Source organism: Mesorhizobium sp. M0833 (genome assembly GCF_040319905.1).
GTDB lineage: Bacteria > Pseudomonadota > Alphaproteobacteria > Rhizobiales > Rhizobiaceae > Mesorhizobium.
Genome location: NZ_JAMYOQ010000037.1, coordinates 1 through 55,751 on the forward strand (window position 1 = coordinate 1; position 55,751 = coordinate 55,751).

51 protein-coding genes and 2 pseudogenes are annotated in these 55,751 nt (G+C 60.6%); 23 read left to right on the top strand and 30 right to left on the bottom strand.

The genetic code is table 11. From position 1 onward, the window contains the following. Positions 1-58: 58 nt before the first annotated feature. Positions 59-319 (bottom strand): hypothetical protein, encoded by a 261-nt coding sequence (locus NKH98_RS28170; protein ID WP_352478416.1) that lies wholly within the window; start codon positions 317-319, stop codon positions 59-61. 201 nt (positions 320-520) lie between these two features. Here NKH98_RS28170 and NKH98_RS28175 point away from each other — a divergent pair, with 201 nt between their 5' ends. Further along, entirely contained in the window at positions 521-754 is a 234-nt protein-coding gene (locus NKH98_RS28175; RefSeq protein ID WP_352692048.1) for a DUF6894 family protein, read from the top strand. A 438-nt stretch (positions 755-1,192) separates the two neighbouring features. On the opposite strand, the gene NKH98_RS28180 is transcribed toward NKH98_RS28175, so the two are convergent. The 6 genes from NKH98_RS28180 to NKH98_RS28205 all read right to left on the bottom strand — a co-directional run bounded on the left by NKH98_RS28180 (position 1,193) and on the right by NKH98_RS28205 (position 6,727). Beyond that, positions 1,193-1,387 carry a hypothetical protein gene (locus NKH98_RS28180; RefSeq protein ID WP_352903429.1) on the bottom strand — a complete coding sequence of 65 codons (195 nt, stop codon included), beginning with the start codon at positions 1,385-1,387 and terminating at the stop codon, positions 1,193-1,195. A 462-nt stretch (positions 1,388-1,849) separates the two neighbouring features. After that, entirely contained in the window at positions 1,850-2,431 is a 582-nt protein-coding gene (locus NKH98_RS28185; RefSeq protein WP_352903431.1) for a hypothetical protein, read from the bottom strand. 237 nt (positions 2,432-2,668) lie between these two features. Beyond that, complete coding sequence (groL, locus tag NKH98_RS28190; protein WP_352903433.1) at positions 2,669-4,312, bottom strand: chaperonin GroEL; 1,644 nt, start codon at positions 4,310-4,312, stop codon at positions 2,669-2,671. 56 nt (positions 4,313-4,368) lie between these two features. Further along, positions 4,369-5,625, bottom strand: coding sequence for a 5-aminolevulinate synthase (gene hemA, locus NKH98_RS28195; RefSeq protein WP_352903495.1), 1,257 nt, complete (start codon positions 5,623-5,625; stop codon positions 4,369-4,371). A gap of 173 nt (positions 5,626-5,798) precedes the next feature. Beyond that, positions 5,799-6,041 (bottom strand): hypothetical protein, encoded by a 243-nt coding sequence (locus tag NKH98_RS28200; RefSeq protein ID WP_023718664.1) that lies wholly within the window; start codon positions 6,039-6,041, stop codon positions 5,799-5,801. Between the two features lie 80 nt (positions 6,042-6,121). Further along, on the bottom strand, positions 6,122-6,727 hold the full coding sequence (locus NKH98_RS28205) for an SCO family protein (RefSeq protein WP_352903435.1): 606 nt from the start codon (positions 6,725-6,727) through the stop codon (positions 6,122-6,124). Between the two features lie 212 nt (positions 6,728-6,939). On the opposite strand from NKH98_RS28205, the gene NKH98_RS28210 reads away from it, so the two are divergent. The 9 genes from NKH98_RS28210 (at position 6,940) to NKH98_RS28250 (ending at position 16,193) form a co-directional block, all read left to right on the top strand. Next, positions 6,940-7,638 carry a carboxypeptidase regulatory-like domain-containing protein gene (locus NKH98_RS28210; protein ID WP_502894340.1) on the top strand — a complete coding sequence of 233 codons (699 nt, stop codon included), beginning with the start codon at positions 6,940-6,942 and terminating at the stop codon, positions 7,636-7,638. A gap of 90 nt (positions 7,639-7,728) precedes the next feature. Further along, positions 7,729-8,874, top strand: coding sequence for a metallophosphoesterase family protein (locus tag NKH98_RS28215; RefSeq protein WP_352903438.1), 1,146 nt, complete (start codon positions 7,729-7,731; stop codon positions 8,872-8,874). An 11-nt stretch (positions 8,875-8,885) separates the two neighbouring features. Next, positions 8,886-9,347: a c-type cytochrome gene (locus NKH98_RS28220; protein WP_352903440.1), complete on the top strand. Its 462-nt coding sequence runs from the start codon at positions 8,886-8,888 to the stop codon at positions 9,345-9,347. A 147-nt stretch (positions 9,348-9,494) separates the two neighbouring features. After that, complete coding sequence (locus tag NKH98_RS28225; RefSeq protein ID WP_352903497.1) at positions 9,495-10,937, top strand: cbb3-type cytochrome c oxidase subunit I; 1,443 nt, start codon at positions 9,495-9,497, stop codon at positions 10,935-10,937. Next, entirely contained in the window at positions 10,934-12,598 is a 1,665-nt protein-coding gene (locus NKH98_RS28230) for a cbb3-type cytochrome c oxidase subunit II (RefSeq protein WP_352903442.1), read from the top strand. The genes NKH98_RS28225 and NKH98_RS28230 overlap by 4 nt, the downstream gene beginning before the upstream one ends. A gap of 152 nt (positions 12,599-12,750) precedes the next feature. Beyond that, positions 12,751-12,975: a hypothetical protein gene (locus NKH98_RS28235; RefSeq protein ID WP_352903444.1), complete on the top strand. Its 225-nt coding sequence runs from the start codon at positions 12,751-12,753 to the stop codon at positions 12,973-12,975. A 153-nt stretch (positions 12,976-13,128) separates the two neighbouring features. Further along, positions 13,129-13,251, top strand: a complete 123-nt coding sequence (locus NKH98_RS28240; protein WP_352450399.1) for a hypothetical protein — start codon at positions 13,129-13,131, stop codon at positions 13,249-13,251. 30 nt (positions 13,252-13,281) lie between these two features. After that, positions 13,282-14,010 carry a sulfite exporter TauE/SafE family protein gene (locus NKH98_RS28245; protein WP_352903446.1) on the top strand — a complete coding sequence of 243 codons (729 nt, stop codon included), beginning with the start codon at positions 13,282-13,284 and terminating at the stop codon, positions 14,008-14,010. A gap of 56 nt (positions 14,011-14,066) precedes the next feature. After that, positions 14,067-16,193 (top strand): heavy metal translocating P-type ATPase, encoded by a 2,127-nt coding sequence (locus NKH98_RS28250; RefSeq protein ID WP_352903447.1) that lies wholly within the window; start codon positions 14,067-14,069, stop codon positions 16,191-16,193. A gap of 8 nt (positions 16,194-16,201) precedes the next feature. Here NKH98_RS28250 and NKH98_RS28255 read toward each other — a convergent pair whose 3' ends face one another. The 4 genes from NKH98_RS28255 to NKH98_RS28270 all read right to left on the bottom strand — a co-directional run bounded on the left by NKH98_RS28255 (position 16,202) and on the right by NKH98_RS28270 (position 18,669). Continuing rightward, positions 16,202-17,470 (bottom strand): NAD(P)/FAD-dependent oxidoreductase, encoded by a 1,269-nt coding sequence (locus NKH98_RS28255; protein ID WP_352903449.1) that lies wholly within the window; start codon positions 17,468-17,470, stop codon positions 16,202-16,204. A 6-nt stretch (positions 17,471-17,476) separates the two neighbouring features. Next, the gene (locus NKH98_RS28260) at positions 17,477-17,782 is read right to left on the bottom strand and encodes a c-type cytochrome (RefSeq protein WP_352903450.1); all 306 of its coding nucleotides are present in this window, start codon (positions 17,780-17,782) and stop codon (positions 17,477-17,479) included. 89 nt (positions 17,783-17,871) lie between these two features. Next, complete coding sequence (gene soxZ / locus NKH98_RS28265) at positions 17,872-18,198, bottom strand: thiosulfate oxidation carrier complex protein SoxZ (RefSeq protein ID WP_352903451.1); 327 nt, start codon at positions 18,196-18,198, stop codon at positions 17,872-17,874. Positions 18,199-18,219: 21 nt separating this feature from the next. Then, on the bottom strand, positions 18,220-18,669 hold the full coding sequence (locus NKH98_RS28270) for a thiosulfate oxidation carrier protein SoxY (RefSeq protein ID WP_352903453.1): 450 nt from the start codon (positions 18,667-18,669) through the stop codon (positions 18,220-18,222). Positions 18,670-19,243: 574 nt separating this feature from the next. On the opposite strand from NKH98_RS28270, the gene NKH98_RS28275 reads away from it, so the two are divergent. From NKH98_RS28275 to NKH98_RS28290, 4 genes are all read left to right on the top strand, one after another. After that, positions 19,244-19,993, top strand: a complete 750-nt coding sequence (locus tag NKH98_RS28275) for a transposase DNA-binding-containing protein (protein WP_352903455.1) — start codon at positions 19,244-19,246, stop codon at positions 19,991-19,993. A 465-nt stretch (positions 19,994-20,458) separates the two neighbouring features. Continuing rightward, a complete protein-coding gene (locus NKH98_RS28280) occupies positions 20,459-21,232 on the top strand; it encodes a sulfite exporter TauE/SafE family protein (protein WP_352903457.1) in 774 nt (257 codons plus the stop codon). Between the two features lie 29 nt (positions 21,233-21,261). Continuing rightward, positions 21,262-21,387 carry a hypothetical protein gene (locus NKH98_RS28285; RefSeq protein ID WP_352903504.1) on the top strand — a complete coding sequence of 42 codons (126 nt, stop codon included), beginning with the start codon at positions 21,262-21,264 and terminating at the stop codon, positions 21,385-21,387. A 180-nt stretch (positions 21,388-21,567) separates the two neighbouring features. Further along, the gene (locus NKH98_RS28290) at positions 21,568-22,536 is read left to right on the top strand and encodes an oxygenase MpaB family protein (RefSeq protein ID WP_352903459.1); all 969 of its coding nucleotides are present in this window, start codon (positions 21,568-21,570) and stop codon (positions 22,534-22,536) included. A 609-nt stretch (positions 22,537-23,145) separates the two neighbouring features. On the opposite strand, the gene NKH98_RS28300 is transcribed toward NKH98_RS28290, so the two are convergent. Further along, positions 23,146-23,271 (bottom strand): SDR family oxidoreductase, encoded by a 126-nt coding sequence (locus NKH98_RS28300; RefSeq protein ID WP_352903500.1) that lies wholly within the window; start codon positions 23,269-23,271, stop codon positions 23,146-23,148. A 687-nt stretch (positions 23,272-23,958) separates the two neighbouring features. Next, a complete protein-coding gene (locus NKH98_RS28305; protein WP_352903462.1) occupies positions 23,959-24,459 on the bottom strand; it encodes a hypothetical protein in 501 nt (166 codons plus the stop codon). A gap of 1,062 nt (positions 24,460-25,521) precedes the next feature. Here NKH98_RS28305 and NKH98_RS28310 point away from each other — a divergent pair. Beyond that, on the top strand, positions 25,522-26,439 hold the full coding sequence (locus tag NKH98_RS28310) for a UbiA prenyltransferase family protein (RefSeq protein WP_352903464.1): 918 nt from the start codon (positions 25,522-25,524) through the stop codon (positions 26,437-26,439). Positions 26,440-27,422: 983 nt separating this feature from the next. Here NKH98_RS28310 and NKH98_RS28315 read toward each other — a convergent pair. Both NKH98_RS28315 and NKH98_RS28320 read right to left on the bottom strand, forming a co-directional pair. Beyond that, positions 27,423-28,115: pseudogene (locus tag NKH98_RS28315) on the bottom strand (ArnT family glycosyltransferase); the annotation flags it as partial. Positions 28,116-28,117: 2 nt separating this feature from the next. Continuing rightward, positions 28,118-29,137 carry a hypothetical protein gene (locus NKH98_RS28320; protein WP_352903466.1) on the bottom strand — a complete coding sequence of 340 codons (1,020 nt, stop codon included), beginning with the start codon at positions 29,135-29,137 and terminating at the stop codon, positions 28,118-28,120. 168 nt (positions 29,138-29,305) lie between these two features. On the opposite strand from NKH98_RS28320, the gene NKH98_RS28325 reads away from it, so the two are divergent. After that, positions 29,306-29,821 carry a hypothetical protein gene (locus NKH98_RS28325; RefSeq protein ID WP_352903467.1) on the top strand — a complete coding sequence of 172 codons (516 nt, stop codon included), beginning with the start codon at positions 29,306-29,308 and terminating at the stop codon, positions 29,819-29,821. A gap of 79 nt (positions 29,822-29,900) precedes the next feature. On the opposite strand, the gene NKH98_RS28330 is transcribed toward NKH98_RS28325, so the two are convergent. Together NKH98_RS28330 and NKH98_RS28335 are read right to left on the bottom strand one after the other, a co-directional pair. Further along, entirely contained in the window at positions 29,901-30,875 is a 975-nt protein-coding gene (locus NKH98_RS28330; RefSeq protein ID WP_352903469.1) for a lysylphosphatidylglycerol synthase transmembrane domain-containing protein, read from the bottom strand. Between the two features lie 2 nt (positions 30,876-30,877). After that, a complete protein-coding gene (locus NKH98_RS28335) occupies positions 30,878-31,621 on the bottom strand; it encodes an autotransporter domain-containing protein (RefSeq protein WP_352903502.1) in 744 nt (247 codons plus the stop codon). Here NKH98_RS28335 and NKH98_RS28340 point away from each other — a divergent pair. Then, a complete protein-coding gene (locus NKH98_RS28340) occupies positions 31,544-31,720 on the top strand; it encodes a hypothetical protein (protein ID WP_352903506.1) in 177 nt (58 codons plus the stop codon). The genes NKH98_RS28335 and NKH98_RS28340 overlap by 78 nt on opposite strands. A 274-nt stretch (positions 31,721-31,994) precedes the next feature. On the opposite strand, the gene NKH98_RS28345 is transcribed toward NKH98_RS28340, so the two are convergent. After that, positions 31,995-34,040 (bottom strand): DUF2298 domain-containing protein, encoded by a 2,046-nt coding sequence (locus tag NKH98_RS28345; protein WP_352903470.1) that lies wholly within the window; start codon positions 34,038-34,040, stop codon positions 31,995-31,997. After that, positions 34,037-34,756 (bottom strand): glycosyltransferase family 2 protein, encoded by a 720-nt coding sequence (locus NKH98_RS28350; protein ID WP_352903471.1) that lies wholly within the window; start codon positions 34,754-34,756, stop codon positions 34,037-34,039. Before NKH98_RS28350 ends, NKH98_RS28345 begins: the two co-directional genes overlap by 4 nt. Before the next feature lie 177 nt (positions 34,757-34,933). Here NKH98_RS28350 and NKH98_RS28355 point away from each other — a divergent pair, with 177 nt between their 5' ends. Continuing rightward, positions 34,934-36,091, top strand: coding sequence for a UDP-galactopyranose/dTDP-fucopyranose mutase family protein (locus NKH98_RS28355; RefSeq protein WP_352903472.1), 1,158 nt, complete (start codon positions 34,934-34,936; stop codon positions 36,089-36,091). Here NKH98_RS28355 and NKH98_RS28360 read toward each other — a convergent pair. Beyond that, positions 36,067-37,827, bottom strand: coding sequence for a glycosyltransferase family protein (locus NKH98_RS28360; protein WP_352903473.1), 1,761 nt, complete (start codon positions 37,825-37,827; stop codon positions 36,067-36,069). The genes NKH98_RS28355 and NKH98_RS28360 overlap by 25 nt on opposite strands. A gap of 188 nt (positions 37,828-38,015) precedes the next feature. Here NKH98_RS28360 and NKH98_RS28365 point away from each other — a divergent pair, with 188 nt between their 5' ends. Genes NKH98_RS28365 through NKH98_RS28375 form a run of 3 tightly spaced genes read left to right on the top strand, consistent with a single transcriptional unit; the run spans position 38,016 to position 41,048 of the window. Then, positions 38,016-38,783 (top strand): FkbM family methyltransferase, encoded by a 768-nt coding sequence (locus NKH98_RS28365; protein WP_352903474.1) that lies wholly within the window; start codon positions 38,016-38,018, stop codon positions 38,781-38,783. Positions 38,784-38,841: 58 nt separating this feature from the next. Then, positions 38,842-39,867 carry an SDR family NAD(P)-dependent oxidoreductase gene (locus NKH98_RS28370; protein ID WP_352903476.1) on the top strand — a complete coding sequence of 342 codons (1,026 nt, stop codon included), beginning with the start codon at positions 38,842-38,844 and terminating at the stop codon, positions 39,865-39,867. Continuing rightward, complete coding sequence (locus tag NKH98_RS28375; RefSeq protein ID WP_352903477.1) at positions 39,864-41,048, top strand: glycosyltransferase family 4 protein; 1,185 nt, start codon at positions 39,864-39,866, stop codon at positions 41,046-41,048. The genes NKH98_RS28370 and NKH98_RS28375 overlap by 4 nt, the downstream gene beginning before the upstream one ends. Before the next feature lie 73 nt (positions 41,049-41,121). Here NKH98_RS28375 and NKH98_RS28380 read toward each other — a convergent pair whose 3' ends face one another. The 6 genes and pseudogenes from NKH98_RS28380 to NKH98_RS28405 all read right to left on the bottom strand — a co-directional run. Continuing rightward, positions 41,122-42,939, bottom strand: coding sequence for a phospholipid carrier-dependent glycosyltransferase (locus NKH98_RS28380; RefSeq protein WP_352903478.1), 1,818 nt, complete (start codon positions 42,937-42,939; stop codon positions 41,122-41,124). 175 nt (positions 42,940-43,114) lie between these two features. Next, a complete protein-coding gene (locus NKH98_RS28385; RefSeq protein ID WP_352903480.1) occupies positions 43,115-44,035 on the bottom strand; it encodes an endonuclease/exonuclease/phosphatase family protein in 921 nt (306 codons plus the stop codon). A 253-nt stretch (positions 44,036-44,288) separates the two neighbouring features. Next, a complete protein-coding gene (locus NKH98_RS28390) occupies positions 44,289-45,209 on the bottom strand; it encodes an NAD-dependent epimerase/dehydratase family protein (protein ID WP_352903481.1) in 921 nt (306 codons plus the stop codon). A gap of 51 nt (positions 45,210-45,260) precedes the next feature. After that, a complete protein-coding gene (locus tag NKH98_RS28395) occupies positions 45,261-45,542 on the bottom strand; it encodes a hypothetical protein (RefSeq protein ID WP_352903483.1) in 282 nt (93 codons plus the stop codon). A 35-nt stretch (positions 45,543-45,577) separates the two neighbouring features. Further along, positions 45,578-45,829 carry a hypothetical protein gene (locus tag NKH98_RS28400; protein ID WP_352903485.1) on the bottom strand — a complete coding sequence of 84 codons (252 nt, stop codon included), beginning with the start codon at positions 45,827-45,829 and terminating at the stop codon, positions 45,578-45,580. Positions 45,830-45,896: 67 nt separating this feature from the next. Next, positions 45,897-46,025, bottom strand: a pseudogene (locus NKH98_RS28405) (transposase domain-containing protein); the annotation flags it as partial. A gap of 625 nt (positions 46,026-46,650) precedes the next feature. Here NKH98_RS28405 and NKH98_RS28410 point away from each other — a divergent pair. After that, complete coding sequence (locus NKH98_RS28410; RefSeq protein ID WP_352903487.1) at positions 46,651-47,445, top strand: inositol monophosphatase family protein; 795 nt, start codon at positions 46,651-46,653, stop codon at positions 47,443-47,445. Here the strand turns inward: NKH98_RS28410 and NKH98_RS28415 are convergent. The 4 genes from NKH98_RS28415 to NKH98_RS28430 all read right to left on the bottom strand — a co-directional run bounded on the left by NKH98_RS28415 (position 47,435) and on the right by NKH98_RS28430 (position 54,867). Then, complete coding sequence (locus tag NKH98_RS28415; RefSeq protein WP_352804642.1) at positions 47,435-48,511, bottom strand: ABC transporter ATP-binding protein; 1,077 nt, start codon at positions 48,509-48,511, stop codon at positions 47,435-47,437. The genes NKH98_RS28410 and NKH98_RS28415 overlap by 11 nt on opposite strands. A gap of 23 nt (positions 48,512-48,534) precedes the next feature. After that, positions 48,535-50,733 (bottom strand): ABC transporter permease, encoded by a 2,199-nt coding sequence (locus tag NKH98_RS28420; RefSeq protein ID WP_352903489.1) that lies wholly within the window; start codon positions 50,731-50,733, stop codon positions 48,535-48,537. A 69-nt stretch (positions 50,734-50,802) separates the two neighbouring features. After that, on the bottom strand, positions 50,803-51,831 hold the full coding sequence (locus tag NKH98_RS28425) for an ABC transporter substrate-binding protein (RefSeq protein WP_352903491.1): 1,029 nt from the start codon (positions 51,829-51,831) through the stop codon (positions 50,803-50,805). A gap of 474 nt (positions 51,832-52,305) precedes the next feature. After that, entirely contained in the window at positions 52,306-54,867 is a 2,562-nt protein-coding gene (locus tag NKH98_RS28430) for an AMP-binding protein (protein ID WP_352903493.1), read from the bottom strand. Between the two features lie 710 nt (positions 54,868-55,577). On the opposite strand from NKH98_RS28430, the gene NKH98_RS28440 reads away from it, so the two are divergent. Then, positions 55,578-55,703 (top strand): hypothetical protein, encoded by a 126-nt coding sequence (locus tag NKH98_RS28440; RefSeq protein WP_352903507.1) that lies wholly within the window; start codon positions 55,578-55,580, stop codon positions 55,701-55,703. The last annotated feature ends 48 nt before the right edge of the window (positions 55,704-55,751 follow it).

Genomic DNA, 55,751 nt, shown 5'->3' on the forward strand with positions numbered 1-55,751 from the left:
TACCGCTTCGCGAGCCAGAGGTCCGCTTTCGTTGCCAGACGGGCAGAGCGCCTAAACTTCAAATCGCACGGCCCAGAGCAGATGAAACTACAGCCGCATGTGTTGCCGGCAGTTCGAACAGCATGGGCAGGTGGCGACACTCGGCTTCGTCCACGATCAGCGCCTCAATAGTCGCGATGGAAAGATGGCTTCTGAGGCGCAGCCGGACAACCGCGGCGAGCTTGTGAACGGGCACCGGTACCGCCCCGGCGTACTGGTCTAGAAGATTGTTGATCTCGGCAACTACTTTTGGATCGACGGCGTGGGGCAATGGCAGCATGAGAGCGCTTCCTTTCGGAAGTAACTCTAAGCCGATCGGGGCGATGAGTCTTGGCGGGTACGTTTTTAACCAAATGTCGCGGACATCATTGGACGTCAGGTCACGCTCGTTAACGTTGCGCACATTAGAGCGGCCAGCGCCCGCTGCACAGCCAATCGCAACGCAAGCGTGAACCATTCTCGCGTTACTGTGTTTGTAGGGATGCCGCGCTATTTCTTCGACTTCACCGACACTGGCAAAGTCTTCCTTGACGTTGTGGGTACCGATCTCCCGGACCTCGAAGCTGCAAAGCAAGAGGCGGTGAAAGCCTTGGTCGAGATTACCAAGGATAAGCTGCCGGATGGTCCCTATAGAGAATTTGTGATGACCGTTCGCGACGAGTCCAACGAGACGTTCTTAGAGGCTATGATCAAGTTTGAGATGCGGGCGCGCTAGCTCTGCAAAGATGGTTTCCGATTGGTATCAGTTAATAGACAGCTCTCGCTTACAAATAGCGAGTTCTCGGTTGAATGAGCGTCGCGCGCGCGCAGACATCGATGACCTTCGGCTCTCCCTTGATGAAACCCGCCGCGTAATTGCGGCATCCCGTAAGCTGCTGGACCGGATGGCGAACCGGTTCGATGAACACGAGTGGAAGGGGAACTTAGAGCGGAACGAGCCTGCCGACCAACCCAGGTCGTAGGGAACAACGCAGCCCCTCCCGGGTTTAGAACTCGCAGCGGCGTGTGTTCTCCGTGGATGTGCAGCCGCTGTAGGCGGTCCGTCGCCGTTCTCACGGGCGGCGGGCCACCTGTTTATGCCTTGGGGGAGTAACGTCCCTCCCCTTTTGCAGCAGCCAGGAATGCTTTCCTCGGTTTGACGCTCAGCCAGCCGCTAGGCACCTTCTTCGGTCTTCCCCTGTTTGGCCAGATCAATGGCCGCAAGTAATGACGCTAAGGTCGGCGGCAGTTCTGGTTCGACTGCTAGCCTTAACAGCTTGTGCATGTGACGACGATTGTCTTCGGAGTGGATCAGTTTCCGAAATGCTTTGGAGACAGACGGATGGCCTGCTTTGTTCTTCTTGGTCATGTGTGTAGGGCGTCCCTTCCCCGTCAGCCGCAACTCGCCCGAACGGAAATGGTTCCAACCACGAAGGCGGGAATGTTTGGTAGAAATTTCTGCCCCCCCGTGCCCTCTCGGTCCTATAAGGGGTAGAACCAATGGTTTCCATGCGGACTATTCGTGGAGGTCGAAAGCGACTGCCATTCCAAAGGCCGGGGCCGCACTGACTATAAGGTAGACCAGCTCATCGTCAGTAACCAGCAGATACGGAGAGTCTCGGCGTATCTCTGCGATGGTCTCCTTTACGGATAAGATTTCACCGCGAGAGGCTTGCAGGATCACTTTCTGAACAAGGTCCTTCGTGGCAGCTGCGGCGGGTGGAGAGTTCGGTGACGGTCGTTCCTTCTAAAAACGCGGCTGCATTTCAGCGGGCCAAGCGAAATAAGGAAATACGTCGAACTGCTCCGGGTGCGGCAGTCATCAACCTCTTCAGTCCCGCCCGAAACGTTTGAGTATTGGACGGTCTCCCGCTACCATCGCTCGCCCCCGAACGGAGAGGCGTTGATTTAGGCCCTGGTCGACCAGGTTGGACAGACAGCCGTCTAGGGCGATCGAGGGCGGTTCGCCGGCTTTCGGCGGACAGACCGTGACCGTCGACACGATGGCCCGCAGGTGCTTCTTGGCTTCCTCCGACACATAGCCGTTCTCGGCGATTGAGGCGGCTAGCGCTTCCATATCCCTGATGTAGCGGGCGACCAGCGCCGGCTTCAGCGTGACGACTTTCGGCGGCTGCGGTGTCACCGCGAGCTCGCCCTCGAGGCGCTGACGCTCGGTGCGCAGCTCGGGCAGGCGCTGCTCGGCCTCGGCTTCGGAGATCATGCCTTTGACGTAGGCGTTCAGCACCCGGTCATATTCGCGCTTGGCGGCGTCCAGCCGTTGCGCTGCCTTTTCGCGCGAGGCGCCCTGACCGGAATAGAGCTTTTGAGGCTCGTCATTGTAGGCGGCGACATAGTGGGCGATCAGCGCCTTGTCGTTCAGCCTGGCGCGCAAACCGTCCAGCACCGTCGCCAACGCGCGATGCAGCCCGGTCCTCTTTGGACGATAGGTACCCCAAAAATTGAACCATCCCGCCTGTCACCGTCACGTCGGAATCGCCGACCGATGGTCATGGCTCAGCCCGGAGTGCCTCCAGAAGTTGATCCCGAATACTGCTGTGTTGGCCGTGGTTCGGACGAATGTGCTTTCTAGCAGTCGCCAGCGGCGATCCAGTCCGGACACACTTCGGTGCTTCCGCCACCCGCAATGCGCTCAGAAATCCATATCCATGTCGTGATGATGATGCTCGTGACCGGGAAGCTCCGGCGGCGGCGGGCCAGGCACTTCGGCCACCATGACTTCCGTTGTCAGGAGAAGACCCGCAACCGAGGCCGCGCCCTGGAGCGCCGTTCGCACCACCTTGGCCGGGTCGATGATGCCCTTTGAGACCAGATCCCCGTACACGCCCGATTGGGCATCGTAGCCATAGGCGTTGTCGTGGTTTTCGAGAATCCCGGCGATGACGACCGAGCCTTCCAGGCCGGCATTGATCGCGATCTGCCGAGCCGGCCAGGTGATCGCCTTCCTGACGATCGCGATTCCGACCTGCTGGTCCTCGTTGCCGCCCTTGAGCTTCTTGAGCGCCCTGCCGGCGCGTAGCAAGGCGACCCCGCCGCCCGGGAGAATGCCCTCTGCGACCGCGGCTCTTGTCGCGTTCATCGCGTCATCGATGCGATCCTTCTTCTCCCTGACTTCGACTTCGGTGGCACCGCCGACCCGGATCACGGCGACGCCACCGGCGAGCCTGGCCAGCCGCTCCTGTAGCTCCTCGCGGTCGTGATCGGAGGTGGTTTCCGCAAGCTCGAGCTTGATCTCAGCGATGCGGGCCTCGATGCTTGCCCGCTTGCCGGCGCCGCCGACGATCGTGGTCTTTGCTTTGTCGATCATCACCTTCTTGGTGCGCCCGAGCATATCGAGGGAAGCATGCTCGAGCTTGATGCCCAAATCCTCCGAGATCACCGTTCCGCGGGTCATCAGCGCGAGATCCTGCAGCATCACCTTGCGGCGGTTTCCGTAGGCCGGCGCCTTGACTGCTGCAACGTTGAGAGCGCCACGCAACTTGTTGACCACCAGCGCCGCAATCACCTCACGCTCGACATCCTCGGCGATGATGAGCAGCGGCTTGCCGACCTGCACCACCTTCTCCAGCAGCGGCAGTATTTCGTTCAGGCTGGATAGTTTCTTCTCACTGATGAGGACATAGGCATCCTGCATCTCGACCCGCATCTTTGCGCGATTGGTGATGAAATGGGGCGAGATATAGCCGCGGTCGAACTGCATGCCCTCGACGAATTCGAGTTCGGTTTTGAGCGACATCCCGTCCTCGACGGTGATCAGGCCGTCATTGCCGACCCTCTTCATGGCGTCGGCTAGGCAGCGACCAATCTCCTCATCGCCGTTGGCCGAGATGGTGCCGACTTGCGCAATTTCGGCGTTCGAGGTGACCTTCGTGGCGTTGTTCTTGAGTTCCGCGACGACGGCTTCGACCGCGAGATCGATGCCGCGCTTCAGGTCCATGGGATTCATGCCGGCGGCCACGGCCTTGGCGCCCTCCCGGACGATCGCATGCGCGATCACGACGGCGGTGGTCGTGCCGTCGCCGGCCTGATAGGAGGTTCTTGTTGCGATCTCGCGCACCATCTGGGCGCCCATGTTCTCGAACTTGTTGTCGAGTTCGATTTCCCTGGCGACGGTCACGCCGTCCTTCGTGACCCGCGGCGCGCCGTGCTCCCTACCGATCGCGACGTTGCGCCCTAGTGGGCCAAGCGTGACGCTCACCGCATTCGCCAGGGTGTCAATGCCGCGCAGCATTCTGTCGCGAGCCTCGAACGAGAACATGATTTCCTTGGCAGCCATTTCCTTGAACCTTAAGACCCGGAACGTCCGGGCAACGGCGAAGCTTCATTCGCCGCTCAGGTGAGATTGTCGCGTGGCAGCCCGAGCCGATTCCAGACATCGAACAGAGCCGCCGCGAGCCGATCAATCATGATGTCCTCATGACAGGGTGTCGGCGTGATGCGCAGCCGCTCAGTTCCCTTCGCCACGGTCGGATAATTGATCGGCTGGATATAGATGCCGTGCTCGTTCAGCAGCAGGTCGCTCGCCGCTTTGCAATTCGCCGGATCGCCGACAGCCACCGGAACGATATGGGTATCGCCCAGGATGACCGGCAGCGCAGCGGCCCCCAGCGCCGCCTTGACCCGCCGGACGCGGTCCTGCTGGCGCTTGCGCTCCCACTGCGAGGTTTTCAGATGCCTGATCGCCGCTGTGGCCGCGGCGCAGATCGCCGGCGGCAACGCGGTGGTGAAGATGAAACCCGGAGCATAGGAACGAACCGCATCGATCAGCACAGCACTTCCCGTGATATAGCCGCCGAGGCAGCCGAAGGCCTTGGCGAGCGTGCCTTCGATCACATCGATCCGGTTCATGGCGCCGTCGCGCGCAGCGATGCCGGCGCCGCGAGGGCCGTAAATGCCCACAGCATGGACCTCGTCGAGATAGGTCATTGCGCCGTAACGATCGGCGATATCGCAAATGCGATTGATTGGCGCGACGTCGCCGCCCATCGAATAGAGACTTTCGAAGACGATGAGTTTTGGCCGATCCGGACCCGCCGCCTTCAACAATTCCTCGAGATGATCGACGTCGTTGTGGCGGAAGATCCTCTTCTCCTTACCGGACTGGCGGATGCCCTCGATCATCGAATTGTGGTTGAGCGCATCCGACAGGATCAGACAACCGGGGATCAGCTTGGCGATGGTCGAGATGCCAGTCTGGTTCGAAACATAACCGGACGTGAAGACCAGTGCCGCCTCCTTGCCGTGGAGATCGGCAAGCTCGCCCTCGAGCTCTACGAGCGGATGGCTGGTGCCGGAGATATTGCGCGTCCCGCCGGCCCCCGTTCCCAGGCGGGCAGCAGTATCCACCATGGCGGCGACCACCTTTGGGTGTTGCCCCATCCCGAGATAGTCGTTGGAGCACCAGATCACGACGTCCTTCGGTCCGCGCGGGGAATGCCACACGGCATTGGGAAAGCCTCCGGCGATGCGCTCAAGGTCCGCGAACACACGGCAGCGCCGTTCCCCCTGCAGACGCTCGATCGCATCCGCAAAGAAACCGTCATAACTCGTAATGCCTGGCTCCAAGATACTGTCTTGCCCACCGGCCATATCGCCCGCATCTCCGGTCATCGGAGATCCAAATCGCCGCGGCGCAATGACGTTCTTTACGCCGCCAGGTTTGCCGGTGTGCAACGCTGTGGGTTCCGCCATCGCCCGATTCCCCTGCTTGCATACGAATTATGTCGAGGCGCGATCCACGCCGATCCCGCTCGCATCGTTCCTCACGATCCGCGTTCAGGAAGGTCGAAGTTGAGCTGCAACATTCGCGCTATGTTTATCAGAATCGTCTCGCAGACCTTATCTTGATTAGGATCCAGATATTTGACAGTCCAGTTTGCCCCGTTCTCCTTGGTTTCGAGCCGCTGAATCACAAAATCGGTGACGTCCCCGCATCCCGGCTCCTTATGAAGATCCGCGAGGATCAATGCCTTAAGCTCCGAAGCTTCCTTTGTATGTCTTTGCATGGCCGCTCTCCTTCCGAAAGACAACTTTCTATGGATGGATCAACTGCATAATCGTGATCTCCGTCATCCCCGGGATCGTGTCATCGCACCAGTTCACCCAACCTAGCGGCAATGCCGCTGCTTGGTGTGTCAGCGTCTAGCCCCTCCACGAATTGCCCCTGCGGGTTCATGATGTAGATGTAGGTGCCGTGATCCATTAGGTGGTCGTCACCGCCCGCTTCGCCCTGGCGCGCCACGCCGTAGGCGCCATATGCCTCCGAAACCGCAGCGATTTGTTGTGGGCTGCCGGTCAGCCCCACGATGCGCGGATCGAACGCCGCGGTAAAGCTTCCCATCACCTCAGGCGTGTCGCGTTCGGGATCGACGGTGATGAAGAGCGGTTGCAGTTTTGCGGCGTCGGGGCCGAGTTCCTCAATCGCCGCGGCGATTTCGGACAGAGTCGTCGGACAGATGTCGGGACAAGACGTATAGCCGAAGAAAACCAGCAGCCATTTGCCGCGATAAGTCTCATCGGTGACCGCCGTTCCGTCCGGCGCCGTGAGCGTGAATGGGCCACCGACCGTCACAGGCGCCGTGTCAGCTCGCACGAGCGGTTGGCAGATCGACAGGGCCGCTGCGAATATGATGCAGAAGAGGGTATGCGGACCGTACGCCCAGGGGCGGAGGAGTCCATGCCGTCGCTCCATCAAGTACCTCCGGCACTTCGAGAATGACGCGCCAAACCCCCGCGTGTGCTTGTAACCCCCGCGTGTGTTTGTGATTAACAAACTCGCCTAACGGCCCTACTTTATCATATTTTGTTGCTGGATGGCTAGACATGGCACTGGTTTGGCTCTATTTTTAAAAGTTGCCCCTCATCTCTCTTGAAGGAGGTGGCTTTATGACGAATCGCGAATTGATGAGCGGACTAGCGGCGATCGCTTTCGTTGCGACAATGTCCGCGCCTGCCCAAGCCTACGAAGTGGGTCCGGTCACGGGAGGCGGAGCGATCGAGGGTACGATCGTCTACCGCGGCGACGTGCCGACAACAAAGATCATCCCCACCAAGAATATCGAGGTGTGCGGCGACCCCCGCGAGGAGGCGCTGATCGAAGTCGGCAGCGATCAGGCCGTGCTGAACGCGGCGGTGCAGCTGGTCGACGTGGCACAGGGAAAGGCGTGGCCGCAGCCCGGCAAGCTGCCTGAGCTTAACAACCTCAAATGTCGCTTTGAGCCCGCGGTGCAGATGATACCGGCCGGTTCGTTGGAGGTGGTCAACAGCGATCCAGTGCTCCACAACACCCACGGCTATTATGGCAAGCGCACCGCCTTCAACCTGGCGCTGCCCAATAAGGGCCAGCGTATACCGGTCGAACTGAAGCGTGCCGGCACTGTCCGCATCGATTGCGACGCACATGGCTGGATGGAGGGCTGGGTCTATGTGGTGGACAATCCCTACTACGCGGTCACCGGCGCCGATGGCAAATTCAGCATAACCGATGTTCCGCCGGGGGACTACAAGCTCGTGGCGATCCATCCCTTTACCGGGCCCATCGAGCAGCCCGTAACGGTAGAGGAGAATAAGGCCACTAGTCTGACGATTGAACTGAAAAAATAACAAAATGGGCGACCCGCTGATTCAGCAGGGTCGCGTTCCTGCGAGAAGACCGACGCTTTAAGAAACGGTCTGCACTGAGGAGGAACCCTGATGTCTGACGAGCTTGACCGCATTCGGCGCGAAATGCATGCGGTGCTGCAGCAGCCTGGCGTACGCCCCGACGACTCGCTCCAAATCACCCGCCGCACCTTCATTCACAGATCGCTGCTGTTCGGCGCTGCTTCCGTCGGCCAGACGTTCGCGTGGTGGCCGCTGCTCAACACCATTGACGTCGCTCACGCCGCCGAAGCGCCCTTCAAGTTTGCCTGGATTTCGGACACCCATCTCTACGAGAGATCCCTCAACACGCGCTTCGTCGACAAGGTGGTGCGCGCCGTGCAAGAGGTCCAGGCCATGGATCCGCCGGCCGACTTCCTGATCTTCGGCGGCGACCTGGCCCAGCTCGGAAAGATCGAGGAACTTGAGCTTGGCGTTGAGCTCCTCAAGGATCTGACGATCAAGAAATACTACATCCCGGGCGAGCATGACTGGTATCTGGATATGGGCAAGAAGTGGGGCGAGTTGTTCGGCCAACCCAATTGGACCTTCGATCACAAGGGCGTGCGCTTCATTGGGCTCGATACGGTCAGCCGGGGACCGGACTACTGGACAGCGAAGAAGATGACGCCAGAGGAGCGCATGGGCCATATGGCTACCCTCGACGGCACGGTTGCCGGCGCGTGGGCCGGCGTCGGCCGCGACCAGCTCGACTGGATGCAGAAGACACTCGCCGACTGGGATAAGTCCAAACCGATCGTCATCTTCAGCCATAATCCGCTGTACGAGTACTACCCGCCCTGGAACTTCTGGGTGCGCGACTGGCGCGAAGTGAATGACGTGCTGAAGCCTTATACCAAGGTCACCAACATCCACGGTCACGTGCACCAGGTGCTCTACAACGAGATCGGCAGCATGCGCTCGATCGGCATGCTGGCGACCTCCTGGCCGTGGCCGTATGCGCCGGAAGGCGTGCCCAAGCTCACCAAGCCGATGATCCGTGTCGATCCGGGCGATCCCTTCGACGGGGTCGGTTGGGAAACCGTGAACGTCAACGCCGACGATAAGGTCGATGTCGAGTACATCATGTGGGGCCGCAAGGAGGTGTTCGTCCAGTCGCCGGAGGACCACGACAAGAGCATTGCGGAGGTCATACGGTCACGCATCGCCGACAAACAGTACCCATGGGCAAATCCATAAGGGTGGTGGCTATGATAAACACATCGACATTCCTCCGCATTCTGAGGCGTTCCACCGTCGCCGGAGCAGTCGTCGCAGCTGCCGTCGTCGGGCCGGCCAGTGCCAACAAGGATCCGGTGACGCCAAAGCAGCTGAAACTCTATGAAGAAGCGTTCATGGAGGAGGTCAGGAAAGGAGACCTCCTGTTCCATGGTGATGCGGCGATGAAGGAGCAGTTGGGCGTCAAGCTGTCGAACACCGGCTGGGCCTGCGCCATGTGCCATCCGATGGCATCCGATACCCATCCGCAGGCGTTCCCGAAGTTCCAGGCGTCGATGGCCAAGTTCGCGACACTGCGCGACATGATCAACTGGTGCATCGAGAAACCAAGCCAGGGCGAGAAGATCGATCCCGAATCGGAGGCGATGAAGGCGCTCGAGGCGTACATCACCTGGTCGAACAGCGGCTCGGTGTTGGTGCCAGGCAAATACTAGTCTCGACGATAGCCCGGGGCACCGGCTTCAGGGAGCGCGAAGCGAGTCCGCCATCGGAGTGACACCTCGATGGGGAACGGTAGGCTTAAAGCAGTCGTGCGGCCCGGGAACCGCGCGGGGAAGGGCCATGCGTTGGCAGAGACTGGGATGGAGCTGCGCGGCAAGTTCGCGAATGTGGACCTGGATGCGCTGGTCGACAAACGGGTCGTGCGGACCTGGCTTTATTTCGGCATGTTCTGGCTGATGGTGACGCCATCCGTCGGCGTCATGATCTCGGGCACCTTCAACTACCCCGACTATCTCGGATCGGGAAACCTCGAGCTCACCTTCGGCCGGCTGCGCCCGGTCCACGTCAACGGTGTCATCTTCGGCGCCTTCTCGACGCTTTTCATCGGCCTTTGCTACTATCTCGTGCCGCGTCTGTCGGGGGTGCGGGTGATATGGTCGGAGTGGTCGGTTCTTCTCGCATGGGTCTGGAACGTCGCAACGCTTGCCGGTTTGGTCGGCTTGCTGCTCGGCGACAGTGACGGTTTGGAAGCCGGAGAGCTTCCGCTCTACGCGAAGGTCGCATTCTTCATCGTGGTGGCTGTTGCTACCGCGCAGTTCCTGATCACGATCAGTCGAAGGCTCGAGCCGGCGATCTATGTCGCGCTATGGTACCTGATCGCCACTTTCGTGTGGACGACGATGAACTTCGTGCTTGGAAGCTTCATCCTGCCATACACGATCTCGGGCATCAACAGCGCCGCCTTCCATGGCCTCTATCTCCACTACATCGTCGGCCTGTGGATAACGCCCGCGGGCTACGTGATCATCTACTATTTCCTGCCGGTCAGCGCGCGAAATCCGCTCTACGCCCATAAGCTCTCGTTGGTAGGCTTCTGGTCCCTGGCACTGTTCTACCCATTCGTCGGCATTCACCATTACCTCTACAGCCCGATCGCGGACTGGGCCGAGACCTTGGCCGTCGTCACGTCGATGCTGCTGATCATTCCCGTGTGGACGGTGCTGGTGAACTTCTTCGGCACCATGATGGGCAAGTGGCATGAGTTCGGCAGGAACTTGCCGGCGAAGTTCCTGATCATGGGCTCGCTCATGTATCTCGTTGGCTGCTTCCAAGGCTCGACCGAGGCGCTGCGGCAGCTGCAACAGCCGACCCATTTCACCGATTTCGTCATCTCGCATTCGCATCTCACCGTGTTCGGCACGTTCGTCGTCTGGGCGATGGGGGGCCTCGTCTATACTTGGCCGCGGCTGTTCGGGCGCGAACTCTGGTCCTTCAAGCTCGGCAACTGGTCGTTCTGGCTGATCACCGTCGGCATCGCGACCATGGGCCTGGTCCTCACAGCGGGCGGGCTGCAGCAGGGTTATCAATGGATGAATGGGGTCGAATGGCTCGACTCGCTCGTCTGGGTGAAGCCCTACTGGCTGGCGCGGACCCTGGCGGGCATCAGCATGGATATCGGTATGTCGCTGCTGGTGGTGAATCTGATGCTGACCGCACTGACCAGCCCGGCGGCTGAGGCGCGACGCGCCCGCGGGCCGGTGGAGGCGCCTATCCCGGCCCCAGCGGGAGGGCCCGCGCAGTGAACGTTCGCTTCTTCGCGCTGTTCGCCGGCGTCTTCTGCATCACCCTTGCGGTGATCACGCAGGGCGTGCTGCCCTTCGTGGAGCCGTCCTCGCGAACTACGCGCGTGACCTCGGTGGTGCGCACGGATTTCGGCCAGCTGAAATGGACGGTTTCAGAGGCGACGGACTACACCGAGCAGCAGCGTCGCGGCCGCAACATTTACCTGCGCGAAGGCTGCTGGTACTGCCATTCGCAATTCGTGCGGCCGGTGACCGGCGAGATCCGCCGCTGGGGACCGGTCAGCGAGGCGGGCGAATACGCCTATGACGTGCCGCACCTGTTGGGCACACGCCGGATCGGACCGGACCTGACGCGCGTCGGCCTGAAATACAGCGACGAATGGCACCTGGCGCACTTCTACAATCCGCGGATGCTGGTGCCGGACTCGATAATGGCGCCGTATCGCGGCCTCTTCCACGAGCCCGATGCAGCCGTCCGTATCGTTGACGACGGCGCTGGCAATCGGACCCTGGAAAGGACAGAGGTCACCAAAGGCCTGTTCGACTTCGACAGCAAGCAAGCGATCCAGCTGACGCCCAATGCATACGGGTTGCTGTTCGTGCCGCTGAAGGCGCGCGAAAGAAGGCCGATCATCCTGACGCCGAACGACGAATACACAGGCGAAACCGTCAGCATCGCGGCGGAGACGGAATCGCTGGCAGCGCTTGTTTCCTACGTCCAGAAGCTCGGCACGAACCGGGGTAAATGGCGCGATCTGTTCGAGCCGCAAAGCCTGGAGGTCATGGATGCGACCATGCCGCGCTCCGAGGAATGGATTGCTTATGGCAAGGAAGTCTATGAGCGCCGCTGCATCGGTTGCCACGGTGCCAAAGGCGACGGCAACGGGCCGGCCGCCACCTTTATGTTTAACCAGCGGCCCAGGAACTTCACGTCTGCAGTCTTCAAGTTCAGATTGACAAAGGAGCCCCTGCCCACGGACGGCGACATGCTGCGGACCATTACTCGCGGCATCCGCGGCACGGCAATGCCCCCTTGGTACGAACTGCCGCTCAACGATCGGCTGGCGGTGATTCAGTACATCAAGTATGAGCTAGCGGTTGACCGTTCCGATCCCGCCAGCCCTTACGCTTTCTTCGTCGAGGAACCGCCTGGCCCACCGTTGTATATCGGGCGCCCGCCGACCCCGTCCCAGACGATGCTGGACCGTGGTAAGGAGGTTTGGCAGGTGGCGAAGTGCTGGGAGTGCCATGGCCAAGGTGGCAAGGGCGACGGCGAGAAGGCGGCCGGCCTCAAGGATGATATCGGGTTCGCCATCGTGCCGGCCGACCTCACCAGCGGCCAGTTCAAGTCTGGCCCGGCCGTCGAAGACATCTTCCGGACGATAACTACCGGCCTCAGCGGCACGCCGATGCCGTCCTATCGGGATGCCTTTCCGGACGAGGACCGGTGGGCACTTTCCTATTTCGTGGTGGCGCTTTCCGCCTATAAAGACCCGCTCTCGCTGCAGCCGCTCTCGATCAAGAAGGAGGCCCGCGCTGCGCTGAACGATCTGGAACTGGTCGCTGACAAGCCGGAGCGAGCCTATGTGCCCGATCCGTCGGTGCCGGCGTCCGGCCCGCCAGCTCCGCCTGGCGAGGAACAGGCGCCCGCCGGAGGTTAAGCGCATGCTCGGTTTTGAAGTCACCGGACCCTATGCGGGCGCCATGCTGATGAGCCTGGCGGCCCTGTTCTTGTTCATCTGGGGCGTCCTATCTGGCGCGTTGAGCGGCACCGACAAAGCCGCCAACGGGTTTTTTGAAAGGGAAATGGAGAATGAGCGATCTGCAGAGCAGCGATCCGGAGAGCCCGACGCATCCGGAACTGGATGTGCGTCAAAGCTCGCACCCTGAACTGGAGGACTATGCCGGCGGCCTGATACAGGCGCGTGTGGGATTCATTCCGCTATGGCTTCTCGTCGTGTACGCGCTGCTGTTCGCCTGGGGGCTGTACTACATGTATGTTTATTGGGGCGGGCTCGGGCCCGGCCGTCTGTTCTAAGTAGACGGTCGCAAGGGCTGGCAAGACAGGAGTGATGGAGACGATGGTAGCCAAAATTCTCCTTGGGGTCGCCGCATTGAACCTCCTTTTCCTGTGCTTCGAGCTGGCGATAAACGTGCTTCGTCTTTATTTCGGCTGAGATAGGAGCAGCGGATGCTACAGGACACCGTCTTTAAGCTTGCTGACGCCGGCTTGCCGCAGATGCTTGGCTTCCTCATCTATGGCGGCTGCACCGTCGGCTTTATCCTCTTTCTTTTGTATCTCGTGCGGCAATAGCGCCGCGTCCGCGCCACTGCGCAAACGCCAATGATCTACTACCTCGTGATCTTCGCCGCTGGATTTGCAGGCAGCTTTCATTGCATCGGCATGTGCGGCGGCTTTGCCTGCGCGCTGGGCCGCGATCAGCGAGGGGGAGGCGCAACCGTCCTTCGCCACCTGCTCTATAATACCGGACGATTGACAACCTATTGCTTTCTGGGCGGGCTCGCGGGCGCGATCGGTCAGGTCATCTGCACCACGCAAGGGCTAACGGCGGCGCCGCTCTTGAACGGCTCCCTCGACATCGGCCAACGAATTCTCGCGATCGTCGCTGGCCTGCTCATGATTGCCATGGCGTTGCAGTTCTTCGGCTTGCTGCAGGTCTTTCATCGCCTTGCGATCGGATTTGGCGGCGGCACATTTGCATTGTCCCTGCGCGGTCTGTTGACGGCCAGGAGCAGCGCCGCACCGCTCGCCTTTGGCGTTTTCAACGGCTTCCTGCCATGTCCCCTGGTCTATGCCTTCGCCGCCCAGGCGGCGAGCACCGCCGGAGCGCTTCCCGGGTTTCTCGTCATGGCATCGTTTGGACTGGGAACCTTCCCCGCGATGTTGATGATGGGCGGCGTTGGCCGGATACTCGGGCCAGCCTGGCGGCGGCGCGGCGTGCGGCTGGCTGGTGGCTTTATTCTTTTGCTCGGTCTCATCACGCTCGGCCGTGGTCTTCTGCCTTCCGACGCGCATATCGGCCTTGCCTGGCTGGGCGGGCATCCCGCATGACTGCGCATGGCGATATCCTCTGTAGCCATTGTTCGCTGCCCGTCGGTCTGCGCCCGATGGAGCGCTGGCTCAACGGTGAGGCTTGCGCGTTCTGCTGCTACGGCTGTTGTATCGCCTTTCAGGTGAAGAGCGGCAGACACGAAGAGTGGGAAGCCGCCTGGCTTCTGATCCAGCTCGGCGTGGGAGGTTTTCTCTCCATGAATATCATGATGTTCAGCCTCCTCCTCTATTCGGACGCGTTCACCGGCGTCGATGCGGGCGTGCTGCCGTGGATTCACTGTTTGCTCTGGATCTTCGCCACGCCGGCGGTGGTGATTCTCGGCGGACCCTATCTGCGCGACATGTGGCTCAATGGCATTCAGGGCCAAGTGACGTCGTCGGCACTCATCGTGCTTGGCGTTGCTGCCGCTTACCTCTATTCGGCATTTGCCGTGTTCGAGGGCAGCACGCATGTCTACTTCGACACCGCCGTGATGGTGCTGATGCTATTCACAGTTGGCCGCTATCTCGAGGCTGTTGGCCGCGCCAGGGCGGCGCGCGACCTGGAACCTCTTCTGGCCGCAGAAAGCGAGAGCGCGACCGCGGTCGATGGCGCGGCAGAGATCCGCCGTCCGGTGCGGGAGGTGACGGCCGGCATGCTGGTGCGGGTCCGGCCAGGCGAGCGCATTCCGGTCGACGGCGTGGTTGTCGAGGGGGAATCGAACACCGATGAAGCCGTAATTACCGGAGAAAGCCGGCAAGTGACAAAGCGCGCCGGCTCCAAGGTGATTGCCGGCAGTATCAATATCGATGGCCCGCTCCTGATCCAAAGCAGCGGTGACGGAACCGCAACCCGCTGGGCACGGATTTGCCGGTCGGTGCGCGAAGCGCTGGGCCGTCGCAGTCCAACCCAGCGCCTTGCCGATCGCGTTGTTGGCGTGTCCGTGCCGCTCGTCCTCGCCCTCGGCGGGCTGACGACCGTTTACTGGGCCCAGTCATTGCCATTCGATCGGGCGTTGCTGATTGGGCTCTCGGTGCTGGTGGTTGCCTGTCCTTGTGCCGTCGGCCTCGCTGCTCCGATGGCGATATCGCTCGGCATCGGCCGGCTGGCGCGGCACGGCTGCCTCGTCCGCGACCCCGGCGTGCTCGAGACCCTCGCGCGTGTACGGTTGCTCGCCTTCGACAAGACCGGCACTCTGACGGCGGGCAAAGCGCGTCTCGTCGGCGTCGACCGCGAGGAGGTCGGCATCGACGAAGTACTGGCGCGCGCCGCCGGTCTGGAGCGCCATTCCGAGCATGGTCTGGCGCGGGCCATCGCGGCAGCCGCCGCTCAGCGAGGCATCACACCGCTCGTCACCCGCGAGATCCGGATGGTCCCCGGCCGTGGCATCCGCGGCAGCGCCGAAGGCCGGCCCGTGGCGGCGGGGAACGGCAGATTGATGAATGATCTGGGCTGGCCGCTTCCCCCGTCGCTGGCCGAGCGTGCGCGGTCGCTGGAGGCGAGCGGTCATTCGGTGGTCTATGTCGGTTGGGGTGAGCGGGTTCACGCCGTGCTGTCGCTCGATGATTCGCCGCTTCCCGAGGCACAGGCCGCGATCGCGGCTCTGCGTGAGCGCGGGCTCGACGCCACGCTGTTGACCGGCGACTTGGCGCAAGCGGCGGAGCGGATCGCGGCCCTGGTCGGGATCAAGGACGTCCAAGCGGGCCTTTCGCCGGAGGCCAAACGGCTGGCCCTGGATCGGCTCCGCCATGAGCACGATTCGGTGGCGATGGTCGGCGATGGCCTGAATGACGGGCCGGTTCTGGCCGCCGCAGATGTCGGTATTGCCGTCGGCTCCGCCACCGATCTCGCCCGCGAGACTGCGGCGCTCGTGCTGCCTGCGGACGGATTGTGGATGCTGCCCTGGATCGTCGACGTGGCCCGGGCGGTCCGCAGGACCATCTTGACCAACCTTATGTGGGCGTTCGGCTACAACCTCGTCGCCCTGACGTTCGCAGCATTCGGACTTCTGCAGCCAATCCTTGCGGCGGCGGTCATGGCCGGCTCGAGCATCCTCGTGGTGGTGAATTCGCTACGGCTGGAGCGGCTGCCCGATCCTGTTCCAACGCTTATCCCGGAGCAACGATCCGGCGCCGAGGCGGAGCGCGCCCAGAATGGTGCCGGCATTTCCGCAATGGCCGGCCCGGCCGTCGAGCCGAGTTGAGTTTCGTTTCAGCCAAACACGTCGTGCGTGAAGGCGTCGTACCAGCCTTCCGCGGCGCGCGCAGCCTGCCGGCGGACCTCGGAGCTTTCCTCGACCTTGCTGACGAAGCTGATGACGCTCTTGAGCTTTCCGTCGACGGGCTTGAAGCTGATGGCGTTGCTGAACGCATCGTCGGGGGCGAGATAGGTGTAGCAGGTGTTGAACAAATGCGCCGGGAAACGCGCTGATCCGGTGAGATCGGCCGCGATGGCAAAGGCGCAGGCTTTGGCCTGGCTGTTGGCGCAGAAGGCGGATTTCGGCATATCCCCGCCGATGATCGCGTCGCCGACCAGATGGACGCCGGGCTGCAGCGCCGATTCGAAGGTGACCGGATCGACCGGACACCAGCCCGACTGATTGGCGAGCCCTGCCTGCTGCGCCAAGCGCCCGGCCATTTGCGCCGGGATGACATTGGCCACCGCGGCCTTGAATGTTGCTCCCTCGGTGATCACCGACCGGGTCTTCGCGTCGATCGCCGTGACCCCGCCAGTGAACTGGGCCGGTAGCCATTCGATCATTCCCGGGTAGTGGCGGTTCCAAGCGTCCTGGAACAGGTCCTGCGCGTTGAAGCTGTCTTTCGAATCGAGGATCAGAATTTTGGCCTTGGGTTTGCTGCGCTGGAAATAGGAGGCGATGAGCGAAGCGCGCTCGTAGGGGGCGGGCGGACAGCGAAACGGATTCGGCGGGACGACGATGACGAACAGGCCGCCGTCCTCCATGCTTTCCAGTTGCTGGCGCAACAGCCTGGTTTGCGGCCCTGCATTCCAGCCGTGCGGCATGATCTCCATCGCAGCTTCGTCATAGCCCCTAAGCGCCCGATCCCTGAATGCGATGCCTGGCGCAACAACGAGACGGTCGTAGCTGAGCTTCGAACCGTTGTTCAGCGCAACGGTTTTCGCCGCCGGGTCAATCGCCTCAGCGGATTCATGAATGACGGTGATGCCGTATTGCCTTGCCAGCGCTTTATAACCATGGCTGAGCGATTTGAACGGGCGGAGCCCGGCGAGATAGAGATTGCTGAAGAAGCAGGTCGTGTAGCTCTGCCGCGGTTCGACCAGGGTCACCTCGATAGCCGTCGCGCTGACGGCGAGATATCTGGCGACCGTTGCGCCGCCGATGCCGCCGCCGATCACGACGACACGCGCCTTGGCCTGGCCCCGCGCCTTCGGCTGGTTGAGCGCCGTTAGCAATGCTGCTCCAGTCAGGCGGCCGAACTCGCGACGCGTCCAGAATTTCATGGCGCGCTACTTTCCCTGCGCTGCGACGTAGCGCGCGACGCTCGCGATCTCCTCGTCGCTGAGCGACAGCGCGATAGCGTGCATGATGTGATTTGGACTCTCGCTCGCCCGGTAGGCAAGCAGGGCGTTGGTGAGCCTCGCCTCACCAAGCCGGATGATGCTGGGAATGCCTGTGCCGCCGCCATCGAGACGATGGCAGGACGCACAGGTCGCGGCGAGTTGAGCGCCTTGATCGGCCCCCGCCGCCACGCCGGATTGACTGACGAGAAGCACGAGGCCCGTGGCAATCGCAAATCTCGCGACGGGGCGCATGCTGAATACCCGTCTGTTTCGGAGTTTTCCGGTCACGCTCCCACTCAACTTGTCACGCCATAATTCGCGCAGTCGATTGCGTCGCCACCTCAACCGACCGTGAGCTGGTGCGACAACGTATAGACGGCACCGCCGTCTTCCTCCCAGACGAAATCGAGCCGGCCGCTCTCTGTCGCGCGCAGGGAAAATTCGAAGAACGGGTTAGCCGAAATCGCCTCGTGTAGATCGACGCTGAACACCACGGCGTCGTTACAGCGGCAGACAAACTGGTTAATGATCTTGCGCGGGATCACATTGCCTTGATCATCGTGGCGCAGCCCTGTTTCCATCTCATGGCTGATGATGGTCTTGACCTGGAAGACGTCGCCCTTCGCCGCAGCGCTTGGTACGATCACGCGTGGTGTGGGGGTGATCACTGTCCGGCTCCCTCTCAGATGTCAGGCGCAGCCATTTGTGGCGACGTCAACCCAAGCCGTGGTCATCAGCAGATTGCCGTCATTCATTTCGGCGACAGCGATGACATGCTGCGGTTTGGCAAGGCGGATGCGGGTCGACACGCGGGGCAGGCTGCGTTGCGGGACGAAATGGAAACTGGCCACTTCGATGATCGGGTTCTGCGGCGCGAACACGCGGATTTGTCTCACGTGGTCGGCCTCAGTCATGGGGCTGTCGATGTCGAGGCTCATAGGCACGGTGTAACCGGTCGGGAAGACCGCCGGCATTATCAGATGAAGGCGATCCGACTCCGTGGCCGTCCGCCCGGTGAGCTGTTTGACGAGTTCCAGCGCTTCATCGTTCGCACGCGCGCTCAGCGGCGAGGAGAGCGCGACTCCGGCAAACCCTGCACTCCCGGCGATCAACACATCGCGGCGCGTCAAGCTCATCATCCCGGTCTCCGCCTTTTTTGCGTCACTCCGAAGACACACATCAACAGCGGCAGGAGGCGGCGCAATCGGACACATCAGTGCGGCGGCTTTGAAGTTTAGCACCGCCGACCGCTGCGAGCAAATCTCTTAGAAGTGTCCAAGGTCTCTTAGCCGCCCTCGAAACGGTCAAGGCATTGCAGCAAAGGACGCTCCTGCGTTTGTCGGATTTCTAATCACGCTCTTGGCCGGCTATCAGACGCTCGAACTAACTGGAGCGCTCTGGACAGCGCCAGCGCAATGTCGGATTTACAAGCATGTGCGACATTCATGATAGGCTGAAGAAGGACCGGTTAGGGTCATAAATTCCGGTTTCGGACTGATGGGTCGCACCGAACAATGTCGCTGCGTCGCCGAGCGATTTGGACCCACGCGCTGGCTCGTCTCAGTCTCGGCTAGTCCCGACTAGAGATCCGGCGCACAACATTTCGGAGCACGCATCCGGTGAAGCTTTACCCTCATGGTGGGCGGGGACCTATTACCGCGTACGAATCTGCCGTGATTCTGTCTGTAACGCCGAATCACAGAGGCGTCACAGATGCGAGACAAGACCAGCAGCGGCGAAGCCGCTTGGCAGGAGGAAGAGCTTTCTACGGCGGCCCTTCCCGACAAGCGTTTGGCCTGTCGGTTGCGACGGTTGCTGGACCAGAGGTCAGCTGCGCCGGGCAAGCCAGTCCCGACGCCTTGGGCGGGGCGTCATCGCATTACGGTCGATCAGAACGAGACGACCCGGCTGCAGGTGAAGTTCGCCGCCATTAACACCTTGCCGCCCGTGGGCAAGCAAAAGCGCTACAGTCCGCAGGTTCTGACTTACATCCACGCCCTCGAAGAAGATCCGCCGCCCGGTCGCGAGCCGATCGACTGGAAGCTGGTGACCAACTTGCCGGTCGAAGATCTCTCCGCGGCGGTCGAGAAGCTCGGCTGGCACGCCCTGCGCTGGAAGGCGGAGGTCTTCCACAGGGCTATGAAGTCCGGCTGCCGTGCGGAGGAGGCAAGGCTCGAAATCGCCGAGAGGCTGGCGAAGTTCCTCGCCCTCATCCCGGTGGTCAGCTGGCGCATGTTCTTCATCACTATGTCGGGGCGCGTGCCAAGCCAGACGCCGCGCCCGACAGCGTTCTCACCTTCGCCGAAATCACTGCGCTCGACCAGATCGACGCGTGCCGAACGCGACCACACGTCCAACGGCCCACGCTCGCCGCCTACCTGCTGCAAATCGCCATGCTTGGCGGCTACCTCGCCCGCAAACATGACCCCCCTCCTGGCAACATGGTCGTCTGGCGCGGCATGACCCGCTGGCACGACATCGCCTTCGGCATCTCCATTGGATCAGGCCGACGATGTGGGTAATTGAAAGCTTCGCCGGAGGCGTACATTTCGGAGGACTATGTGCACCAGAAGCCGACATTGCACGTTGAAGGTCAGGTCAACGTCTTGCTAGTGACCTTCAATTCAAGAAATGCCGAACTCTCGGTTGCTTTTTATCCCCCGTCGCAAGAATGGGGATGCCCCTGAAGCCAGGTCATCGCCATTGCCACCAAACCGGGCGGGATTGGCGTCATTCATGGGCCTTGCGGCCATTATGCTATTAGGCCCGCGCTAAGGGCTGAGTTTCGCGGAACAAGCCGACGCATGGTCCGTTTCCTGCGTGCAAAGAGCATCACGACTGCAGCTTGGTCGAGCCATAAAGCCTCGGTGTGCCACTGCACACGTGAGGCTTCGTTATGTGCGACGCTACTCATGCGCGGAGCCACTCATGGAAGAGTTCCTACTGTTCGCAGCCGTCGGGTTTCTGGCCCAGGCGGTCGATGGTGCTCTGGGGATGGCCTATGGCGTGATCTCTTCGACGGTGCTCCTCTCCTTCGGGGTGCCACCGGCACAAGCATCAGCTTCAGTTCATGCTGCGGAATTGTTCACCACCGCCGCATCCGGATCGGCTCATCTCTATCATCGCAACATCGATTGGAAACTGTTTTGGCGACTGATCCCCTTTGGTATCGGCGGCGGTATGCTCGGCGCTTTCGTACTCACTTCGTTTGACGGAGATCAGGTCAAGCCATTCGTTACAGCATATCTCGCGGTTATTGGGAGCTGGTTACTCTATCGGTCGTTTCATCGTATCCCCACCAACCCCGTGAAGCTGAAAATTGTGGCGCCGTTGGGCGCAACCGCCGGATTCCTGGACGCCGCAGGCGGTGGGGGGTGGGGTCCTGTCGCCACCACCGGTCTACTCGGCGCGGGTGGACAACCGCGATTCGTTATCGGCACGGTCAATGCGAGCGAGTTCCTGATTGCACTTTCAGTGTCGCTGAGCTTCCTCGCCACGATTGTAACCGGCCATTGGGAGCAAGCCGGCGAATTCCGCGACCTAACATCTGTTGCCGGACTGATCGTTGGAGGCGTTTTAGCGGCGCCGCTGGCGGGAAGGATGGTCAAGACATTGCGGGAGAGGACGCTCCTGCGGCTTGTGGGACTTCTGATCACGCTTTTGGCCGGCTACCAGACACTCGAACTAACTGGATCGCTCTGACCGTGAGACAGTCGAACGGAGGCAAGGAAATGAGCACTTCGACCAGGATCGGCATCGGAGCGGGCTGGCTGGGCGGCGCGATCGCCGGATCCATGCTGGATGCCGGTGGCGGACGAGGCCTGACTGTGGTGGAAGCTCGCGCTGGATCGAGGTGACATGGATGACCACGCCCGAGCCTTGCTCCATCATCATTGGCAACAGGGCAGACCAAGCAGGGTTCATCGGCTTCGCGCGAGGATGATTTGGAACGACGGGAAGACCAAAGACGTTCGTGCATATTGCATCCGCTAGCCACAGGTCTAACGCTTGCTATCCTCAGTAGTCCGAGGCGTACCATGTTTCGCAACTCGGGCATCATTTCTCTGCCTCGCCCGCTTGAGCGTCGTGTGGACACTCTTGCCCAGTCGTTCATGAGCCAGCGGCTCGGATCTCAGATGGACTTCTCGACTCCGGAAGGCGAGCCGGCGCTGTTACCACCCAATTCCGTAACCTGGCGTATTTTCAAGAACCCTGTTGCGCTGTTCATCGGCGGGGTAACGGCGGTGCTGCTCGAATTGGCAGAGCCGCGGGTTCGCGACGCCATTTGGCAGCACAGCAGCTTCCGCTCCCTTGCGCTCCGACGATTGCAGCGTACGGGCCTCGCTGCTTTGGTCACGGTCTACGGCCCCCGATCCAAGGCTAAGGCCATGATTGAAGATGTGGTCAGGATGCATGGGCGCGTTTCGGGTCGAACCAGCGAAGGCGAGCCATACCACGCCACCGACCCGGAGCTGCTGGACTGGGTGCAAGCGACGGCCGAGTTTGGTTTCATAGAGGCCTATCACATCTATGTGCATCGTCTGCATTTTTTCGAACGGGACGCGATGTTTGCTGAGGCTCGCCCCGTGGCGCTTCTCTATGGTGCGGTCGGCGCGCCCACGTCTCAGGCTGAGCTTTACGCGCTGTTCGACGTGATGAGGCAAAGACTCGTTGCTTCGCCGATCGTGTCGAAGTTCCTGGAGATCATAGAAGAAGTTCCCGCCTTGCCGGGAGTTGCTCGCCCCCTTCTGCGGCCGCTTCTGAAGGCGGCCGTCGAGATCCTACCCCAATGGGTTCGCAAGCGGTTGGAACTCGGCGACCGCTGGACCTTGAAGCCGTGGGAGCGTACTGTTGTGAAGATGACGGCCGCAATCTGCGACAGCACCGTGCTTCAGTCATCACCAGCCGTCCAGTCGTGCCGCCGACTCGGCCTTCCCGAGAGCTATCTCTACCGCCGAACGGCATCCGAAAAACCTACACAGAATCGGACAGTGTTCGTTCCTTGACTAAATGTCAGGCACGCGTCGTGCAGACGTTCAGCTTCTAGTTAACGCGCCTTAAAGGCACGAACTCGATAGCCCACTGGACGGCGGGCCGTGACCCAGACCCGCCAAGCAGACGCGAACAAACTACCGGACGGCTGCCGGCAACAGTGAAGCGTCAAAACCGGCCGGGGCCGGCTCGTGGCAGGAGCCAGCGTCCGGGATGACCGTGTAGCCCTTCTCGGTGACTGTCAAAGTCACGATCCTGATCCGCGGTTCAAGAGCGCCTCCAGCAGCTGAGCGGGGCCCTCCGGTGCGACAAGAATATGGCCGATAGAACCGACTATCCGAAGGCTCGTCTGTTCATCTTGACGACTGACAACTGTGCACAAACCATCTTGGGGAGCAAGCGCGTCCCGCGCGTCCGAACCTCCGCAGGAGGCTGCAATGATGCCCCCAATCGAGTTGTCCCGCGGCCAAGCAATGATCCGTACAGATTGCCTGATGGGCCCTGTGCAAGTTGCCGATACCGAGATGCACGATTCCGGGCTTCACACTCCGTCGATCGTACCGACACCGGCTGACGCGAGCGCCAAATTGGCGTAAGAAAGACGATTTTCCATTGTATGCAGCTCAATCGAAATGGAGAGCACCGTTCATGTCGATAACCTCGCCCGTGATGAAACCGGCTAGAGGTGACGCGAGGAATGAAACGGTGTGGGCGACTTCTTGAGGTTCGCAAAATCGCCCGACCGGGATTGAGCAAGCTGCGCCGCGCGCTGTTCGTCGTTGAGCTGTTCGGAAACCATCGGCGACATTACGGAGGCGGGCGCAATTGCATTGGAGGTCACGCCCTGGCCAGCGGTCTCGCGGGCTAAGATCTCGGGCGAAGCCTCACTGCCGGAGAGCACAGCGTGATGCAGCGCAAAACGCCAACTTCCTCCACCAATAAGCCGTCGTCGACTTCAACGAGCTTGCCGATTTCACCCTCCTGCCTGCAAATGTACGTTTCGAGCCCGGCGAGCCGTTTTGCGGACAATGTCGCACATTGCTGATGATGCGGAAGGCCGGGAATAGCCAACGCTGCTAGATTCCCTGTGTTCGTCACAGGAGAATTCCCATGCGCCTCAGTGCGGCGATGATTGAGAACATTCGGCTTCGTATCTCTCTATCTCTCCGGATGAGAAGCGAACGCTTGGTGAGGCCCCTCTCAGGCATGGACTGACCCCCTCGGAATATGTTCGCATGTGCGCTTGCCCCTGATGTGCAACCGGCATTCGGCTTTTCGCGACCGAAACCGCTTGCCATTCAATGTCGCCATTGGAACGGACCCTTCAAGAGCGCTGGATGCCAGGAGTTGCCGATCGCGGTCTGTCTATCGCCGCCACGCCGCGGATATGCGCAAGCGTCCACGCAACGACTGGGCCAGTGGGCCCGGCGACTGAATTACGTCGCCGCCCCTTCTTTACGATATCTCTTCTCGAACTCACGGAGCACCATTTCGAGCGTTGCCTCAAAAGCACCCTGATCGAACATCATCGATTTCTTTGCCTCGTGAAGGTAGCGCCAGTCGGTGAAGGCATCTTGGTGCTGATACAGAATGTGACGAATGCTGTAGTCGATGTAGAAACCATTGGGATGATACGGGACCACTGACCTTTTGAACTCCGCGTCGAGTTTCTCTTGGCTTTCGGGCTTTAGGCGATCAAACAGCTTCATCAGGTTGTGCAATTTGACAACTCTTGGATCGTCGTGGTCGAAGACGAACCACGCTTTGAGTGCCAGCTCCATAGAAAGCGCCAAAAGCATCGGTTCAACACCGACGTGTTCGCGTTCGCGCAGGTCTGCATGCTCTCCGAATTCTCGGCTTGGAAAGTTCTGAGTTTTTCGAAAGATCGCCTTTGCGGCTTCCCCGATCCTAATGGCCGTCGATAAGCGCGCACTCATTAGAGGTCCATTGGATTGATGTAAACTTGCTCCGGAGCTTGAGCTGAGATATTGCAAGAACGCAATCGCTTAGGCTAGGAGGCACGGAATCACAACTTAACGACGACAAGTTAGAGTTGAGTTCACCGCCGGCGACCTGTTTTTCCCACCTCTTTGGGACGCGAGTGCTATCTGGTTGCGATCCTTATTGCCTGAGCCAAGGTCTCTAGAACTGCGGCGCACCTGCACGAGCTTACTCGGGCTATGTCAAGCTCGTCTGCATTCAAATGCTGGCGTCCGGCAATGAGCAGACTGTCCGCCTTCAGGAACTCCCGGAAGGTGGATGAACGACCGGAATGCGGCGCAGAGCTGTCCTTCGCGTCGTGGACGCGTATGTCGGCTTCGAGTCAGGCGTTCCGTTCCCCGGTCTTCGCAGCACCGAGCCAGATCCATCCAATCTCATGAGCCAACCTGTTGGCGAACCTGTTGGCGAACCACCCTATAAAGCATTGATAAATAACGATAAGGTGGGCCCGGAGGACGTGTTCAAATTATCGATTTCATTGTCCTTTTCGTGGGCACATGTCGAGGAACCTTCCCGTGTCATTCCGTATGGTTCCGTGGCACATTGTACAGTCATCCGCAAGTTGGCCTCGGACAAACCCTTACAGGCTGCCGAATTGCTGCCATAAATTGTGTTCGTTTGGGTTCGGGGAGGAACTCACGAGGACGCCGAAGCCTATGTTCTCCCCAGAGGCAAGGCCCACCTCCTCTCTATCTCTCCATCGCACAGGCAATCCGCGCCATCCGAACACTCATGCCGGCTCGCAAGGCTACCGATCGCGACTTGGAGGAGTTAGTTGCGGCAGCATTCTTTGTTCACGGTATGCCCGTCGCCGGCGATTTCCCTCCCCGATCGCCAGGCGCAGGCCGTTGCCTTGCTGCGTGACGCCGTGCGCCAAGTCGGTCGAGATCACTTCGGCAGCCGTCTTGCGCAAAGGCGCTACATAGATAATGTACTTAGGATTGCACGCCCCCCGAACCGACCTAATAGTCATCAAGCTCCCGACCACGGATTGACATTTGTCCGAGACGGCCAACATCGAGGTTTCTTCGGCGGTGCAGCCGCGCATCTGGATCGCGGCTTTGCGGCCGACCCATTGGATCAAGAATCTTCTGCTCGTGGCGCCCGTCCTCTCCGCACATGTGGATCCGTCGCTTGACATGATTGGGCGGCTGGCACTGGGCATTTTGTTAATGAGTTTCGCGGCGTCCTCAGGTTATCTCGTCAACGACCTGCGCGACCACGTAGCCGATCGCCAGCATGCCTACAAGCACAAGCGTCCCGTTGCCGCGGGTAAGATCAGTAGACGCGACGCCGCCTTGATGGCACTGTTTCTGGGCTGGGGCGCCATTTCCCTCTCTTGCACCTTCTTCGGAAGCAAGGTCGGCATGTTGCTGGCCGCCTACATGCTGTTAACCGTTTCTTACAGCTTTTTCTTCAAGCGGCTGCCGGTCGTCGACGTCCTGATCCTGGCGGCCCTCTACGTATGGCGACTGATGATCGGAGCCGAGATTGCCGGGATCGATATGTCGCCTTGGCTGCTTGTCTTCGGCTACAGTCTTTTTGTTGCGCTGGCACTGGTCAAACGAGTTGACGAATTAGCTGCCCTCGACGTTGCCAATTCGACTGCCTTGGCCGGTCGCGCCTATCGCAGAAATCACCTTTCCGCCGTGCTTTCGTTCTCCGTCATCTTCGCTCTTTTTTCGCTGGCGATCCTGGCGGCCTATATCGGCTTCAGCGAGGCGGCCAAGGCCTACTATCATGCGCGTTCATGGCTCTGGGTAGCAACGGCTCTGCTCGGGCTATGGCTGGCACGCCTCCTGCGCCGCTCGGCTGCAGGCCGATTGGGGGGCGATCCGATGGTGTTCGCGGCATCGGATCCGGTCAGCCTGGCACTGGCGGTCTGCGTGACGGTAACCTTCATCGCCGCGGCGTAGGCGGGGGGCGGTTCGCCCAAACAGGCCGGTCGAACCGCAAGCATTTCCTGCATGATGCGCGACGCCGGCATGTGACTATCGTTTTTCAGCACGATGACTTCGGGGCTGTCGAAGACAGTGAATGTCTCCTCGGCCTGCATTTCCGGGTTCAAGGCTGGGCCGAGTGAAGGGCGGCGTCGGAATTCGGCGACGATGCGGTAGCCGAGGCGCGCGGACCACAAAGCATCATAGTAGCCGCACATTTCCGGAAACCGTTCGTGGAGACGCGGCAGCACGGTGTAGTGACGGCGGCTGGCAATGATCAACCACCGGCTCTCTGCGAGGATGGCGGCGATCTCGCCGGTCTTGTCCGGCGACGAGGCTTCAAGAAGCGGCAGCACCACGGTCTGGATGGGCGTGGCCGCGGGTACCCAATAAGGTGGACCGACATCTCGCGGCTCGACGGCCAGCCGGTCGCCGGCCTTTAGCTGTGGAACCAGCCATTCCCAGGCGGCAATGCGCGGATCAGTGACTTGGTATATAGCCGCCTGCATAAAACCGGCCAGGGCGGTGGCCGCTCCTGCAATCGCCATCAGGCCAACGCGCACACGCCTGTTTTGAATCCTCGTCAGAAAATACCCGGCAAATAAAATCAGCATCGGCACAAGCGGGCTCAAATAGCGAATGAACTTCGCATGCCAGTTGCAGATGATAGCTGCATAGACGATGGTGAAGACGGCGACTACGGCAAGGCTGTGCGCGCCTGCTTTTCGCCGCCAAAGATCCCATAGCAGAACACAAAGCCCCGCCAGGCCGAGCGGTGCCACGACTGGCCCGACCAGCCAAGGCAGTTGCGCCAGTTCGAACAAGCCATTTCGCGCTCCGTTGAACTGATAGGTCCAGAACACATCCGCCGCGCCCGAAACCACTCCACTCTCGAACCTCATCGTCTCGAAATAGGCCTTCGGCGTCGCCCATAGCTGCGGCGTCGTCAGCATCGCCATGACGATCAGGACCGCGAGCGCGATCCCGCCCGCCTTCAACCCCAGCCAGAAACGGCCCCCCGTCGGCGTACCCATCGCCACTGCGGTCGCCGGGCAGATGGCGAAGGCAAGTGCGGTTGTCTTGAGCCCAAAACCGAAGCCCAACGCGGCTCCTGCAAGGATTGCGAAACGCATCGGCGACAGACCGCCGCAAACATGCCTCACGCAAAGATAGATCATCACCACCAGACAGAGCACCAGGCCGGATTCGGTCGTGGCGAAGTGTGCGGACTGGATCAGTGACGGCGAAGCTGCCGCGCAGCCGACAACCAGCAACGCGGTTTGAATGCCCAGCGTCCGCCTCGCGGTCCACCACATCATGGGCAGCGCCGCGCTTGCATAGAACGCCGACAGGATACGCCCGCCAAAAACAATCGCCGCCACGTCCGAACCGCTTCGCCCCGTCCAGGGCGAAATAAGTTCGGCCAGCAATCGCGGCAGGTAGAGTGCCAATCCATTGTAAGCATGAAACCGCGGGATCATTTCGCTCGGAAAGGCCAGACTGGCTGCCGCGGTTGCGATGTTGCGCTCGTCCGGATTGAGCATCAGCCCTTGATCCCAGTCGAGCCCCTGGAAACGCAGGACCGCACCTATGGCGATCACGAACCATGCCCACTCGGCGATATGGCGTTCGGTTAGTGCGCGTTCGGCCATCGTCACCGGCGTGCCCGCCGCCTGTTTTGCCCGGATTGCCTTGTCCTTGAGCCCGCTGCACTGGCCACGGTCGTCGAGGTCGCAGGCACACGCATCAGTCCGGCCAAAAAGAGGGGCAGAATGAATAGATTGAAGTGGACGAGCACATTCTGAATCGCCTTGAGCAAAGCCAGCAAAAAAAGGGGCGGCGGGTGGTACGGCCGGATGAATTCGTCGGTGACCAGCATAGACGCGCCTGCCGCCATCGCTTCATCATGGCTTGCTGTGATCGCGCCGGCAGTCATGGCGAGCGAGAAAAGCAGAAGGCTGATGACAGCGCCCCTGACTATCGCCGTCGTCCTCCGCCGAAAAACCAGTGATGCTGCAATCAATGGTGTAGCCAGCGTAAAATCCGCCGGGTGAAAGGCGGCGGTCAAGGCGGCGGCGGGGTGCGGTGACAAGGCGGCCGAGGTGACGACCATTGCTGCCGGCTCGGCACACGTAATCGCCCGCGTCAGGTCACCGGGGATGAACCACAACAGCGCGTTCGATAGAGGCACGGCGACAGCACAGGTGACCAGATCATCGATTTGGTACCAGACCGCCGCGCCAGCGAGGGCCACCGCGAACCACAGGACCGGCGACCGCACCAAATCCTCCGGACGAAGCATGCGGGCAGAAAGAGCGAAACCCGCAATCAGGACTGTGCTGAGCAACGGCGCGACGTAGAGATGCAGCAAAAACATCACCCTTGGCGCGCCGATCGACAAGAAGAGCACCAATATCCGGACAAGGTTGAAAGCGAGGATGGCGCCGGTCACCTCAACGGCGAAAAGCGCGAGGGGCCGCAACGCGGAAGATCGGGCCTTGAGCCAGGTGATCGCGCCTGCAGCGCTCACCAGAAGTCCGTTGCCGTCGCAGGCCGAGGTAACCGCGACAGCGTTGCCGGTGAGATTGTCACGAAGCTCGGTTCCGTTTCGGACAATGTCGTAGCCCGCGAGCCTGAGCAGCGCAGCTGCGCAGGCCGCCAGGAACTCGGCCACGTAGCCGAAAAGCGCTACGACGGCCGGCGCCTCGACCAACAGAAATCCCCCAAGCAAAACCGCGCATGCATAAAGGGCTGTCTGCCAAAGTCGAGATTCATGCGGCCAGGCATTTGCAATGCCGGGACTGACGGTCATCTTCTGTGATCTGACTGCCTGGCCCAGAGCATGAGCGCAAGGAAAGCGCCAATCACCACGAACAGGAGTGCGGGAACGCTGAAACCCGAACGGCCGCCGGGCACCATATTGACGTCGACCGGAGTGGATGTTGCAGTCGCCGGCGCGGTCGTGGGTGTCGAACTGCCTGTCGGCGATATCGTTGGCGTATCAGTAGGTGTCAGTGTCAGCGAACCTGTGGGTGTAGCTGTTGGCGTATCCGTCAGCGTGCCGGTCGGCGTCACGGTTGGTGTGTCCGTCGGTGTGCCGGTCGGCGTCACCGTTGGTGTGTCCGTCGGCGTTCCGGTAGGTGTCGCCGTCGGCGTAACTGTCGGTGTGTCCGTCGGTGTGCCGGTGGGCGTAACTGTCGGCGTGTCCGTTGGCGTTCCAGTGGGTGTCGCTGTCGGCGTAACCGTTGGTGTGTCCGTCGGTGTCGCTGTCGGCGTAACTGTCGGTGTGTCCGTCGGTGTGGCTGTGGGCGTCACCGTTGGTGTATCTGTCGGCGTGGGGGTGCCGGTGACTCCTTGAGCCATGCCTGCGGTCGGCACAAGCATTGCAAGCGCCGTGATGCCTGCAGCGGCCAACGTCAATTTGATGTTATCGGCGGTCACGGCCGTTTTCTCCCGACGATCAGAAAAAATCCCAAGGCCTGCGTCACAAGCAGGAACAAACCATAAGCGACAGAAGACAAGACGATTTTGTCGTGCTCGACGCCGATATTGCCGAATGCCTGCACGAGCGTGAACTCTCGAAGGCCCCATCCGGCTATGGACAGCGGCAGAACCGAGACGAGAAGCACGCTCAGCAACACGGCCGTTGCCGGCAGTATCGGCAGGTCGGCACCCAGTGCATGCGCCATCACCAGAAATATTGCGACATTGGCCAAATGACCCGCTATCGCCGTAGGAATCAAAATCAAGTTCCTCCGCAGCGACGTCGTTTGCCTTAGAGCCACGGCCAATCGTTTCGCGCGGTCGAATTGACGGCTACATATGAGGATGGCCGCTGCGGCAACGACAACCATCACAGCCGTTACAGCGGCGGCCAGAAGGGTCGATCCGAACAGGTCGTTACCGAGCAACGGCATGGCCGCCATGCACAGCAGCGCCAGACCGACCAGACCATACAGTCGGTCGACGACAACCGAGCCCACGGCCCTTGCCGCCGGCACACCCTGTCCGGCGAGCAGAGATGCGCGCAGCGCGTCCCCACCGACGACGGAAGGTAGGACTTGGTTGACGGCCAGACCGATCCAGGTAAGCCTGACGAAAGAAGCAACATCCGGCACGTAGTTCCGATCCGGATGTTCCGGAAATCCCGCGACCACGGAACGCCAGCGGCATGCGAGCAAGCAGACGACAAGCGCTGACAGCATCAGACATAGGCCAAGGGTTTTGGGGCCGACGACGGTCAATTGCCGCAAGTCAAGCGTCGCGGAGGTAGCCCACAACGCCGCCGCGAACAAAGCAGCCGACAGCACGATACGCAGGACAAACCCAACGATCTGTCGCGCGGTTGCCCGTCGGGGATTTGGCGCCAAATCCGCACTGGCTTGTCGCTCAAGGACGCTCGCGACAGTCATGGCTAAAACGTCTTGACGAATTTGAAGCCGCCGTCGACACCCTGGAAGCCGCCCTGCCCGGCGAAAACGCCTGTGGTGAGCGATAGCATGCCGGATGCGACATTCATCTCCAAACCGACACCAAGCCTGCCAAACACGCTTTCCTTGCCGGGCTCCGCCGTGCCCAGCACCGCGGACAGATCCGTATCGTCAATGAAATTGACATAGCCAGTGGCTTCCACATACGGCGTGAACCCCTGCATCACGGTTCCAATCTTTACGTTGCCGAGGCCGGTGAGTGCCGTGAAATCGCTCTCAGGGACATCGGCAAACGGCACGCCGCCCGAATACTCCTGATAACTGTCACTCTTTTGATGAATGAACCGCAGACCGCCGCTATAGTCGACGAAGTACGTGCCGGCATCGTGGACGCCGTGCAGCTGCGCGTCGACCATGTAGCGCAGCGCGTCATACTCGCCCTTATAGGTCCCTCCGGACCGGGTGGTCTTGTAGTTCAGCCACTCCGCACCGCCGATGACGCTCAGATCCAGCCCATCATTCAACTTGACGATCGCGCCGACGAGCCCGCCAACGCCGCTGTTCTTCAGCGTGCCATCGTTGAAATGGAGCTTTCCGTCACCTGTTTCGGCGATAAGTGCGGCGACCACCGTCGTGGACGGCGAGATCGCGTGAGCGACAACGAGGCTTCCGAAGGTCGAGGTGAAATCGAAATCAAATCCGTTTGGCGATCCTTCGACATAGCGAATGCCGCCCCCGAGCGATATCCCCCATTCGCAGGGGGATCGCTGCAGATCCCGGCCCTGTTCGTCGACGTTTCTCGCAAAATCCTGGCACAGGTTGAATAATGCCGCGTCGCGCGCCGTGGTCAGCGTCGTGTCGACGAGCGAGAAGGCAACTGCCCGGTCAATGCGCGATTGAATGGCGGAGGCAGATCCGGGGACATTTCGTGCTTCGGCCGGAGAAGCTGAAAACATAGCCAGCGCAAGCGCGACCAGCGCGACGAGGCATGCAATCCCGCTACTCGACCGAGACCCCACCATCGAACCCCCATCCGAATCCGCGGCCGATTGTCCCGCGCTCGAGCAACATAGCCCACATTTCCGTTACGGCAAAGCGACATCATTGCTGACAGTTTTTTAAATCCACCTCGATCAGCAATGAGGCTCCGCTTCGCACGATCGCCGGCCCAAGCTGCTCCAGGACAGACAGGTCGAGACCCGAGAAACTCTGGTGCTCAATTGTTCCGATCGCGACATGGGTAACGCTCTCAGCCGCCACGAAATCGCACGCCTGGCGAAGGCTCCTGGACAAATAAAACGCCTTGATCTGATCCGAGCGGGCGTAGACGGGGGAAATGTTGCCGCGCCAAAGCCATTCGTGGCCCCGCCAGCCGAGTAGGGACGGTACGCCGGACATCGCCGACAGGCGCCCGGCGTCGCCGAAGCTGTCGCCGGGCGCTTCAACCATGAGAATATGCCTGGTCGGGGGCTGATCGCGCAGCCAGTCCACCAATGGTCTGTCCTCGGCATGCGTGCGATCGACAAAGCCCAGACCGTCCAGCGTGAGGGTGCGAGAGCCCAGCGAACGAAAAAGGCCGCCATGCATGATGCCGCCATAGGACAGCGTCGCAAGCAACGGCACCGAAAGCACCAGCCCAACCAGCGCAACTGCTGTCCGTACGCTCTGCAGGAGAAGGCCGATCAGAATGAGGCTCGCCATCACGGCTACCGGCTGGGCTTCGAAGCTGAGCTTGAACATGGTGTTCGCGCGCCGATGGTCCTCGCCATAAATGTCCTTGACGTAGGCGATCTCCGGCAACGCAACCAGCACGACGGCGAGTGCAGCCAGCATGGCGCCGGCTAGCCAGCGGGGATCGCGGCGCATCCGCGTCAGCATGCCGGCCAGCAGCAGCGCGCATGGAACGGCCACATGACCGTAGAGTACTGCCAATTGCCACAGCGGCGTGTGCGCATCGGACCACTTCAGATGCGACGCTATCGGCTTGAAGTCGAGGAGAAATGGCGCGGCCAGCACAAAGGCGGCGACTATCACGAAGAAGCCCCAACCCGACAAACGCACGAGACAGCCCACCTGTCCAGAACCGGGCCGCAGCATAAGCATGAGGCCCGCCAGGCCCATCAATATTCCGTACGAAATGGCATCCCAACTGTTGCACATGGCCGCCACAGAGAACAGCAGGGCGAGAATGATCGCCTCGACGGGACGCACACCACCCGTGGGCCGAGGCGCGGCTTCTCGCTGCACCAGCCGCACCAGAATCAAAACCAGCAGAAATGCCGTCGGCAAGTTCAGCAAATGTGCGTGGAGATCGCCGACGGCAAAGCCATAAGCCGGCATCTCTGTAAATCCCTTGTCTCCGGTCGGCGGGTCGAAGCCAACGAAGCGCGTAGAGTCCGGATAGTAGAAATCCCTGGCATAGGTGGTCCACGAAAATTGCCGGAACGGCCCGTACAGGACGCTATGGAAATTGCCGCCCAAAGTGACGAGTGAAGCAGCCGCGCAACCACAGACGAGTGCGATGCGCGGCGATCCGGGGTGCAGGCAGCCTTCGACGATGCGATAGCTGAGCGTTGCGGCAAACGCGAACAAGACGGCGATCATCACGTTGAAGCCGTGGTCGGACGGCACGCCGGCGAGCTGGATGAGCCAGGCTGCAGCGACATGGCCGAAATAGTAATAATTGATAGGTGCGCCCGCCCACCACGGATCCGGTGGCGGCATTGTGGTGGTCCGCAAGGCCGCGTTGACGAAGCCGAAATCCATGAATTTCTCGAGGCCGTGAATATCAGGAACCCCGGCCTTGATCACCGCACCGACAAGCAGGATGGCGAGAAAGCCGGTCTCCCATTGCAAAATACGGGCAACTGGCGGGAGAGTTCTGGGACGTCTGTTTGCGATGCCAAAAACGACGACAAGGGCGCCAAGGCCGACGATCCAGCCGAAGCGCCAGAACGGCACACCGGCGACGCTCGCCAGCCATGCCACATATGATCCGATCAGCCAACCCAGCGGTTTGGCGGCCAGATAGCCGCGGTCCAGGTCGTCGGGCAGAAGCAGGCCGGCGAGCGGCCATGCCAGGAGACCGCAGGTTGCGAGGGCAAGCCAGACAAGAAGAATCGAGCCAACGCTTGCCGCGTCAATCATCGTCTATCGTGCTGCTGCTTGGAATGATTTCGAAAATCGACGACGTCGGCCACACCCTCTCTGCAGAACTTGGCCAGCCGGCCAAGGTTCAGTGTCGAAGGCCCGTGCCGACGTGGCCTATGGTCTACGGGCAATTCCACGGTGTTCAAATCGGGACGCTGCAAGGCCGCCGCCGCAATCAAGACCGACGGAATCCAGCATCCTGGGCGCATCGATTGGCGCGCCGTGTGCCAGACGTCGGCCCTTATGAGTTTGTACGGCGCGCCGGCGTCACGTACCCAGACTCCCAGTTGCAGCCGTAACAGGAGACGCATCGCCGCCGAAATCAGCAAACGATGTGGCGGGTCGCGGCGTGGCCGCCGAAACCCCAGGACGACATCGTGGCTCGCCGTCAATTGCCAATGCCGCGCGAAATCATCAAGCGGGACCTGACGGTCACTGTCGAGCAGAAAAAGCCAGTCGCCCGTGGCTTTCGCCAAACCGTTCGCCAACGCGGGGCCATGGCCTTGGTTCGACTGCTGGATCAGCACGATGCGTGGATCGCGCACAGCGAGCGCTTTCGCAAGCGCCGCAGTCTTGTCCCGGCTGCCGTCGTCAACGATGATGATTTCCAGATCCGGAACCGTCGACGCGACGTGCTGGAGCACGTCATCGATCGCTTCTTCGATGTTTCGCTCCTCATTGTAGGCTGGAACGATGACGGACAGAATTGGCATGGATCACACAACCGGGAGGGACAGTGACCGTTCGGTCGCAACAAAGCGACGTTGGGTCGAAAGGCAGGCGCCGAAAGGGCGGCGGCGACATGATCGTGGAGTCTCGACCATGGGCGCCAGTCTTGCTATCACATCGCTCGAGATGGGCACAACAGCATCGCACGAGCAGGCAGCCGCTTGACCAGGGTCCTTGTGGCTGGAGCTGGGTTTAGCGGCGCTGTGCTGGCCCGCAGCCTCGCGGAGTCCGGCTTCGACTGCCTTGTAGTCGACGAGCGCAGTCATGTGGCGGGCAATTGTCACACTTCGGAAGACGCCGATACCGGCATCCTGATTCACCGCTACGGCCCGCATATCTTCCATACAGATGATGAGGATATCTGGAATTTCGTCAGGCGTTTCGGCGAATGGCTACCTTATCGCCATTCCGTTCACGCCACCGTCAAAGGCCGCGTTTTCAACCTGCCGATCAACCTTTTGACGATAAATCAGTTCTTTCATACGGCGATGACCCCGGAGGAAGCCAAGGCTTTCGTAGCGAAACGGTGCGTGACGAACGCCAATCCTGCCAACTTCCAGGAGCAGGCGCTGGCGATGGTAGGCCAGGAGCTCTATGAGGCGTTCTTCTGCCACTACACCGCAAAGCAATGGGGCGTCGAGGCCGAGCATCTGCCGGCCAGCATCCTCAAGCGTCTTCCGATGCGATTCTCGTACGACAGCAATTACTTCCATCATCGTCAGCAAGCCATGCCACGCCATGGCTATACCGAAGTCGTCGAAGCCATGCTCGCGCATCCCAGGATCGAACTTCGCCTCGGCGTCGCCGCGGAGAATCTGTCGGAGATGTTCGCCCACACCTTCTACACAGGCGGCATCGATCGCTACTTCGGGTACTCGCTCGGACGGCTGGGCTATCGCAGCCTGCGCTTCGAAGAAATCCGGGTGCGCGGCGACGCGTTAGGTTGTCCTGTCATGAATTTTCCGGACGCCGAACTTGCCTGGACCCGAATGACCGAGCATCGCCACCTGTCACCCTGGCGGAAGCCCCGATCGGACGTTTCGGTCGTTTGGAAGGAATTCCCCGAAGCAGCAGGACCGAACAGTCCGATGTTCTATCCACTGCGTCTGGCGCGCGATGAGCAGCTTCTCGAAAGCTATGTTGCCTTGGCCAGGAACCAGACAGGCCTGACATTTCTGGGCCGGCTTGGCTGCTACGCCTATATCGACATGGACGCAGCAGTGCGCCGTTCCCTCGACACGGCTACCATTGCCGCGCAGGCGCTTAGAGCCGGCGCCTCTCCCCCGGTCTTCGTTCACGACCCGTTGGCCAAGGCCTGAATAAGCCGCGACTGAGTGCGTTGCCGTTCATAGCATCCGAGCTTGCGATAGATTTCGACGGTCGGGTGATCATAGACCGACCACGGCTCCTGCGCGCTCCGGTCGCTGAATGCGAAGCCCAGAACCGGATAACCGCGCTGATCGCGATAGACACGTTCGAAGCATAGTTCACCACTGCCAAGCATCTCATAATAAGCGCTCGTCATCGGAAATCGGCTTGCAAGGGCGGTGATCGGCTTACGCATACGTTCGCTCGACAGGATCACGAGGTCTGCTTGATCGAGCAGCTTGGCGATCTTCGCCGCCTTTTCCTCATTGTCGGGAGCCTCCAGGCCGAACGTCAGCAGTTCGAAATGCTCCCCTTGGCCGGCCCAGGCCAGTTCCGGCTTGCCCGACAGTCGGACCGGAACTGGCAGTCCGTCGTCCCAAGGCGTCTCGTTGACCAGGACAGTGCCAGGTTGCGTGTTGAGCCACAGCCAACGCGAGGCGGCAACGCGGCTGTTCGTGCTGGAGTGAAGCGTCACCATACCGAGGCCCCATAGACCGGCCGCGACCACCATCAACGCCAGAAGGGCGCGGCCGGTCAATGAGGCTGCGAGCCACGGGAACGGCGCCGCTGCGATGACGCAGAGCGCGGGCAAAGCCGGCATCACATAGCGCAGGGCCGGTATCGGTCCCGAGATCCAGTAGATCGTGATTGCCGCGGCCAACGCGGCCAGGGGCAACAATCCCGGCCAGGAGGGCGGTCCTCGCCATGCGAGGAGTGCCAGGCTTGCGACCAGCGCGACGGTTGTCACGGGTCCGAGACCCCAGATGCCGAGATCGAGCAAGGCTCTTGCCGGACTGTAGCCCGCGATCCACTGCCAATTGGGCGGGAACCCCGGATCCAGAACCACGTGGCTCATCTCGGCGTAACCCTTGATGAAATTGGGAGCGAGCGCCAGGCCGAAAATACCCGGCCCCTGGAAAGTGAAGGGGCAGGCCAGCCGGAAGGCGACGCAGGTGAATACCAGCGCCAAGGCAAGTGCCGCTGCAAGGGACGCGAGCCGCCGGTGCGCACCCCTGCCCCGGTAATTGACGACGATCGCCACAACAACAACGCCGAAAAGCGCCAAACCTGGCAATTTGCAGGCCAGAGCGATGCCCGCCAGCGCACCGCTGGCAGCCGCCCAGCCCAATGCCGCGCGCTGGCTTCGGGCTCTCACCAGCATGGTCGCGGCGACGAGGCACCAGGCGGTGGCGGCCGTCAGCCAGATGTCGACGGTGAAGAAATTCGCATGCTGTATGGCAAGCGGTGACAAAGCATAGAGCGTTGCCGCGCCGAGGCCTGCCGGCGCGCTGCGCAGGGCAAGCGTCCCCAGCAGAAACACAGCCAATATGGTGTAGGCGTCCAGTACCGCGCCCATTGTGCGAGCGAGCCGAAGCACCTCCGGCCAGCCGCTCATACCGGCGAGCCAGGCCGTTCCGCTGACGGCGAGATGCGGCAACTCACCGTAGACGTAGAGCCTTTCCTTCTGGCGAGGATCAAACGGTGATTCACCGGTGGCGAACCACAGCTCGGCCAGAGACATATCGCCAGGCTTCAGCGCGGCGAGGCCGGTCATCGTGTCGCTGACGACGAACATCATGTGGCGCTCGTCGGGATGAAGGTTGGCGCCTTCGTCCCAATTCGTTCCGACGAGCCGCAAAAAAGCGCCAAGTGTCACGACGAGCAGACAGGCTGCTGCTGTCAGCATCCGTTTCGAAAGCCATACGGGCGGCTGGTGCACCGCCGATACTGACTGCTGTAACATGATGGCGAATTGGGTCCACGGTAGGAACGACGGATCATGTCGGCTCGCATGCAGGATAGCAACATCGAATATCGGTTGCCGTCCGCTCAGCGATATGTGCAAGATCGAGGTATTTCCTCCTCGATGGCTTCATGGATCTCCTGAACCTGCCTCCGATCGCGCGACTGCACCAAAGGTTGTTCGCATTCGCTTATCGTTTGCATGAGGCCGAACTCGACCTCGTCGCACATCTGCCTCGCCTGATCCGCGCCTGGCGACCGGATTGGCCCTCGAAGGTTCCGCTTGGCCTTGATGTCGGCGCCGGTCTTGGTCCCTACGCGCTGCACATGTTGAAGTATTGCACCGACGTCGTAGTAGTCGAACCGAACAGCGCGCAGGCGGCCTATCTCAGGCGTACCCTGGGTGACCGCGTCCAGGTGATCGAGGCGGCTGCGTCTGATAGCTCCGGTACCGCCTGGCTTGTAGACGACGGCACGGGTAGCACCTGGAGACGCCCGCTGGCGCGACTGTCACCTTCATCGAATTCGCATGTCTGGCGGCAACCTTGTGCAGTTGAAACGGTCGATCGATTGATGGATCGCCTTGGATTGGCGCAGACGCCGGGGCCGCTGGTTGCGAAAATCGATGTTGAGGGACATGAGCTAGCCGTGCTGCAAGGCATGACTGCGCTGCTCCACGAGCGACCGGCGCTCATCGTCATCGAGATCGAGACACGACTTAACCCCAATAGCAGGGCCGTGTTTGATTTCTTCAAAGCCGCCGGGTTCGAATGCCATGTCTATCATCGCGGCCGGCTGCTCCCCGCCTCGCACGAAACCGCCGAGATGATGGCGCAAAGGGTTCCGACACGATTTGCTCGCCTGGCGGGCTACCGCAGCAATTTTATCTTTCTGCGATGAGTGAGTTGTCAGTTCCACCTGGGCAGCTAGTCTGGCGCCATTGCCTTCAGGAGCATCCATGCGCGTTCTGATTACTGGCGGTGCCGGCTTCATTGGGAGCAATCTGGCTCATTCCCTTCTGTCCGAGCAACATCAGGTCACGCTCTATGACAATCTGTCCCGGCCCGGGGGCAAGCAGAATCTCACCTGGCTGCGCGGTACATTCGGCGACGCTGCGCTGCTGATCGAAGCCGATGTGCGCGATGCAAGTGCGCTGGTCGCAGCGGCACGCGAAGTCGATGTGGTCGTGCATCTGGCCGGTCAAGTCGCAGTGACCACGTCGGTGAATCAGCCTCGCGAGGATTTTGAGATAAACGCGCTGGGAACATTCAACGTGGTCGAAGCCGTTCGCCTCGCGCCCAAACCGCCGATGCTGCTCTACGCCTCCACGAACAAGGTCTATGGAGGCATGGAGGGTGCGGCACTGGTCGAGGAAGCGACCCACTACCGCTACCGTGATCTAAAGGGAATTCCGGAAATCCAGCCGTTGGATTTTCACTCTCCTTATGGCTGTTCCAAGGGCACAGGCGACCAATACGTACGCGACTACGCCCGCATCTACGGGCTGCGCACGGTAGTGTTCCGCCAGTCATGCATCTATGGCCCGCGCCAGTTCGGTGTAGAAGACCAAGGCTGGCTGGCTCACTTCATCATTGCCGCGCAGCTGGGCCGCCCGATCTCGATCTACGGCGACGGCAAGCAGGTGCGCGACATGCTGCACGTCGACGATTTGATCGATGTCTACAGGCTTGCTATCGAGCGCATCGATGTCGCGCAAGGCGAGATCTACAACATCGGTGGAGGTCCTGCGAACGCGCTGTCAATCTGGGCGGAGGTTGGTCCCCAGCTCGAGCGCCTCGCAGGCCGCGCAATTCCCGTCACCTACAGGGAATGGCGTCCTGGCGATCAGAGCGTCTGCGTGATGGACACGTCAAAAGCCGAGAGGGAACTAGGCTGGGTGCCCAAAATCGGTGTCCACAAAGGTATCGAATCGTTGTGGGACTGGGTTTCTAGCAATCGTCCGCTGTTCGAGGCAAGCGCATGAGACTGCTCATCGCCCTGACCTACTATCGTCCTTACACCAGCGGCCTAACGATCTATGTCGAACGATTGGCCAGGGCCATGGTGCGGCGCGGGCATTCGGTCACCGTGCTCACTTCGCAACATGACCCGAACTTGCCGCTACGCGAGGAAATCGAGGGTGTGCATGTGGTGCGCGCGCCGGTTATGGCGCGCATAAGCAAGGGCGTCATCATGCCGACCTTTGGGCGATTGGCCAGCGCGCTTGCCGCTGAGCATGACGTGATGAACCTGCATCTGCCACAATTCGAGACACCAGGGCTTGCGCTACGTGGCCGCCTGCGGCGAATGCCTGTGGTTCTCACCTATCATTGCGACGTCAAACTCGTGCCGACGCTTGCAAATCGCGCCGCAAATGCCGCGGTCGACCTCGCGAACAACATCGGCGCCATATTGGCAACTGCGATCGTCACCTACACGCAGGACTACGCCGACCACTCGCCCTATCTCAGCCGCTATCACTCCAAGGTGCGTATCATCCCGCCGCCCGTGGAGATGCCGCAGGTCGACGATTTGGAAATCGGCGCCTTCGCGCAACGCTGGGACATAAGGGGGCCGGTCATCGGCATGGTTGCACGTCTTGCGGCAGAAAAGGGCGTGGAGGTCCTGCTGCGCGCCCTGCCCAGGATTCTGCAGGTATATCCCGATGCAAAGGTGATGTTTGCAGGCACATACAAGAACGTGCTTGGCGAGCAGGCCTATGCGCAACGGCTTCAGCCGATGCTGGAGCAACATAAGGAACGCTGGATCTTCCTCGGCAATCTAAGCCAGCGGGATCTCGCAGCATTTTACCCGAACTGCTCTATGGTCGTCGTTCCCAGCCTCAACTCAACCGAAGCATTCGGTCTTGTTCAGGTGGAGTCCATGCTGAGTGGCACACCGTCCATCGCCAGCGCTCTACCAGGCGTACGCCAGGCCGTTCACCAGACGGGCATGGGCGAGGTTGTCCCCATCGGCGACAGCGATGCGCTGGCCGCCGCGATCATCCGCGTTATCCGCAACCGTGATCAGTACGTTCAGCCGCGTGAAGTGATCGCTGCCCGCTATAACACCGACAAGACAGTGGAAGAGTACGAGAAGCTGTTCGCGGAACTGGTATACCGCAAGACAGGCGAGCCGCTCCAGCCAGAATTGTCCGGGTCTTGATTGGGGTCACCAACCCGATCATCAGGCCGAAATGGCGTGTCCATCTGCTCCCGATATGAACGCGAGAGCCGTCCTATTTTAGCTCTAAGAGGTACGCGGCCGCCTCGCCGTTCGGATAAAAAATCACCTTGTCGAGTCGGAAACCACTTTTCGCGATGTCTGACATCTTGTTCCAGACCTCGGCACGAACGCCAAAAAGCTGCTTCTTGGCGGGATCAAGGCGGTCAAGATCACCCAATGACGCTTTCCGACGCTCATTCGGATTGGTCAGATAAAGGTCGAGAAAAATGTAGGCTCCATTGTAGTTGCCATCCATGATGAACTCGTCGTAAGCGAGCCAATTGGCCTTGTAGTAGGCAATCATCTCCTTCGGACCGTATTGCCAGCCCCAGTAATCCGCAGAGATCAAAGGGTATCTCTCATAGGGCCCCGTGTAGAACCGCAGGCCGGAAAAGACGATTGAAAAAAGCAGTAACGACGCAGTCGCTGCAAGCACTAGGGGCTGGTCGGCCCAACACAGCAGGACGCGAGGTCGCGGTTTTTTGCCGTCGGCGGCAGGCTGGTCGCGCCTTCGCACTCGATTTGTCGTCCATCCACCGCTCGACGCTGATTGCAGACCCAGAAATGCCAAGCCGCAAAGGAACGGTATGGCGATCGACGCACCCACAATGGCGAACGTATATGGCGGTCGGTCCCTGCTCGTTGTCAGAAGGTCGGGAAGCGGGTAGGTAATGGCGATCACCACCCACGGGAGCAGAAACCTCATCGTCGGATGACGCCAGCAGTGCACGACTGCGTACAGCGCTATCGCGAAGACGGGAAGTGCCGCCCAGCTAAGCACACCGGCTCCGGCGACGGAGTGGCGGGAAATCCAGCCTCCAGGAAGCCCGACCTCTCCAATCCGAAAAAGGAAATCGAGGCTGAAATACTTCGGATAATTGACGAGCATTTCCTGGATTCGACCGAGCGACAGCAAGTCAAGCTGTGATTGCTGTTTGTCGTGCAGCCTGTGGAAAAACGACGGGTCGGCAAGCGCCTTGTATCCGATCGGGACGAACCACAACAGCGTTACACCGGATGTTATTGCGTAGACGCTCCATTCCTTGACGCGACGGCCGTTGAAACACAGTTCACTCAGGCCGAGCGCTCCGACCACCATTGGCGTGAAAACGTAAAATGGACCATTGCTGTAAGGACTCAGTCCGAAACACGCCCCTGCCCAGATCGCCAGACAGATCGACCGTTTCATCCTGGCCTGGACGTAGAGATAGAAGCCGACCGCCAGCAGGAACACCGACGGAGCGTGGCCAAGATTCAGTCGCCCAACATGAATCACGATCGGAGTGAACCCAAAAAGGGCGACGGCAACACTGGCAAACGGGATTTTTAACCATCGCAGCGTAAAATAGAAAACCACCAGCGTTGCCAGTGTCAGCACCGCAGACGTCAGCCTGATCCCGAAAGCGTCAAGACCAAAGACAGTTACAAACGGTGCGGCCGCAAGGAGCGGCAAAATGCCGACATGAACATATTCGAAGTTCCGCACAAAAATTGGGATGCTCTCAAGATCGGCTTCGCCCCGCAGGAGACGGTAGGACTGCAGGCCCACGGCGGCCTCGTCGCAGAAAAGCCCCGCTGGATTGCTGCCGATATGGCGCAGATAGATGACCAGCGCCAATCCAACAAGCAACGACAAGACTGCCAGTCGGGTGACGTTCGCAATCCTGCGATAAGGTGCTGGCGCGTGCAAAATCGCTGAAGCCTCGCTTGGCTCCTGTTTGGCGATGGAAGGGTTTTCTGATCCGCTTGTCAGAGCGAGGACGATTGTGACGACGACGAGGACCGTCGCACCGAAGATCGCTCCTAATGGTCCGGACAGGGCTGTTAACAAGAGCGGCGCCAACACCGCCGAAGTCGCGGGGAATAGTTGAAGCCATCGGACTGATCGACGGACCACACGCGCGCTCCAGAATCGGCAAAGCGGAAATATCCGGCAGCTACCAGAACTGCGTACTTTCACATGGTAGTCAAACTCAGCCGAGGCACCGAAGCCCAATCCGAATCCTTCAGGGTGTGAATTCGACGATCAAGGCAAGATGGTCCGAGCCCGGTGCATCAACCTTTCGAACGGAATGAACGACAACGTCTCCTTTGTACATAATGTGATCGATGGCCAGCCCGGCAAAACGCCAGGACGCGGGTAGATGGTTCGAGAGCCAAGTGGGCCCGATCGAAGGAACGAGATTCAATCCTCCCCGCTTCACGATCCGGTCCACCGCCGCACTCCAGGGCGTGGCATTGAAGTCGCCTGCCAGGATAGCGTTTCTGTCCAGCTGACGGATGGGTTCGGCCAATGCATCTATTTGGTCAAACTGCGGAAAAGGCCATGGCCATCTTAGATGGGTAGCAGCGATGACAGCTGTCTTGCCGTCGAAGTCGACCGAAGCTCTGACAAACATTCGTTCCGCAACGCAATCTGTTGTGCGAGCCTGACCGAATGACAGCCGTGAAAATATCGCCACGCCGTCCTCCGGCCGGGCGCCGCATATGATCTTGTTAGGATAGAGATCGTCGAGCGACGCCAACGCCCTGACCCATTGGTCGTTCACTTCCTCCAGGGTGACAACATCTGCTTGTGTGCTGCGGATGAACGACAAAAGTTCGGCACGCTTGGGATTGTCAAATAGCATGTTGATCTGCAGCAGACGGTATGTCGCACTATTTTGCGAGGGCGGTTTGGAACCTGCAAAAACATGCCCGACGGGGATATTTGCCGCAAGGGCGGTCATACCGAAAAACAAGGCGCAGAAGCCCATCACTCGGGCGTCGCGCCACCACAGCACGAAGGACGACAGTGCCAGCAACGCGGCTAGATGGAGTCGAAAATGGCTGACAGAATCGAGCGCTGGATGGAGCGCGTTGAGGAACCCGGCTCCGAGCAGCGCCGCAATGGCGGCAGTCCCGGCCGGCAGCACCGTCCGCCACATTCGCTGCCAGGGCGCTCGCGCCGGGATTATCAAAATGTGAACCTCTTGAAAATGAACTCCGGGACGGTAGCTATAAACAACATCACCACGCGCCAGATGGAACGGACGTAGATCTCTCGGATCCGCTCCCCTTCCGCGGCGCGCGTGCCACTTCCGATGGTTCTGCAGCGAGCAACTCTCGAAGCCCTAGCTGATTGCGTGGCCCGTCAACCCACCATTTTTTTGTAGCCGAGCGACGCTCCCGGGCGGGGCATCAGGCTTGCGCTCCTTCCGTTTCGCTTTCACGATCTTTTTGCATCAAGCCAGCGAGTTTTGACAGTCCTTCCTCCAGCGCCACCGTCGTCTGCCAGCCGAGCAGTGCCCGTGCTCGAGTCGGATCGCCAACAAATTCGTGCACGTCGAAATTGCGCGGTGGTGCGACGACAAAGCGTCCACGGCCGTTGCCGGCTGCGATTGCACACTCCGCGAGCGCCTTCAAGGACGTGCGCCGACCGGAAACAAAATGTATCGGCGGCAGCCGCTGTTCGCCTGCCGCAAGCTGGTCCGCCACAGCCAGGACGCCGGATGCAACATCATCGATATGGGTGAAATCGAATGCACAATCCGGCCCGTCTACACGCAAGACGCCGCCGCGCAATGCTGCAGCGACAAATGCCGGCACAACACGGTCGGCATGATCGTTCAAGGCACCATAGACGCCGGAGAAACGTAGAATGGCCGTCTTGAGCCCATCCTCACGTGCCGCCGCAACGAGACGCTCCGCCCCGAGTTTCGAACGCCCGTAGATGTTGACAGGAGCGAGGTCAAAATCCTCGTGGACCACTTTGTCATGCTGGTGGCCGTACACTTCCCGGCTACTCGCATAGATAAACCAGGGCTTGAGCTTGCTTCTTAGAGCCACTTGCAGAATTTGGCGCGTACCGTCGACATTGACCGAATGGCACAGGTTGGGATCACACTCAGCGTCGATAACACGGGAAACAGCAGCCAGATGAATGATGCCGGTCACCTGCGAAGCGGCGATCTCCATCTTGTTGCTGTCGCATATATCAAAAGCGTTGCTAGCGCGAAGGTCGGCGAAAAGAACACGGTTGTGCGCTCGCACAAGCCGTCCGCATACTGCCTTGCCGATAAGCCCATGAGAGCCTGTGACCAGGATAAACTCATCATTCATGCAATGTCCCATCCACCCGCGAGCACCCTTTGCTCACCCAAGCAGAAATTATTATAAAGTGAAATGGTGCTTCCGGAAGAGATAATGGCGGTAGCACCAGATTTGAAACGCGTCCCGAGGCAGGAAGCGTTTGACAGCATTGAAGATATCGTCGGCCGAACCGGTCCATCTCGAGGGGGCTGCGAAAAGCTTCAGATTCGCAGCACGGCATGCACCCTGAGACTGGTCGGAGAGCGGTACGGTATTGGTGGAGCCGAACGGAATGGTGGACAGCGCGCCGATGCCGATCGGTGCCTTCGAGCATTCCAACGCCACAAGGTAAGCCTCCGGCAAAGGCCGCGGTTCCCAGATATCCGGCCGAGCTGCCGTCAGTGGGTACTGAACTCAGGCCGGAGACTGACGAGTAGCTTGGCCAGCTGATCGCTTCTCTCAGCGAGTCGTCCGCGGTCGGTTAGTCCCATGTGCTCGTTGGCTACGGTGAAGAGATAGCCCGCGATCTCGCTGGCGGTGGCGCCTTCGTCCATCAGCATGACATAGGCCTTGTTTGCGTATGCGTCGTATTCGTCGGCAGGCTCTAGTATGCCGTAGATACCGATAGGATCCCAATCGCGAAGCAACATCTCGTGAACCCGCGCCCGGTTCTCTCGTGACTGATATTTGTTTCGTCTGTGAGGCCATTCTCCTGTCCTATGCAGCGATGGCTTTCGCTGATCGAAGCTCCCAGTTCCACGGCAGGAGATCGGCCAGCCGGCTTTGCGGCGTGTCGGCGATGCGGGCGAGCACGTCTGCGAGCCAGGCCTACGGGTCGGCATCATTGTTGGCCGTCGGCGCTTTAGAAGCATGGCGATGATGGAAGACCCAGCAATTCGGCTTAATAGGAACGGCAGGAGCAGGTCGGATCGAGTCACGCGACGCTCGCGGTCGTTTTAGAGTGATCGGGGTTTTCCCGGCTAGAGCGGCCCGGCATGAGGTGGTCCGGAGTGTGCACGAGGGTCTCGGCAGAGCGCGTCTCATGGAGGCCCACAAGCCAGTGCCACCCCCGCCGACAAACCCGGGCGGGCGGGTGCCTCGGGACACCATGGTAAGTTGCCAATGCGTTCGCTGGTGTGGCCTTAAGTCGCAAACTATTGGGCTTCGGAAGCAGGCGTCGGGCTTCATTGACGGTGCTACCAACCGCTTCGGCGCAACGGCATCCATCAAACTGAGGCATTACCTCATGGTGCGCTGGTTGTGGTCGGCCAGCTCATCCGGGATAGTCGGGGCTGATGGGCGCGCAAAGACCATCAGGCGAGCCCTCCACGCAGTAGCGCACATCTTGACCGATACAAACGACGACCATGTCGCGCGCGTGCAGAGGTCATCATTTGCACACTCTCATCTCGACCGCTACGTTTCTCCACCTAGCCCATTTCCAGCCCGCGGTCATATTCTGAAGGACCTCATGACATCCGATAACAAAGCGCGTGAACATTTCGCCATCGATCTCGCGCAGCGCGCCGGCGAGCTCGGCCTGAAGTATTTTCGCGACCTCGACAGCCTCGCCATCCAGAGCAAAGGTCATCAGGACATGGTTTCGCAGGCCGACCGCGAGGTCGAGCTATTCATCCGCGCGGCAATGAAAGCCGCCTACCCGACCGATGGAATTGTCGGCGAGGAGCATGCCTCGGTCGCCGGATCGACCGGGCATGTCTGGGTCATCGACCCGATCGACGGCACTGCGAATTTCGTGCGCGGCATTCCGGCTTGGTGCGTGGTCATTGCCTGCGCCAAGGACGGCGACACTGTCGTGGGTGTCATCCACGAGCCCTCTACGGGCGAAACGTTCCATTGCCGAAAGGGCGGCGGCGCCTTTCTCAACGGCAAGCCGATCAGGGCAAGCGCGGCCACCAGCCTGACCGACGGCTCGTTGGGCACCGGCTTTTCCAACCGCGCCGAAATGCAGAACGTCGCAACGCTCATCGGATTGCTGTTTTCAAAGGGCGGCGTGTTTTTCCGTAACGCATCCGGCGCGTTGATGCTCGCCTATGCGGCCGCCGGAAGGCTGCTCGGCTATGTCGAAGAGCATATGAACGCCTGGGACTGCCTGGCAGGCATGCTGCTGGTGGAAGAAGCCGGCGGCACGATAGTCAAGCCCGACCCAAAGACGGTGCTGGAAAACGGCGCGCTGGTGATTTGCGCCGGCAGCGGCGTGTTCGCCCAGATCCGCCAACTCTGCGTGCAATCCTTCAAGCTTTGATCAGAACCGGTCCGCGCCCTGGAAAGCCGATGCCGATGCTGTCGCCTGCCTGAAACGGCGCATCGATATCGTGCGATATTGCAAACACTTGGCCGTGCGGTGTGCCGATGATCAGTTCGAGATGGCTACCGACATAGGTGACCTTTTCGAGCCTGCCGGCGATCGTCTGCGGCGTGCCGGCAGGCCCGATCTCGATGCGGCTCGGACGGACCGCCAGCTTCGCCGGGCCGGCCAGCTGGCGTCGCGCCGGCAGTTTCAAGGCAAGCGAACCCAGCCGGACGGTGGCTTCATCGCCTTCTACTGAAACCACCTCGCAATCCAGGATGTTGGCTTCCCCGATAAAGTCGGCAACGAACGCATTGGCCGGCGCGTCGTAGAGTTCGCGTGGCGTGCCGTCCTGTGCGACCACTGCCTTGTTCATGACTATGATGCGGTCCGAAACCGCCAGCGCCTCTTCCTGGTCGTGCGTGACATAGACCACGGTCAGCCCGAGCTTTATCTGGATCTCCCTGATTTCCTCGCGCACGTGCCGGCGCAGTTTGGCGTCGAGGTTGGAGAGGGGCTCGTCGAACAGCAGCACTTGCGGTTCGAGCACCAGCGCGCGCGCAACCGCCACGCGCTGCTGCTGGCCGCCTGACAGTTCGCTGGGCAGGCGCGCCTCGAAACCGGTCAGGCCGACCAGTGCCAATCCAGCGCGGGCGCGGGACGCGGCCTCCTTCTTGTCATGGCCGGAGAAGCGCAAACCATAGGAGACGTTTTCAATCACCGTCATATGCGGGAACAGTGCATAGGACTGAAAAACCATAGACACGTCGCGGTCGGTGGCCGGCAAACGCGTCACGTCGGCGCCGCCGATCAGGATACGGCCGCTGGACGGCATTTCCAGGCCGGCGATCATGCGCAGAGTCGTCGTCTTGCCGCACCCGGAAGGTCCGAGAAGCGTCACCAGCTTTCCGGCTTCTATCGCAAGCGAGATGTCGTTCACCGCTGGCGTGCTCGCGCCCGGATAGGTCTTGCTGACATGCTCGAAAGTCACAGAGGCGGCATTGCCGCGAATCTCAGCCATCACCCGGCTCCTGCTATTGTCGTCTAGCCGCCTGGCGTTGCCGGCAGGCTGACATTGGTGCGCACGCTCCAGCCGTCGTCGCCCTTCTGGATGCCGCGCCGACCGATGTTGCGGCTGCCGACGACCAGCTGCATCAGCCCGATGACCACCAACATGACGACGATCAGCACCGTCGAATAGGCGATGGCGATGCCGTACTCATTGTTCTCGACACGTCCGACGATGTAGCTGGTCGAAAGATCGTAGCGCGCACTGACCAGGAAGATGACGGCGCTGATCGCGGTCATGGCGCGCACGAAGGAATAGACAAGCGCCGCCAGCATCGCCGATCTCAGCAATGGCAGGATGACGCGTCTGAAGGTCTGCCAGGAGTTGGCGCCAAGCGTGAGCGAGGATTCATCCAGGCTGCGGTCGATCTGCGACATCGAGGCGACGCCGGCGCGCACGCCGACTGGCATGTTGCGGAAGATGAACGACAGCACGAGGATGATGCCAGTTCCGGTCAATTCGATCGGCGGCACGTTGAAGGCTATGATGTAGCTGACGCCGATCACAGTTCCCGGGATCGCGAAAGACAGCATGGTCGCGAATTCGAAGGCGTTCTTGCCACGGAAATTCTGGCGAACGAGAAGGTAGGCGGTCAGAAGTCCTATCCCTGCGGTCAGCGGCGCCGATATCAGTGCTATTTCCATCGTCGTCCAGAACGAACTCCAGGCCGAGCCCGACCAATGGATGCCGAATTCATTCCAGCCGACGGAGAATGCCTTCTTGTAGTGCTGCAATGTAAGGCTCTGATCGACGCCCCATAGCTTGACGAAGCTGCCATAGAAGATCACCGCGTAGACCAATACGGTGAATGCCGTCCACAGTCCGGCGATCACATAGAGCGCGTATGTCAGCCCGGTAGGCAAGCGCGGATGGACCCCGGCGTCGCCCTTGCCGGTGACAGTGGTATAAGAGCGCCTGCCGATCCAGAAGCGCTGCGCATAAAAGGCGACAAGCGTGAAGCCTAGCAGCACCAGTGCCAGGATCGCCGCAAGTGCCGCATCGTTCTGCGCGCCGACGATGGCGAAGAAGATTTCCGTCGACAGGACATCATAATTGCCGCTCAGCACCAGCGGATTGCCGAAGTCGGCCATGCTTTCGATGAAGCCGAGCAGAAAGGCGTTTGCGAGGCCTGGCCTCATCAGCGGCAAGGATACGGTCCAAAAGGTCTGCCAGCGGCTGGCGCGGAGCGTCTGCGAGGCTTCTTCCAGGGACGGGCTGACGCCTTCGACAACGCCGATCAGAACCAGGAAGGCGATCGGGGTGAAGGCGAGAACCTGGGCGATGAGCAGGCCGGGAAGTCCGTATACCCAGCGTGTGGGTTGGATGCCGAAGACGCCGGCGACGCTCTGCGTCACTGCGCCCGACAGTCCGAACAACAGGATGATGGCAAGCCCGATGACAAAGGCCGGCGTGATGATCGGCAACACGGTCAGCGCCCGCAGCAGCTTGCCGTAGCGGAAACCCGTGCGTGTCACGACAAGCGCGAACACCAGCCCCATAAACATGGTCAGCAGACCGACGAGTAGAGCGAGCAGCAGCGAGTTCCAGGCAACGCCGCAGCGGCTGCCGCCGGCGAGACAAGCTAGGCTCCAGAGGCGCGAACTGAACAGTTTGGCCAGGAACGCGACAAGGGAATAACCCCCGTCGTCGGTCTGCATGGCGTTGGCCAGCATCATCAGGATTGGCATGAAGATGAAGGTGGAAACCACCGCGACGACAAAGCCAATTGAGCTGACGACGAATACGTCGCCGCCGACAGCACCGCGTGCGCCAATACCCTGGGTGAACAGGAACAGAAAGGCGCCGCTGACCAGCAGGGCGCCGTAACCCATGCCGAACTGGCGGTCGTCTAGATCGCCGAACAGGCTCGTCAGCCAGCTGACCTGCCAGCCGTGCAACCCGATGGCGAAGCCCTGGAACAGAAGCCAGCCAAATCCCGCAGCGCCGACAGTGACGAGTAGCCGGCCGAAAAAGGGATCGGATTTGTTGCGACCCCACAGAAGCAGCGGCGCCGCCAGCAGGAAGCCGAGCGGCGCCAACCACAGTTTCTCGCCCTTGAGGGCCAGAACCAGCGCCGGTGCGAATTTGCTGTCGAACGGGTAGCCGTCGAGCAGCCAGGAAAGGCCGAAGAACCCGTCCTCGATGCCGTACCAGGGCAGCAAGGCAAACCCCATCCAACCGACCGCCATCCAAAGGACGGCGGTCGGTTCAAGGGGCCAGCGGGTTTGGCGAAAGCGCATCGGCTATTGAGGCAGGGACGCGACCTCCTCGTCCCACTTTTTCAGCAGGCGCTTGCGCTCTTCACTCGATCCATATTTCTTGAAGTCGTAGTCGATCAGCTTGATGGCCGAGAGGTCCGGCGCCTTGTCGGAGGTTTTTGCCGCCTTGTTCGACGGAACCTGGAACGACCCCGCATCCTGCGCCTTAGACTGGACATCGGCCTCGAGCGCCCAGTCGTAGAATTTTTTCGCGGCTTCCATGTTGCGGGCGCCCTTGATAATCGATTCCGAGCCGATCTCGTAGCCGGTTCCCTCGCAAGGGGTCACGGGAACGATTGGGAAGCCGGCAACGACCTGCGACACAGCGTCGTGGATGAAGACGATGCCGATCGTGGTCTCGCCAAGCCCGGCTGCCTTGATCGGCGCCGAACCCGACTTGGTGTATTGGTTGACGTTCTTGTGCAGGGCTTTCAAGTACTCGAAACCCTTCTCCTCGCCGAACAGCTGGACAATGGTCGCCAGCATGTTGTAGGCGGTACCTGAGGAATTCGGGTTGGCGACCTGAACCTGTCCCTTGTACTCCGGCTTGATCAGATCGGCCCAGCATTTCGGCTCGGGCAGATTGTTCTTGACGAGCAGATCCTTGTTATACCCGAAGCCCAGTGCGCCGGAGTAGATGCCGACCGTGCGGTGGCCGGATGTTTCCGCTTGCTTGACCGCCCAAGGCTGCAACTGGTCGATCAGGGGTGATTTGTACTCCTCGGTCAGACCCTCCTCGGCCGCCTGTAGGTGCGGGTCACCGGTGCCGCCCCACCAGATGTCACCCTTGGGATTGGCCGCCTCGGCGCGCAGCTGCGCGTAGATTTCGCCGGCGCTCTTGCGGGTCATGTCGACCGTGATGCCGGTCTTTTCCTCGAATGCCCGCGCCGTTTGCTGACACCAGACCTCGTCGACGCCGCAATACATGGTCAGGCTTTCGGCGGCCGTCGATGACGACGCGCTCCACATGCCGGCGGCAAGGATACCGGCGCCGAGAATTGCCCTTTTTATCATGTTGAATTCCTCCCTAAGTAATTTGCCGACTTATGAAACCCAGATAGGCGGAAAATACAAGTTGGAAGCTAGCATCTGCCTGACCGAGTTGCAGCGCTTTCCATAGATGGCGCTGCGCATAACTTGCAGTTTCCATCTTACCGACGCCGCCTGCTCACTGGCGGCTGTGCTGAGAGCTCTTGGGGCGGGAAGCGGACCGGCAGTTTCTGGCGTCTTTCGCGCCGGGCGTTCGCACCCGAGAACACTCTCGTCGTGGCCTAGCTGTGAGCCGATTGTTCAACGCTAAGTCCTGGAATTAACTCCAAAGCTTAGAGGGGCACGACACTGTCGGCACCAGCTGGACCCGGATATCGAGGCGCCGCAAGCTGCGATCTGAGGGAACCGTTTCCCCTTTTCCACCTGCTCGCCGCCATGGCCAAGATCGGCCAAGCCGACTTTGTCGAAGTGGCGTCCCCGTTCTCCGGCCAATCTGTCTTATTCGGCTGCTTCCAACGGGCCACCGACGACATGGCTCCGCCAACCGAGGCGGGAGGCTCGCCGATACGCAAGCCAGCCAATAAATTGTTTTTGCAACCAGAATACTGCCAAGCCTGATGCGAGACCAATCGAAATGGCCGCTGCCGGCCCGGAAGGCTGCTGCGTGCCCAGGTCGAGTTGCGGAAGCAGCCAGTCGGGGATTACGCGGTGAAAAAGATAGATGTGATAGCTGGCGGCAGAGACCGGCAGGATGAGCGGCGCCGCCCAAGTGGGCAATGTAATGCGCGGAATGAAAAGCAGGACGAAGACCGCGCCGAGCACCAGCATGAACTTGACCCAGGAGCCTGTCCAATTGCCGCCCCACCAGGCCAGCACCAGACAAAGAACAGTGGCGACGGCAAAGAACGCCTTCCGTTTCGGCGGTGTGTCGAGGAAGTACAGGCACCAGCCTAGGATGGCCAAATAAAGGATGTCAGGCAGTGTGAATATTTGCGGCCCGCCGATGTACCAGACGAGTGGCGTGAGGAACTTGGCTGCGACAGCAATTGCCAGCACGAAAATGCCAGAAGCAAGCGGCATTGCATCTGCGATGCGCCGCGCCTGCGGAATGGAAAACAGGATCACCCATAGAAGAATGGTCTGCGCATACGCCTCAACGAACCAGTATAGATACGGCACCATGTGCGGCGGTGCGGCAAAGCCGAGATTGCCACTCAGGAAGACCGATGGCCATAGCACCTCGCGACGCGCCAGGGAGAAACCCGCGACGATGGGCGCATAAAGTGCAAGGTTGGCTGCCAGCGGCCGCAACACCGTCAGACCATCGCCGGCGAACAGCCGATGGCGCTGAAAGCGAGCTAGGCTGAACCCGACCAGCATCACGAGTGTGGCGGCTCCGCCCGGAATGGGCCAGAGCGTTGCGTGATGGATAACAACTAGCAGGATTGCGGCAGCACGCAGGACCAGTTGACTATCGATGGACCGATTATGGTTCCTGGGTTCGGCGGTTCGGGCAAGGTCGCCAAGGGGCATGGTTTCCCAACCCTGCGGCAGGCTCCCGAGTTTACGTTCCAAGGTCAGCGAGAGCTGCACATAGAGCAGCGAGTCGCCGCCGAGCTTTTCGAAAGTGTCGCTGGGACCAACTTGACGCGGATAGAAGGCATTCCTGAAGGCGTCCAGGACATTCATGGCCATCTGCTGACGCGGGGCTCGCAGGCGAGCCTGGAGTGAAGCATAGTCGACCTTCCCCGAGGCGAGTTTCCGCAACGATGTCGCCCTGGCGACTTCGAGGTGCGGCCTTGGCAGTCCGCTTGCAGCCATCATGACCTGGAGCACCTCGTTGTCGTCGACGTTGGGTGTCGTCACCATCGCCAGAATGCGCTCATCGTCTCCGACGACTGCTGCGGCGATCCCAGCTTTCTCAAGCGCCGTTTCGATCGCGTCGTGGCTCAGGCGTAGGCCCGCGATCTTCGACATCCGCTTGCGGCGACCGACTATCGAATAGAACCCGCGATCATCACGCTTTGCGATGTCGCCTGTACGCAAATCCGTGACTTCGTGCGCCATTGCCAGATCCGCCCGTCGATGGGCATACCCCATCATCACATTGGGACCGCTGTAGATGAGTTCGCCCGGCTCGCCATTTTGTTCGATTGGCCGGCCGTCTTCATCAGCCAACCGGAGTTTGCCGCCCGGGATGGCAATGCCGATGCTGCCCAGATTGCCCTCGAGCTCGCCGGGGGGAACATAGGCGATGCGAGCAGTTGCCTCGGTCTGCCCATACATCATGAAGAAGCAGCCAGAGTTGTCCGCGAGATGACGCCGAAAGGTCTCGGCCAGAGCTTGTTGCATGCGTCCGCCGGCTACCGTCATGAAACGCAACTCAGGCAAGTCGTGCCTCCGGAAGCCGGCGTGGTCCATCATTTCGAAGGAGTAGGGAACGCCACTGATATTGGTGCAGCTCGCTTCGCGCATCTCTTGAGCAAAGGCAGAGTGGGAGGCACCGTGTTTCGGGAAATAAATGCTGGCACCTGCCTCTAGATGAGAGTTCAGGACCGAGAGGCCGTAAGAATAGTGGAATGGCAGGATAAGCGCCGCCCGGTCCCGATGGCTGAGTTCCAGATAGCTGACTATTGCTCTAGCATTGGCCTCGATTGCTGCGGCTGACAGGCGAACATACCGGCTCTTGCCGGTGCTGCCGGAGGTACCGAGCAGCACCGCGAGATCGGGATGCAGTGCGCCATTGGACTCCCCAGCTCCCGTGCGGCAGCGCCAGCGGGCGTCTACTCGTCTGCAGATGATTTCAGGCGAATAGTCGGCGACGAAGTCGTCCAGAGCCGACGCGTCGCAGGGCGGGATCAATGCGACGGCGTGCCTGCCGTGCATTGCCGCCAAATAAGAGATGACCGCGTGTTCCGTCGGCTCGGCTGCTACCGCGACCAACTTTTTCTCGGGTCCGAACTCGGCTGCCACCGCTGCGACACGCAGCGCAAGATCGCGGTATGGGATCGGGGTGCGGCCGGGAAAGATCAGCGCCGGACGATCGCCGTGTTCTTCCAAGCGCCGGGTTAACCCCATTCCCCTGATCTCCGTCAATTTGAAGAGCGGCTTATTGCAGCCATCAGTGCAGTCGGGGACGGCGGCTATCACGTTTGTTGAGAGATTGCATCAACTTTTAGAGGATGTGTCGCGCGCGAGCGGAGAGCCAAACTACGATGCCCAGCGTGGTCGCCGGCAACGTCCGATATCGGCAACAGCAAAGATCACCTCAATGACCGACTTGCGGGCGCATTGCAGGCTGGTGGCTCTGGGGCCCAAGCGGTAGGTGCGCTCGTAGTGCAGGCAAGAACGATAGCGGACGTAAAGCCCCCTGGGTCTGTTGCCGTGACTTCACCCCACGCGGTCACTCCGGATTGAACCGAGAGGATGGTCATCTGTGCGTCAACAGCGTCTATGCCTGCCGTTGTTTCTTCTTGCGCCAAGGAGCGTTGGCTTCCCAGTCACCAGCGATAATACAACCGAACGGCAGCACCGCGTCGACGATTTCGGCGAGGCCGTATCGCTCTATCTGGCGACGTACCGCCGACGCGCTCTTGTAGGCGCTTGGCAGTTCCGAATTATCCGTCACGCCGGAGAAAAAGCGGGCTCGATCCCCTTTGTCTCCTCCGCAAAGATATCAGCTGCGTCCGGCCTGCATGCGGCGGCGCTGAGTGCGCGAGAAGTTTCGCCCCGCGCCATGCGGCGAAAAGCCGAGGCCGTTGGGCGCATCCTTGCCGCGCACGATCACCTTCCGTTACAAGAACTATCGTCGCGAAGGCGCCGACCGGCAGCAGCTCATGACGCTCGCGACCGACGAGTTCATCCGCCGCTCACATGACGAGTTTCAGGTCAAGTGATATCAAAGGCGCATAAATCCTCCTTTTCTGTTGGCGGAGCTTCCAGGG

Excerpts from the sequence above, each read along its gene's own strand:
- NKH98_RS28365 (WP_352903474.1), top strand. The coding sequence starts at position 38,016 with ATGGATCTCCTGAACCTGCCTCCGATCGCGCGACTGCACCAAAGGTTG.
- NKH98_RS28330 (WP_352903469.1), bottom strand. The coding sequence starts at position 30,875 with ATGACTGTCGCGAGCGTCCTTGAGCGACAAGCCAGTGCGGATTTGGCG.
- NKH98_RS28305 (WP_352903462.1), bottom strand. The coding sequence starts at position 24,459 with ATGAGTGCGCGCTTATCGACGGCCATTAGGATCGGGGAAGCCGCAAAG.
- NKH98_RS28245 (WP_352903446.1), top strand. The coding sequence starts at position 13,282 with ATGATCTACTACCTCGTGATCTTCGCCGCTGGATTTGCAGGCAGCTTT.
- NKH98_RS28175 (WP_352692048.1), top strand. The coding sequence starts at position 521 with ATGCCGCGCTATTTCTTCGACTTCACCGACACTGGCAAAGTCTTCCTT.
- NKH98_RS28240 (WP_352450399.1), top strand. The coding sequence starts at position 13,129 with ATGCTACAGGACACCGTCTTTAAGCTTGCTGACGCCGGCTTGCCGCAG.
- NKH98_RS28420 (WP_352903489.1), bottom strand. The coding sequence starts at position 50,733 with ATGGGGTTTGCCTTGCTGCCCTGGTACGGCATCGAGGACGGGTTCTTC.
- NKH98_RS28270 (WP_352903453.1), bottom strand. The coding sequence starts at position 18,669 with ATGATGAGCTTGACGCGCCGCGATGTGTTGATCGCCGGGAGTGCAGGG.
- NKH98_RS28350 (WP_352903471.1), bottom strand. The coding sequence starts at position 34,756 with ATGCCAATTCTGTCCGTCATCGTTCCAGCCTACAATGAGGAGCGAAAC.
- NKH98_RS28325 (WP_352903467.1), top strand. The coding sequence starts at position 29,306 with ATGAGCGCAAGGAAAGCGCCAATCACCACGAACAGGAGTGCGGGAACG.
- NKH98_RS28425 (WP_352903491.1), bottom strand. The coding sequence starts at position 51,831 with ATGATAAAAAGGGCAATTCTCGGCGCCGGTATCCTTGCCGCCGGCATG.
- NKH98_RS28415 (WP_352804642.1), bottom strand. The coding sequence starts at position 48,511 with ATGGCTGAGATTCGCGGCAATGCCGCCTCTGTGACTTTCGAGCATGTC.
- NKH98_RS28370 (WP_352903476.1), top strand. The coding sequence starts at position 38,842 with ATGCGCGTTCTGATTACTGGCGGTGCCGGCTTCATTGGGAGCAATCTG.
- NKH98_RS28180 (WP_352903429.1), bottom strand. The coding sequence starts at position 1,387 with ATGACCAAGAAGAACAAAGCAGGCCATCCGTCTGTCTCCAAAGCATTT.
- hemA (WP_352903495.1), bottom strand. The coding sequence starts at position 5,625 with ATGGCCGGTGGGCAAGACAGTATCTTGGAGCCAGGCATTACGAGTTAT.
- NKH98_RS28215 (WP_352903438.1), top strand. The coding sequence starts at position 7,729 with ATGTCTGACGAGCTTGACCGCATTCGGCGCGAAATGCATGCGGTGCTG.
- NKH98_RS28200 (WP_023718664.1), bottom strand. The coding sequence starts at position 6,041 with ATGCAAAGACATACAAAGGAAGCTTCGGAGCTTAAGGCATTGATCCTC.
- NKH98_RS28345 (WP_352903470.1), bottom strand. The coding sequence starts at position 34,040 with ATGATTGACGCGGCAAGCGTTGGCTCGATTCTTCTTGTCTGGCTTGCC.
- NKH98_RS28290 (WP_352903459.1), top strand. The coding sequence starts at position 21,568 with ATGTTTCGCAACTCGGGCATCATTTCTCTGCCTCGCCCGCTTGAGCGT.
- NKH98_RS28285 (WP_352903504.1), top strand. The coding sequence starts at position 21,262 with ATGAGCACTTCGACCAGGATCGGCATCGGAGCGGGCTGGCTGGGCGGC.
- NKH98_RS28275 (WP_352903455.1), top strand. The coding sequence starts at position 19,244 with ATGCGAGACAAGACCAGCAGCGGCGAAGCCGCTTGGCAGGAGGAAGAG.
- NKH98_RS28205 (WP_352903435.1), bottom strand. The coding sequence starts at position 6,727 with ATGGAGCGACGGCATGGACTCCTCCGCCCCTGGGCGTACGGTCCGCAT.
- NKH98_RS28375 (WP_352903477.1), top strand. The coding sequence starts at position 39,864 with ATGAGACTGCTCATCGCCCTGACCTACTATCGTCCTTACACCAGCGGC.
- NKH98_RS28220 (WP_352903440.1), top strand. The coding sequence starts at position 8,886 with ATGATAAACACATCGACATTCCTCCGCATTCTGAGGCGTTCCACCGTC.
- NKH98_RS28360 (WP_352903473.1), bottom strand. The coding sequence starts at position 37,827 with ATGCTGACAGCAGCAGCCTGTCTGCTCGTCGTGACACTTGGCGCTTTT.
- NKH98_RS28255 (WP_352903449.1), bottom strand. The coding sequence starts at position 17,470 with ATGAAATTCTGGACGCGTCGCGAGTTCGGCCGCCTGACTGGAGCAGCA.
- NKH98_RS28385 (WP_352903480.1), bottom strand. The coding sequence starts at position 44,035 with ATGTGGCGGACGGTGCTGCCGGCCGGGACTGCCGCCATTGCGGCGCTG.
- NKH98_RS28235 (WP_352903444.1), top strand. The coding sequence starts at position 12,751 with ATGAGCGATCTGCAGAGCAGCGATCCGGAGAGCCCGACGCATCCGGAA.
- NKH98_RS28400 (WP_352903485.1), bottom strand. The coding sequence starts at position 45,829 with ATGTTGCTTCGCGATTGGGATCCTATCGGTATCTACGGCATACTAGAG.
- NKH98_RS28170 (WP_352478416.1), bottom strand. The coding sequence starts at position 319 with ATGCTGCCATTGCCCCACGCCGTCGATCCAAAAGTAGTTGCCGAGATC.
- NKH98_RS28390 (WP_352903481.1), bottom strand. The coding sequence starts at position 45,209 with ATGAATGATGAGTTTATCCTGGTCACAGGCTCTCATGGGCTTATCGGC.
- NKH98_RS28210 (WP_502894340.1), top strand. The coding sequence starts at position 6,940 with ATGAGCGGACTAGCGGCGATCGCTTTCGTTGCGACAATGTCCGCGCCT.
- NKH98_RS28250 (WP_352903447.1), top strand. The coding sequence starts at position 14,067 with ATGGAGCGCTGGCTCAACGGTGAGGCTTGCGCGTTCTGCTGCTACGGC.
- NKH98_RS28280 (WP_352903457.1), top strand. The coding sequence starts at position 20,459 with ATGGAAGAGTTCCTACTGTTCGCAGCCGTCGGGTTTCTGGCCCAGGCG.
- NKH98_RS28410 (WP_352903487.1), top strand. The coding sequence starts at position 46,651 with ATGACATCCGATAACAAAGCGCGTGAACATTTCGCCATCGATCTCGCG.
- NKH98_RS28260 (WP_352903450.1), bottom strand. The coding sequence starts at position 17,782 with ATGCGCCCCGTCGCGAGATTTGCGATTGCCACGGGCCTCGTGCTTCTC.
- NKH98_RS28225 (WP_352903497.1), top strand. The coding sequence starts at position 9,495 with ATGGAGCTGCGCGGCAAGTTCGCGAATGTGGACCTGGATGCGCTGGTC.
- groL (WP_352903433.1), bottom strand. The coding sequence starts at position 4,312 with ATGGCTGCCAAGGAAATCATGTTCTCGTTCGAGGCTCGCGACAGAATG.